The organism is Microbacterium sp. KNMS, from assembly GCF_053851835.1.
Genome location: NZ_JBSQBP010000029.1, coordinates 1 through 43,273 on the forward strand (window position 1 = coordinate 1; position 43,273 = coordinate 43,273).

Consider the following 43,273-nt stretch of genomic DNA (forward strand, 5'->3'; position numbering starts at 1 on the left):
GATCGATGAGGCTGGTGTGGCCCGGTGTCGTGCGACACGCGCACTTCTGCCCCACGGCTCCGAATCCGGTGACGCCGCTGCCGTCACCGGATTCGGATCGATGAGGCTGGTGTGGCCCGGTGTCGTGCGACACGCGCACTTCTGCCCCACGGCTCCGAATCCGGTGACGCCGATGAGCGCCCCCGGCCTCAGCGCCGGAAGAGCCGCAGCAGCTTCCGCATCCCATGCTGCTCCGGAGGGAGGTCGTGCAGCAGGAGCGCGTCGATGTCCGCCGCGGTCGCGGTGCGGGCGCGCTGGATCCGGCGGCGCTCCCGCAGCGCGTGCGGCAGCAGTCGGATGGCCCCGCCGATTCCGCGCAGGGCATGCGCTCCCGAGCCGGTCGCGAAGGTCTTGCCGAGCATCATCGCGAAGAGCAGAGCGAACCTCGGCCAGATGACGTGACGGAGGCCGCGGGGCACGTCCTTCACGAGGAGCACGGGGAGGTTCTTGAACGTCTGCCGGACGGTGAAGCCGGGGATGCGTCCGCTCGTCGCGCCGATCCGATGATGGGCGACAGCCGCCGGCTCGTACACGATCTCGTGGCCCGCGAGCCGTGCGCGGAACCCGATGTCGATGTCCTCGAAGTACGCGAAGAACGTCTCGTCGAACAGTCCGATCTCATCGAAGAGCGCCGTGCGATAGAGCGACGCACCGCCGCTCGCCGAGAACACGCGCCCCTTCTCGGGGGCGTCCGCGCGGCCATCCGATCGCCCGCGGGGGAACGGCATGCCCCAGACGCTCAAGCCGTCGCCGGCCGTGTCGATCGTGCCCGCGATCGCGGGGTCGTCGGAGCGCCGGACGAGCAGGCCGGTCGCGATCGCCGCGTCGGCGTCGGCCTCAAGCGCCGCGACGAGCGCGGCGAGCCAGCCGGGCTCGGGGAGCGCGTCGTTGTTCAGCAGCGCGACCGCGTCGTAGCCGTCGTGCTGAGAGAGGCGGATGCCGACGTTCACGCCGCCCGCGAACCCCAGGTTCTCGGGCTCCAGCCGGAGGCGGATGGCCCCGCTCGCGGCACGCGCGCGAAGACGCCGCACGTCGTCGGGGGAGGAGCCGTTGTCGACGACGAGCACGTCCGCCGGATGCGTCTGTGCCGCGAGGGCGTCGAGGCACTCCTCGGTGTCGTCGATGCCGTTCCAGTTCAGGACGATCACGAGAACCCGCATCACACCCTCGCCTTCCGCGCTGCGAGCACGTATCCGACCTGCACGAGGAGCACGACGACCTCGGCGGAGGCGAGGCCCGTCGCGCCGCCGACCGACCCCCACAGCGCCGACAGCGCGAGCGTCAGCGGCACGCCGACGACCGCACCGGCCACGACGCTCACGAAGATCGCGCGGGTGCGCCCGAGCGGCACGAGCACATGCCGTCCGAGGGATGTCGTGAGCGAGATGCAGAGGATCGCGACGCCGAAGAGGATGGCGGTGGCCGCGTCCATCTCCTTCCCGCGGAAGAGGATGCCGGTCAGCCACGGCCCGATGAGCGCGAAGGCCGCGCACCCGAGCACTCCGAGCACCGCGTGCAGGAGCAGTGCCTTGCGAGCGCGGGCGCCGAAGTGCGCGCGATCCTCCTCGACGACCCAGCCCTGCAGGGCATTGCCCTGCGCGCCCACGACCGTCTGGCCCATCCGGAACAGCTTGTCGCCGGAGACGTAGGCGGCGGCCTGCGCGGTCGTCGTCCCGGCCGTGACGAGCGACACGGCGAGCGTCGTGTACGCGCCGCTCACGGTCTCCGTCGCCGCCGCCGCGAGGTGTCGACGGGCGAAGGCGAGCGATCCCCGCCAGTCGCCGCGCACGAGGGCGGCGGGCTTCATCACGGTCGCGGCATATGCGGCGATGCCTCCCGCGATCGCGAGCAGCAGGAGCGCCGGGTACCAGAGCACAGGGCCGCCGACGAGGATGATCGCGCCGCCCAGTGCGGTGGCGGCGGCCCGCGGGAGCAGCTCGAACAGGATGAGCGGCAGCGGGCGCCCGAGCCCGATGAGGAACCACGCCGACGACAGCCCGCCGAGCGTGATCGCGACCGCCATGGTCGCCGCGATCGGGGCGTCCGCACCGGGCGCGAGCACCGCCGCGATGACCGCCGCGACGAGCGCTCCGGGGAGGGCGACCGCGAGGCGCGCGCGCGTCCCGGTCGCGAAGAGCTCGGGGCACTCAGCTTCGGGCGCGAGGCTCACGAGCGTGGGACCGACGACATTGAGGCCGAGGCTCACGGCGAGGGCGAAGAACCCGCCGACGGACTGGCCGACGGCGACCGCGACCCACGGGCCCGCTCCCGCGTTGTACGCGAGGACCGGCAGGACGAGGAACGGGATGAGCGCCGACGCCGCCGGGATCGTCGAGAAGCTCAGGAGCCGTCGTGCGAGGGCCATCAGGCGTCCCGGCGGCGAGGTCGGGTTGCGGCGTTTCGTCTCGTCGCTGGCGCTCCTCGCTCAACGTCCGGGGAGGTCGCTGGCGCTCCTCGCTCAACGTCCGGGGAGGTGGCTGGCGCTCCTCGCTCAACGTCCGGGGAGGTCGCTGGCGCTCCTCGCTCAACGTCCGGGGCGGCAGAGCCCGTCACAGCTTCTCCCAGAACGACGCCGAGCGCATCCGGAGCGACCGGGGCATGTCGATCGAGGCATCCGCCGCCGCGAGCGGGAACTGCGGCCGCACCTCGCGCGCCGCCGCGCGCCATCCGGCGATCCGCCCGGTGAGCGACTTCACGTCGCGGTACAGCACGATCCGGCGCAGGCACACGATCGCCTCGGTCGCGAGCGCGCGCGCCGCTCGACGCGTCCGGAGGATGCCCCACGCGCGCAGGAGGTACCCGCGCCCGAAGCCCGCGAGGTACCGCTGCTTGGGCGAGCCCTCGCCAGCCGACGCGCCGCCGATGTGCATGCCGCCCGGCGTCTCGAGGCCGATCGCGTCCCATCCCGCGGCCCGCAGTCGGAACGCGAGGTCGAGCTCCTCGCCGTACATGAAGATGCCCTCGTCGAGCAGGCCGACCTCGCCGAGCGCGCGGCGACGATATGCCGCGGCGGCGCCATACGGTCCGAGCAGCGCGGGCCGCGTCGCCGACGCGCGGTCGACCGTCGCGCCGTGATAGCGGACGAAGCCCGCAGCCGTCGCGTCGGCCGTGATCCCCAGGGAGTCCACGCGGCCATCCGGGCGCAGGAGCAGGGGAGCCACGCTGCCGACCGTCGGCGGCGCGGCCTCGAAGGCCGACAGCACGTGCTCGACGAGCGTCGGCTCGGCGATGACGTCGCTGTTCACGAGGAGCACGTACGGCGCCTCGCCGTGCGCCATGCCGCGGTTGCAGGTGTGCGCGAATCCGCGGTTGCGGCCGTTGCGCAGGAGCGTCACGCCCGGGAACGCGCGGGCGATCCGGTCGGCGGTGTCGTCGGGCGAGCGGTCGTCGACGACGATGACGTTCGCCGCGACCGTCTGCTCCTCGAGCGCGCGCAGACACGGCTCGACGTGATCCCAGCCGCCGTACACGGGCACGACGACGTCGATGAGCGGGGTGTCGTGCGGCATGCGTCAATCCTACGGAGGCGGATGGCCGGCGCCGGGAGGCGGCATCCCCGGGCAATGCGCAGGGGGAGGAGCCGCGCGGGTGACAGGATTGACGCAGTCGACCAGCCCTCGGGGGAAGGACCAGCCGATGTTCGCTCGCCAGAGAGACAAGAAGAAGATCGCCATCATCGCGGCGAGCGCCGTCGGCGCGGTCGCCGTGCTGGGCGGAGGCACGGCGCTCGCGCTCAACCTCACGCAGCAGCCCGCGCCGGTCGCGTCGGAGACGCCGACCGCGACGCCGACGGCGACGAAGACGCCGACCCCCACCCCGACGCCGACCCCCACGCCGGAGCCCGTCGAGCTGCCGGTCTCGGTTCCCGTCGAGGGCGCGCTCAACGGATGGCAGGGCGCAGGCTCCGCGCAGATCGCCGACGTGTGGCCGCAGGCGGGCGATGCCGCGAGCGGCGAGACCTCCGCGTACATCGACGCCCCCGTCGTCGACGCGCCGGTCGCCGCCCTCACCGCGACGGTCGCGGTCCAGGCGGGAACCACCTACGACTTCTCGGCGCAGGTGCGCCAGATGGCGACCCTCCCGGCGCCCGTCTCCGCGGCCATCCTCATCGGCGAGACGCGCATCGAGCTCGGCGAGATCGACGCGTCGTGGACCGAGGTCGAGGGCGAGTACACCGCGCCCGAGGGCGCCGGCGAGACGACCATCGCGATCCAGATCGAGGGGCCCGTGTCGGGTCTCGGCATCGACGACCTCTCGCTGACGCCCCAGGGCGGCGAGAACGTCGTGCCGAACCCGTCGTTCGAGGAGGTCACCTCCGACTGGGGCATCCTCAACAACGCCCTGATCCTCCGCGAGAAGAGCGCGGCGCTCGGCGTGAAGATGGGCGCGGGCGACGCGCGCTGGCAGGTCACCCGCGCCGACGGCTCGGTCGCGGCCGAGGGGACCGCCCCGCTGCGCGACGGCGTCTCCGCCATCCCGCTCGAGGGCGTCACGCAGGGCTACTACCGCGTCTCGGTCACCGACGCCTCGGGGCAGAGCGTCGCGACCCCGGTCGCCGTCGTCGACTTCGAGGGCGCCCGCATCGCGCCCGACGAGCGCATCGGCGCGATCACCCACGTCGACCAGTCGTGGTACGTCGACGCGGCAGACGTGCTGCAGTCGGTCGGCTTCGGCTCGGCGCGCAACGACGTGCTGTGGGAGCAGAACGAGCGCACGCCCGGCGTCTACGAGTTCAGCGGCCACTACACCTCCGAGTTCGACAAGATGCACGCGCACGGCATCGGCCTGCTCGGCATCGTCAACTACGGCAACCCGCTCTACGACGGCGGCAACCCGCCGTCGTCGCCCGGCGCGGTCGAGGCGTACGGCAACTACGCCGCGGCGATCGCGCAGCGGTTCGACGTCGTCGGCCTCGAGGTGTTCAACGAGTTCAACCACGAGCGCTTCAACACGGGCGGCTGCGGCACCGCGCCGACCTGCTACTTCCCGCTCGTCCAGTCGGTGCAGGCGAAGGTCGACGACTCGATCCCCGTCATCGCGGGATCGACGGCCAACTACGACGCCGAGTGGTTCCGGCGCCTGTGGGCCGAGACCGACACCCTCGCGCACGCCGACGCGATGAGCTTCCACCCGTACAACCCGTCGTACTACCAGCAGCCCGAGAACCTGACCGGCGCGTTCGCCGACGCGCGCGAGAACATGCAGGCGGGCGCGGGCGGCGAGCTGCCGATCTGGCTCACCGAGTTCGGATGGACGACGGGCAACGAGCTCGGCCAGGCGCGCTCGCTCGAGGCGCAGGCGCAGAACCTCGTCGCGGCCGAGGCCGTGAGCCTCGCGAACGGCGTCGAGAAGTACTACTGGTACGACCTCATCGACGACAGCACCGACGGCAACAACCACGAGGGCAACTTCGGCATGTTCTACCAGGAGGCCGCGAGCGTCGCGACCGCGGCTCCGAAGCCCGCCGCCTTCGCCCAGGCGCTCTTCATCGACCAGCTGGGCGGGCGCGAGGCGACCGCGCGCGACGACATCGGGTCGGGCAACCACTCGTACCTCTTCGGCGAGGAGTCCCACGGCGTCCGCGTCGCCTGGACACTCAACGGCCAGGCCAGCGCCGAGTACGAGGCGTCGGGCCCCATCACGATGACCGACATGTCGGGCGCTGTGACGACCCTCGAGCCCGAGAACGGCACCGTGACCGTGCCGCTGACGGGCAGCGCCGTCTTCCTGGCCGGCGACTTCTCGCCCGCCGACGAGCCCACGCCGACTCCGACGGCGTCGCCGACCGCGACGCCCGACCCCACGGAGACGCCCGCGCGCCCCGAGGACTGAGACGAGCGGATGGCCGGGGCCGCGCGCCCCGGCCATGTCGCGCACGCGACAACGAGGGAATCTTGCAGAAGGTTTCGTAGGGTTGGAGAATGCCCCACTCGCAGGACGACGCGCGCGACAAGCCCCTGAGTCGACGCGCCCGACGGCTCGCACGCCAGGCTGAGGCACCGCAGGAGCCCGGGTTCTACGCCACCGGGATCGATGCGGCCGCGACCGGCCGCATCGACGTGTTCGACCTCGAGCGGCAGGATGCGCCGGCTTCCGCGCAGGCGCCGAGCGGCGCCGACGCGGCGCCCGCGACACAGGTGCTGCACACCCCGCGCGACGCGGGGGAGACGCCGACGACCCGCATGGGCGCGGTCGGCGGGGCCGCTGACGCGACGCCGACGCAGCGCTTCGACGCGCCGACCCAGCTCCTCGACGCGCCCCGGGGCGAGAGCGCGGCACCGCCATCCGCCCCGCCGCCCGGGAAGGGCGCGAAGGAGAAGGGCGACGGCTCGCGTCGCCGCCGCATCCGCATCGGCGTGCTCATCGGCATCGCGGTCCTCGTGGTCGCGGGCCTGTGGCTGGGCGCGCGCGTGCTCATCGTCAAGAGCGAGCTCGAGGCCGCCCAGCGCGTCGTGAACCACGTGCAGGACGGCGGAACCCTCGAGGTGTCGGTGCCCATCCTCGGCGAGCACGCCGCCAACGCCGCGAGCGTCTCGGTCGACCCGGTGTGGCGCCTCGCCGAGTTCATCCCGTGGGCCGGCGACAACCTCCGCGGCGTGCGCCTCGCGGCCGAGGCGCTCGACGTCGTCAGCAACCGGATCGGCCAGCCCGCGCTCGAGGCCATGTCATCCGACAGCGGCGAGTCGATCATCGCGCGCGTGCTGCCGCTCCTCCAGGACTCGACCGACGACGTCGTGCGCATCGCGGAGGGCATCGCCGACGTCAAGGACGCGGGGACGCTCATCCCTCCCGTGCAGACCGGTGTGAACCTCGTCGACTCCGTGATGTCGGTCGCCGCGCCCGCGTTCGAGTACGGCCCCGAGCTGCTCGGCGCGAACGGCGCGCGCAACTACCTGCTCGTGTTCCAGAACAACGCGGAGTCGGTCGGCCTCGGCGGGTCCGCGGCGTCGCAGACCCTCATGAGCGCCGATGCGGGCAACCTGCAGATCGTGAACCAGGCCTCGAGCGCCGACTTCACCGAGTTCGTGCCGGTCGACGTCGACGTCGACCAGAGCGCGCTCGACCTCTACAACGAGTACCTCATCCACCACGTCAACACGTCGCCGAGCCGTCCGGACTTCCCGACGATGGCCGAGATCGTCACGAAGTTCTGGCAGCGCGACATCTCCGACGACCGCATCGACGGGGTCGCGTCGATCGACCCGATCGCGCTCGGCTACATCCTCGAGGCGACCGGGCCCATCCAGCTGACGACCGGCGACGTCATGACGAGCCAGAACGCCGCGCAGCTGCTGCTGAGCGACGTCTACAGCCGCTTCGACAGCGTCACCGATCCGGCCGCCGCCGACGAGTTCTTCGCGAGCGTCGCCGAGCAGGTCTTCACGAAGGTGTCGGCCGGCGACTTCGACATCCAGTCGATGCTGTGGGCCATCCGCCACGGGATCGAGGGCGGCAACATCCTCTTCCACAGCCAGAACGAGGATGTCCAGAAGCAGATCGCCGACGAGAAGGTCGCGGGCATCCTGCCGAAGGACAACGACGACCAGACGACCCTCGGCGTGTTCTTCCGCGACGAGTCGGCGTCGAAGATCGACTACTACATGAAGTCGAACATCGACGTCACCCAGACCTGCCAGGCCGACGCGTCGACCTTCGAGGTCCGGACGACGCTGCACCTCGACATCGACCAGGCGACGGCGGATGCGCTTCCGCAGTATGTGAAGAGCCAGACCGACGGGACGCGCTTCCACACGCAGGTCTACGTGTACGGCCCTCCCGGCACGACCGTCGAGTCGGTCGCGGTGGAGGGCGAGGAGGTCACGCTCCGGCGCGACGACGTCGTCGACCTCGGCCGCCCGGTCGCGTGGTTCACGACCGTGCTCGACCCGAGCGAGCTCGCGACGGTGACGGCGACGTTCTCGGGCGAGGGCGAGTTCGGCCCGCTCGCGCTGCGCTCGACCCCGATGGTGCAGGCGACGACGGGTGCGCTGACCGCATGCGGCTGATGGGCAGAAGCGCCCGTCCGAGCCGTTTCGCGCGCGCCTCGGCGTGTCTGGGAATAACCTGCGCGGTACACTGCCTCAGTCCATCTTTCGATCAGGACACGGGGGAACACGCGTGACCACGGAGATCACACGAAGCGGGCAGCGCGCCGCGGACGCCGAGTCCGCCGCCGCGACGACCGCCTCTGCTCTCACGACGAGCGCAGCCTTCCCCGCCCTCGTGCGCACCGCGAGCGGCAAGATCCCGGTCGTCGCCGCGTCGGCGCCGCCGAAGTTCAACTGGCGCAAGCGCTACGCGCGCTACCTGCGCCTGACCGACTTCATCGTCCTCACGCTCGTCGTGTTCGGCACGCAGTTCAGCTGGCTCGGCATGCACAAGCTCATCGAGATGCCGATCCCGGCATTGCCGGGGCTCACGTCGTACACGATGCTCTCGGTCGTCGTCGTGCTGCTCTGGATGATGGTGCTCGCCCTCAACGACACGCGCTCCGATCGCGTGATCGGCGTCGGGACGGCCGAGTACAAGCGCATCTTCGACGCGAGCTTCATGCTCTTCGGCGTCATCGCCATCGCGGCCTTTCTCCTCAAGGTCGAGATCGCCCGCGGGTACCTGCTCATCGCCCTCCCGTCCGGGGTCGCCGCGCTCTTCATCGAGCGCTGGATCTGGCGACGCTGGCTCGCGCGGCAGCGCGCGAAGGGGGAGTACTCGGCGCGCGTCCTCCTCGTGGGCTCCGAGCGCTCGGTCGCGCACACGGCGCGCGAGCTCAAGCGCGCGAAGGGCGCCGGCTACCGGATCGTGGGCGCGTGCATCCCGACCGGGCGCATCGCGGGGCAGCTCACCGACACCGACATCCCCGTCATGGGAAGCGTCAACTCGGTCGAGCGCGCGATCGAGGTGACGGGCGCCGACACCGTCGTCATCACGAGCACCGACGAACTCGGGCCGCAGCGGGTCAAGCAGGTCTCCTGGGCGCTCGAGGCCGGTCGCCAGCACCTCGTGCTCGCGCCGAGCATCACCGACATCGCGGGTCCGCGCATCCACATGCGCCCCGTGTCGGGCCTCCCGCTCATGCACGTGGAGACCCCGCGCTTCTCGCCGGGCCAGCGCTTCGTCAAGCGCATGATGGACCTCTTCGGCTCGCTCTTCATCGTCACGCTGCTGAGCCCCGTGCTCCTCGTGCTCGCGGCCATCGTGAAGGTCTCCTCGCCCGGCCCCGTCATCTACAAGCAGACCCGCATCGGGCGCCACGGGCGCGAGTTCCAGATGCTCAAGTTCCGCTCCATGGTCGTGGGCGCGGAGCACCTCCTCGACGACCTCATCGAGCAGCAGGACCTCGGCAACGAGGTGCAGTTCAAGATGAAGGACGACCCGCGCGTGACGAAGGTCGGCCGGGTCATGCGCAAGTTCAGCCTCGACGAGCTGCCGCAGCTGTTCAACGTGCTCGGCGGATCCATGTCGCTCGTCGGGCCACGCCCGCCCATCCAGCGCGAGGTCGACCAGTACGCCGACCATGTGCACCGCCGCTTCCTCGTCAAGCCCGGCATCACGGGCCTGTGGCAGGTCTCCGGGCGCTCCACGCTCTCGTGGGACGACAGCGTGCGCCTCGACCTCTCCTACGTGGAGAACTGGAGCGTCATGGGCGACATCGTGATCCTCCTGAAGACCGGCAAGGCCGCGCTCTTCCCCGGTGACACCGCGTCCTGACGCGCCGCGCATCGCGGCCTCCTGACGCGCCGCGCGTCGCGGCCTCCTGACGCGCCGCGCGTCGCGGCCGGTCCGGTCGCGCCCCGGGCACCCCATGCACGAATTCACCCGGATGTCTAGCCGGTTGCGCTCCCCGGATGCCAGACTGATCGCGAAGCGCCCGGACCTGCGGGCGTCCAACGCCGAGGAGGGTGACATGGGTCTGGATGACCTCGTGAACAAGGGCAAGGATCTCTACGAGCAGAACAAGGACAAGGTCGACGAGGCGCTTCACAGCGACCAGGCAGAGCAGGTGAGCGACAACGTGCTCGGCGGCGTCGCCGACTTCGCGAAGAAGATCCTCCCGGACTCGGTCGACGGCAAGATCGACGAGGTCCGCGACAACATCGACGGCGCGATCGGCAACGACCGCTGACGCAGCCGTGAGCGCACGAGGGCCCCGCCGGACGGCGGGGCCCTCGTCTGCGTCCAGGGCGGTTCACCCGCTCGCCACGCGCGTTCGGTAGGGTGCCGCACATGCTGCGCGGAGTCATCCCTCCTGTCGTCACGCCCCTCACGGATGAGCGGGCTCTCGACGAGGCGAGCCTCGTCCGGGTCGTCGAGGACCAGATCGCGGCGGGCGCGGGCGGCGTCTTCGTCGGCGGGTCGACGGGGGAGATCGCCCTGCTCGACGACGAGACGCGCGTGCGGGCGGCGGAGGTCGCGGTCGAGGCGGCGGCCCGGCGCGTCCCCGTGCTCGCGGGCGTCATCGACACCGGCACGGCGCGAGTCGTGCGGCACGCGCAGCGGGCGGAGGCTGCGGGCGTCGACGCCGTGGTCGCCACGCCCCCTTTCTACGTCGCGCCGCACGCCGATGAGATCTCCCGCCACTACCGGCTGCTGGCCGAGGCCGTGTCGATCCCCGTGGTGGCATACGACATCCCGTCTGCGACGCACGTGCCGCTTCCGGCATCCGTCCTCGGCGAGCTCGCTCGGGATGGCGTCATCGCGGGCTTCAAGGACTCCAGCGGCGACATCGCGGGCTTCCGGCGAGCGCTCGACGCCGTCGCGGGAACCGACGTCGCCGTCTTCACCGGCTCCGAGCTGTTCGCCGACCTGGCCCTCGAGCTCGGCGCGGCCGGCATCGTCCCCGGCCTCGGCAACGTCGATCCCGCCGGCTACGTCGCCATCGAGCGGGCCGTCGCCGCGGGCGACATCGCGACCGCACGGCGCGAGCAGGAGCGGCTCATCCGGCTCTTCCGCATCACCGAGGTCGGCGACCGTGCGCGGCTCGGCTACACGGCCGCAGCGCTCGGGGCATTCAAGGCCGCGCTGTGGCTGCGCGGCGTGATCGCGACGCCCGCGACATCCGCCCCCCTCGGCGCGCTCGACGCCGCCGAGATCGACGACATCCGCGCCGTCCTCGGCGCCGAGGGAGTGGCGCTCACGCGCTGATCGCGCCCGCTTCGGGGGATTGCCAGGCATTTCGGAGGTTCCGCTTCGGGCGGTGTGACGCGCCCCTCCGCGATCCGCGTCAGCATGCGGATCTCTCGTTATCGATCCGTTACATTCCGTGATCGACGTGCGCGGGGCCATCCATGCGCCTCGGAGGGCATACCCAGAGACCGCCCAGACTCGCGGGTCAGGGTCTTCGTCCTGTGGCCGACGCCCGAACGGCGGCCGCACCGGTGCACCCGACACCGGCACCCTCACCGGCGAGACCGGCGCCCGCCCCGGCGCACCGCCGGCCCCCACGACACAGGACGTTGAATGCCCCGCGATCTCGAAGCGGGTGAGCCCCTGCTCGCCCCGTTCCCCCGACCGAACCACCTCTCGCTGCTCCGCAAGGAGAAGGAGCGACGCACGCGCCGCCGCTGGGCGATCGGCGCGACGCTCGCCCTCTGCGTGACCGCCGCGAGCGGAAGCGTCGCGGCAGCGGCCGCCGAGCTCCAGACCGGCGCCCGCACGGCCGCCGAGGTGACCGTCGCTCTCGTGCAGCCCGAGACGGTCGAGGCCGCGACGTCGGCGATCGAGGAGGCCGAGACGGCCATCGCCGACGCGCATCCGTCGGTCGACACGGCCGCGCTCGTCGAGCAGGTCGACACCCTCCGCGCGTACGACAAGCTCCCCGTCGTCACCGTCGAGGCCGCCATCGCGGACGCCGCTGCCGAGACCGAGCGCGTCGTCGACGAGACCGCTGCCGCCGAGGCCGCCGACGCGGAGGCCGCGAAGAAGGCCGCCGAGGAGAAGGCGGCTGCCGAGGCGGCGGAGGCCGCTGCCGCCGCTGAGGCCGCGGCAGCCGCCAACACGGTCGAGGGCGCGCAGACCACCGCCCGCACCATGGCCGCCGAGCAGTACGGCTGGGGCGACGGCGAGTTCTCGTGCCTCGTCTCGCTCTGGAACAAGGAGTCGGGATGGTCGTACACCGCGACCAACCCCTCGAGCGGCGCCTACGGCATCCCGCAGTCGCTCCCCGGCGACAAGATGGCGACGGCCGGCGCCGACTGGCAGACCAACGCGTCGACGCAGATCGCCTGGGGCCTCGAGTACATCGCCGCCGCGTACGGCACCCCCTGCAGCGCCTGGGGGCACTCCCAGGCCACCGACTGGTACTGAGCCACGAACACGAGATCAGGACACCGCATGGCCGAGCAGCTTCTCACCCCCTTCCCCCGCCCGAACCACCTCGTGCTCCTCCGTCAGGAGAAGGAGCGCCGTCGCCGTCGCCGCTGGGCGATCGGGTCGGCTCTCGCGCTGTGCCTCTCCGCCGCGGGCGGGAGCGTCGCCGCGGCCGCCGTCGAGCTGACGCCCGTGCCGCGCACGGCGCAGGAGGTCACGGCCGCTGCGACCGTCGACACCGCGGCGCGGACGGCGACCGAGGCCCTCGACGCCGCGCAGCAGGCGATCGACGAGGCGCACCCCTCGGTCGACACGGCGCAGCTCGAGAAGTACGTCGCGACGCTCGACGCCTCCGACAAGCTCCCCGTCGTGACGGTGCTCGCCGCGGCCGAGGACGCCGAGGCGGAGACCGACGAGGTCGTCGCCGAGACCGCTGCCGCCGAGAAGGCCGACGCCGAGCGCAAGGCCGCCGAGGAGAAGGCCGCGGCCGAGAAGGCCGCCGCGGAGAAGGCAGCCGCCGAGAAGGCGGCCGCAGAGCAGGCCGCGGCGGAGCAGCGCGCCGCGGAGGAGCAGGCCGCGGCGGAGCAGCAGGCGGCGGAGGAGCAGGCCCAGCAGGAGCAGGCTGCCCCCGCGCCTCAGCCCGCGCCCCAGGCGCCGGCGGTGCCGTCGGGCAGCGCGCAGGAGATCGCACGGCAGATGGCGGCCGACCAGTACGGCTGGGGCGACGGCGAGTTCGCGTGCCTCGTGTCCCTCTGGGACAAGGAGTCGGGATGGTCGTCGACCGCCCAGAACCCGTCGAGCGGCGCCTACGGCATCCCGCAGGCGCTCCCCGGCGACAAGATGGCGTCGTTCGGCGCGGACTGGGCGACGAACCCGGCCACCCAGATCGCGTGGGGTCTGAGCTACATCGCGGGCACCTACGGCACCCCGTGCGGCGCGTGGGGTCACTCCCAGTCCGTCGGCTGGTACTGAGCGGCGCAAGGCTCGCTCGGCGGGCGGGGGCGGGGCTCGGGTGGGCGCTTGGAGCAGCCGCGCTTCGGTGAGCCGGGGCCGTCGCTGCATCGGGGCCGTCGCCGCGTTTCGCGGCCATCCGGTCTGGACCCGACGCGTTCCGGGGCAAGGCTCGACGAGCCTTGCCCCGGAATGCGTCGAACGGACGCCGGTTCGTCGCGAATCGCGGCAAGGGGATGAGCATCCTCGAGGCGGATCGGCCTACGGCATCGGAGCACGGGTCCACCACCTTGCCCGTGTCTCACCTGGCGTGGGAATCGAAGGCCCATAGCCGCTGCGGGTGAGACATCCATCCGTCCGTGTCTCACTCGTCGCCGGAATGGCGACCGCATGGCCGCCGGAAGCGAGACATGCCCCGCAGTGCGTGAGACATCCATCCGTCCGTGTCTCACTCGTCGCTGGAATGGTGACCGGATGGCCGCCGAAAGTGAGACATCCCCCGCACCACGTCGGCGACCCATCCGTCCGTGTCTCACTCGTCGCCGGAATGGTGACCGGATGGCCGCCGAAACCGAGAAATGCCACGCACCACGTCGGCGACCCACTCGTCCGTGTCTCACTCGTCGCCGGAATGGCGACCGGATGGCCGCCGAAAGTGAGACATGCAGGAGAGGGCGCGACCGCCCCGGCAGCCCGAAGACGCAGGCCCGCCGGAGGGGTGCGCGATGAACCTGAACGCCCGCCCGGGATCCCTTGCGGCACAACGGCCCGAGGCGCGACACGCCCGGGTTGCGACGACAGCGTCGGGGATGGCAGAATAGACAGGTTCCACATTCCGGCGTGCGCTTCGGCGCGCCAGCCGGATCACTGCCAGGGCAGTGCATAGGCGGCGCCTCGAGCGCAGAGACCTAGGCCGCGGGCAGCAGAACACACACAACCCCACCTCCCCTCCCGGGGAGAAGTGCGGCTGCGGTCGTCTCCGGACGGCCGATTGACAGCAGAACAGTGGTGCAGCATGCGCCGTCCTCGGGCGGCCTCGATGTGCCGAAGGCGCGCCAGCGCCGCAGTGCGTCCAATGCCCGAGAGGTACGACGCGGAAAGAGAGACAGACAATGGCGGGACAGAAGATCCGCATTCGCCTGAAGTCGTATGACCACGAGGTCATCGACACGTCGGCGCGCAAGATCGTCGACACGGTGACCCGTGCCGGCGCTCAGGTCGTCGGCCCGGTGCCGCTCCCGACGGAGAAGAACGTCGTGTGCGTCATCCGATCGCCTCACAAGTACAAGGACAGCCGCGAGCACTTCGAGATGCGCACCCACAAGCGCCTCATCGACATCGTCGACCCGACCCCCAAGGCGGTCGACTCGCTCATGCGTCTGGACCTCCCTGCTGACGTCAACATCGAGATCAAGCTCTGAGGTTCGACATGGCTGACATCAACAACAAGGTTTCGAAGGGTCTGCTCGGCACCAAGCTCGGCATGACCCAGGTCTGGAACGAGAACGGCAAGCTCATCCCCGTCACGGTGATCGAGCTCGCTCCGAACGTGGTCACGCAGATCCGCTCGGTCGAGAAGGATGGCTACAACGCCGTCCAGATCGGCTACGGGCAGGTCGACCCCCGCAAGGTGAACAAGCCCCTCACGGCCCACTTCGAGGCCGCCGGCGTGACGCCCCGTCGTCACCTCACCGAGATCCGCACCGCGGACGCCGCCGACTACACCCTGGGCCAGGAGCTCACGGTGGACGGCGTGTTCGAGGCCGGCCAGCTGGTCGACGTCGTCGGCACCAGCAAGGGCAAGGGCACCGCGGGTGTCATGAAGCGCCACAACTTCAAGGGCGTCTCGGCTTCGCACGGTGCGCACCGCAACCACCGCAAGCCCGGTTCGATCGGCGCGTCGTCGACCCCGAGCCGCGTCTTCAAGGGCATGCGCATGGCCGGCCGCATGGGCGGCGAGCGCGTGACCGTCCTCAACCTCACGGTTCACGCCGTCGACGCCGAGAAGGGTCTGCTGCTCGTCAAGGGCGCCGTCCCCGGTGCGCGCGGCCGGATCGTCTTCGTCCGCAACGCTGTGAAGGGAGCCTGAGGCACATGGCTGACTCGACTCTCGCTCTCGACGTCCTCGGCACCGACGGCAAGAAGACCGGCACGGTCGAGCTTCCCGCTTCGGTGTTCGACGTCAAGACGAACATCCCGCTGATCCACCAGGTCGTCGTCGCGCAGCTCGCGGCGGCTCGCCAGGGCACCCACTCGACCAAGCGTCGCGGTGAGGTCTCGGGCGCCGGCCGCAAGCCCTTCAAGCAGAAGGGCACGGGCAACGCCCGCCAGGGCTCGATCCGTGCGCCGCACATGACCGGCGGTGGCATCGTCCACGGTCCGAAGCCGCGCGACTACTCGCAGCGCACCCCCAAGAAGATGATCGCCGCCGCCCTCGCGGGCGTGCTCAGCGACCGCTTCCGCGGCGGACGCCTGCACGTCGTCGACGCGTTCGGCACCGAGAAGCCCTCGACGAAGGCCGCTGCGCAGTTCATCGCGCAGGTCACCTCGTCGAAGAAGGTCCTCGTCGTGCTCGACCGCACGGACGACTTCGGCTGGCTGAGCGTGCGCAACCTGCGCAACGTCCACGTCCTGGCCGCTGACCAGCTCAACGCCTACGACGTGGTCACCTCCGACGACGTCGTGTTCACGAAGGCCGCGATCGACGCGTTCATCGCGCAGAAGACCGGCGCCACCCAGGAGGTCTCGGCATGACCGCTCTCAACAAGGACCCGCGCGACGTCATCATCGCGCCGGTCGTCTCGGAGAAGAGCTACGGCCTGATCGACGACGGCAAGTACACGTTCATCGTGGACCCCCGCTCGAACAAGTCGGAGATCAAGCTCGCGATCGAGAAGATCTTCGACGTGAAGGTCGCCTCGGTGAACACGATCAACCGCGTCGGCAAGGCACGCCGCACCCGCTTCGGCACGGGCAAGCGCAAGGACACCAAGCGCGCCATCGTGACCCTCAAGTCGGGCACCATCGACATCTTCACGGCTGTCGCCTGAGACGGCCAGGAGGAATAGAGAGAAATGGCTATTCGCAACTACAAGCCCACGACCCCGGGTCGCCGCGGCTCGTCGGTGGCTGACTTCGCAGAGATCACGCGCTCGACGCCCGAGAAGTCGCTGCTCCGCCCGCTCGCCAAGACGGGTGGCCGCAACAACCAGGGCCGCATCACGACGCGTCACATCGGCGGTGGCCACAAGCGCCAGTACCGTGTGATCGACTTCCGTCGCAACGACAAGGACGGGATCAACGCGAAGGTCGCTCACATCGAGTACGACCCCAACCGCACCGCGCGCATCGCGCTCCTGCACTACTTCGACGGCGAGAAGCGCTACATCCTCGCGCCCGAGAAGCTCCGTCAGGGCGACATCGTCGAGTCGGGCTCCGGCGCCGACATCAAGCCCGGCAACAACCTGCCGCTGCGCAACATCCCCACCGGTACGGTCATCCACGCGATCGAGCTCCGCCCCGGCGGCGGCGCGAAGCTGGCCCGTTCGGCGGGCGCCTCGGTGCGCCTCGTCGCCAAGGACGGCCCCTACGCGCAGCTCCGTCTGCCCTCGGGCGAGGTCCGCAACGTCGACGCACGCTGCCGCGCCACCATCGGCGAGGTCGGCAACGCCGAGCAGTCCAACATCAACTGGGGCAAGGCCGGCCGCAAGCGCTGGAAGGGCGTCCGCCCGACCGTCCGCGGTGTCGCGATGAACCCGGTCGACCACCCGCACGGTGGTGGTGAGGGCAAGACCTCCGGTGGTCGCAACCCCGTCACGCCGTGGGGTCAGCCTGAGGGCCGCACCCGTCACGCGAACAAGGAAAGCGACAAGCTCATCGTTCGTCGTCGTAACGCCGGCAAGAAGCGCAAGTAGGAGTCAAGAAGATGCCACGCAGTCTGAAGAAGGGCCCCTTCGTCGACGAGCACCTGCTTCGCAAGGTTGTCTCGCAGAACGAGGCGGGTACCAAGAACGTCATCAAGACCTGGTCGCGCCGTTCGATGATCATCCCCGCCATGCTGGGACACACCATCGCCGTGCACGACGGTCGCAAGCACATCCCCGTGTTCGTGACCGAGACCATGGTCGGCCACAAGCTGGGCGAGTTCGCGCCCACCCGCACCTTCCGCGGTCACGTGAAGGACGACAAGAAGGGCCGTCGCCGCTAAGGCGACCGAGAGGAGAGAGAAATGGTGGAGTCCATCGCACGTGTGCGACACATCCGCGTGACCCCTCAGAAGGCTCGTCGTGTCGTGGCCCTCATCAAGGGCAAGCAGGCCCAGGAGGCTCTCGCGATCCTCAAGTTCGCGCAGCAGTCCGCCTCGGAGCCCATCTACAAGCTCGTCGAGTCGGCGATCGCCAACGCACAGGTCAAGGCCGGCAACGCCGGTGAGTACCTCAACGAGCAGGACCTGTACGTGAAGAACGCCTTCGTGGACGAGGGGACGACGCTCAAGCGCTTCCAGCCCCGTGCACAGGGCCGCGCGTTCCAGATCAAGAAGCGCACGAGCCACATCACGGTCGTGCTCTCGACCCCGGAGGTCGCCGAGGCGGCCGCTGCGGGCAACAAGAAGGCGAGCAAGTAATGGGACAGAAGGTAAACCCGTACGGCTTCCGCCTCGGCATCACCACGGACCACGTCTCGCGCTGGTTCTCTGACTCGACCAAGCCGGGTCAGCGGTACGCCGACTACGTGGCCGAGGACATCAAGATCCGTCAGCTGCTCACCACGTCGCTCGACCGCGCCGGCGTGAGCAACATCGAGATCGAGCGCACCCGCGACCGCGTGCGCGTCGACATCCACACCGCGCGTCCGGGCATCGTCATCGGCCGCCGCGGTGCGGAGGCCGAGCGCATCCGCGGTGAGCTCGAGAAGCTCACGGGCAAGCAGATCCAGCTGAACATCCTCGAGGTGAAGAACCCCGAGGCCGACGCTCAGCTCGTCGCGCAGGGTGTCGCCGAGCAGCTCAGCGCCCGCGTGGCCTTCCGCCGCGCGATGCGCAAGGGCCTGCAGGGTGCGCAGCGCGCCGGCGCCAAGGGCGTCCGGATCCAGGTCTCGGGCCGTCTCGGCGGCGCCGAGATGAGCCGCTCGGAGTTCTACCGCGAGGGCCGTGTGCCGCTGCACACGCTCCGCGCGAACATCGACTACGGCTTCTACGAGGCGAAGACCACCTTCGGCCGCATCGGCGTGAAGGTCTGGATCTACAAGGGCGACCTCACCAACAAGGAACTCGCGCGTGAAGAGGCTTCGCGTAAGCCCTCCTCGCAGCGCGACCGTGGCGGCCGTCGTGGCCCGCGTCGCAACGACGCCGAGGCAGCGCCGGTCGCGGAAGGAGCGTCGGCGTAATGCTCATCCCCCGCAAGGTCAAGTACCGCAAGCAGCACCACCCCAAGCGCGACGGCCAGGCCACGGGTGGCACGAAGGTCAGCTTCGGCGACTTCGGCATCCAGGCGCTCACGCCCGCGTACGTGACGAACCGTCAGATCGAGGCAGCTCGTATCGCCATGACGCGTCACATCAAGCGTGGCGGAAAGGTGTGGATCAACATCTACCCCGACCGTCCGCTCACGAAGAAGCCCGCCGAGACCCGAATGGGCTCCGGTAAGGGCTCGCCCGAGTGGTGGGTCGCAAACGTCAAGCCGGGTCGCGTCCTCTTCGAGGTCGCCGGTGTCAACGAGCAGCTCGCCCGTGAGGCACTGACCCGAGCAATCCACAAGCTGCCTCTCAAGGCACGCATCATCAAGCGCGAGGAGGGCGACGCGTAATGGCGATCGGCACCAAGGAGCTCGCCCCCAAGGAGCTCGACACGTTCGAAGACCAGCGCCTCGTCGAGGAGCTGCGCAAGGCCAAGGAAGAGCTGTTCAACCTGCGCTTCCAGTCGGCCACCGGCCAGCTGGAGAGCCACGGCCGCATCCGTGCGGTCAAGCGCGACATCGCGCGTCTCTACACCGTGATCCGCGAGCGCGAGCTCGGGATCCGGGCGACGCCGGCTCCGGTCGAGACGAAGGCCAAGAAGACCAAGGCGAAGAAGGCGGACAAGGCGGAGACGCCGGCTGCCGCCGAGGGAGAGGCTGAGTGATGGCCACCGAGAACAAGACCGAGGAGACCGCCGAGCGCGGCTACCGCAAGTCCGTCCGCGGCTACGTCGTGAGCGACAAGATGGACAAGACGATCGTCGTCGAGGTCGAGGACCGGGTGAAGCACCCCCTCTACGGCAAGGTCATCCGTCGCACGAAGAAGCTCAAGGCGCACGACGAGCAGAACACCGCCGGCATCGGCGACCTCGTGGTCATCAACGAGACCCGCCCGCTGAGCGCCACCAAGCGCTGGCGCCTGGTCGAGATCCTCGAGAAGGCCAAGTAAGCCCTCCGGGGCTCGCTTGGAACCAAGGAGTAAGAAGTGATTCAGAACGAATCCCGCCTCAAGGTCGCTGACAACACCGGCGCCAAGGAGCTGCTCACCATCCGCGTGCTCGGCGGCTCGAACCGCCGCTACGCGGGTCTCGGTGACACGATCGTCGCCACCGTCAAGGACGCGATCCCCGGCGGCAACGTGAAGAAGGGCGACGTGGTCAAGGCCGTCGTCGTCCGCACTGTCAAGGAGACGCGCCGTCCCGACGGCTCGTACATCAAGTTCGACGAGAACGCCGCCGTCATCCTGAAGAACGACGGGGAGCCCCGCGGCACCCGCATCTTCGGGCCCGTCGGCCGCGAGCTTCGTGACCGCAAGTTCATGAAGATCGTCTCGCTCGCACCGGAGGTGCTGTAACTCATGGCGAAGATCAAGAAGGGCGACCTCGTCCAGGTGATCTCCGGCGCCAAGCCCGAGCGCGGTGGAGACCGCGGCAAGCAGGGCAAGGTGCTCGAGGTCGTGGACGGCGGCAACCGCGTCGTCGTCGAGGGCGTCAACTACATCACGAAGCACAACCGCGTCGGCCAGACGCAGCGCGGCACGAAGACCGGCGGCATCGAGACCCTCGAGGCCCCCATCCACGTGTCCAACGTCGCGCTCGTCGACCCCGAGACCAAGAAGCCGACCCGCGTCGGGTTCCGTCTCGAGGAGCAGGTCAAGGACGGCGTCAAGAAGACTGTTCGCGTGCGCTACGCGAAGAAGTCGGGTAAGGACATCTGAGAATGAGCACGGATACCGCTGCGCAGACTGGCAAAATCCAGCCGCGTATGAAGCAGGTCTACCGGGACGAGATCCGTCAGAAGCTGCAGGACGAGTTCGGCTACGCGAACCCGATGCAGGTTCCCGGCCTCGTCAAGGTGGTCGTGAACACGGGTGTCGGCGAGGCCGCTCGCGACAGCAAGGTCATCGAGGGCGCGGTCGCAGACCTCACCGCCATCACCGGCCAGAAGCCTGTCGTCACCAAGGCGAAGAAGTCGATCGCTCAGTTCAAGCTGCGCGAGGGCCAGGCCATCGGCGCGCACGTCACCCTCCGCGGTGACCGCGCGTGGGAGTTCCTGGACCGTCTCATCTCGCTCGCCCTGCCCCGCATCCGCGACTTCCGCGGCCTGTCGCCGAAGCAGTTCGACGGCAACGGGAACTACACCTTCGGTGTCACGGAGCAGTCGATCTTCCACGAGATCGACCAGGACAAGATCGACCGCGTCCGCGGCTTCGACATCACCATCGTGACGACCGCGAAGACGGATGACGAGGGTCGCGCGTTCCTGCGCCACCTGGGATTCCCCTTCGTGGGCAAGAACGAGCAGGCCTGATACACTAGGGCGTTTGCTTCATGCGTTTCGCCCCCGCGGCCGCGCCGCGGGGGCGTCTCGTGTGAAGGCACACAATCGAACATCGCAGGTCATCGAAGGTCGTCTGTCGTGTAACGGCAGCCGAAACCTCATGAACAAAGGAATCGTCATATGACAATGACAGACCCGGTCGCAGACATGCTGACCCGTCTGCGCAACGCGAACTCGGCGCACCACGACTCCGTGTCGCTGCCGTCGAGCAAGCTGAAGACGCACATCGCCGACATCCTCAAGCAGGAGGGCTACATCTCGGCGTGGGAGGAGACCGACGCGCGCGTCGGCAAGACCCTCACGCTGACCCTCAAGTACGGCCCGAACCGCGAGCGCTCCATTGCGGGCATCAAGCGCGTCTCGAAGCCCGGTCTCCGCGTGTACGCGAAGTCGACCGAGCTCCCGCGCGTGCTCGGCGGACTCGGCGTCGCCATCCTGTCCACCTCCAGCGGTCTCCTCACCGACCGCCAGGCCGAGCAGAAGGGCGTGGGCGGAGAAGTTCTCGCCTACGTGTGGTGATCGAACCATGTCGCGTATCGGACGTCTTCCCATCGACATCCCCGCCGGCGTCACCGTGACGGTCGACGGGTCGCAGGTTGCGGTCAAGGGCCCCAAGGGCGAACTCGCCCTCGAGGTCGCGAAGCCCATCGAGGTCAAGGTCGAGGAGAACCAGGTTCTCGTCACCCGCCCCGACGACGAGCGTGAGTCGCGTGCCCTGCACGGCCTCACCCGCACCCTCATCTCCAACAACATCATCGGCGTGACCCAGGGCTACACCAAGGGCCTCGAGGTCGTCGGCACGGGTTACCGCGTCGCCCAGAAGGGCTCGTCCGTCGAGTTCGCTCTCGGCTTCTCGCACCCGGTCGTCGTCGAGCCGCCGGCCGGCATCACGTTCACGGTCGAGGGCAACAACAAGCTCACCGTCAGCGGCATCGACAAGCAGGCCGTCGGCGAGGTGGCTGCCAACATCCGCAAGATCCGCAAGCCCGAGCCGTACAAGGGCAAGGGTGTGCGCTACGCCGGCGAGGTCGTGCGTCGCAAGGCCGGAAAGGCTGGTAAGTAATCATGGCTGTGAAGTCGAAGTCCGTCGCGCGCTCGCGTCGCCACACTCGCCTTCGCAAGAAGGTCGTGGGCACCGAGGCGCGCCCCCGTCTCGTCGTCAACCGCTCTGCGCGCCACGTGTTCGTGCAGCTCGTCGACGACAGCAAGGGCATCACGCTCTTCAGCGCGTCGACGCTCGAGACCGACCTCCGTTCGTTCGAGGGTGACAAGACCGCCAAGGCCCGCAAGGTCGGCGAGCTCGTCGCCGAGCGCGCGAAGGCCGCCGGCATCAACGACGTCGTGTTCGACCGTGGAGGCAACCGCTACGCCGGTCGTGTCGCCGCGATCGCGGATGGCGCCCGTGAGGGAGGCCTGAACCTGTGAGTGAGAACAAGGAGACCGAAGTGACCACCGAAGCCGCTGCTCAGGCAGCGCCCGAGCAGACCGAGGAGCGCCGCGAGCGCGAGCCTCGCCGCGGCGGTCGCGAGCAGCGCGGCAACAGCCGTGACCGCAACAGCCGCGGCAACGACAGCCAGTTCCTCGAGCGCGTCGTCACGATCAACCGCGTGTCGAAGGTCGTCAAGGGCGGTCGTCGCTTCAGCTTCACCGCGCTCGTCGTCGTCGGCGACGGCAGCGGTGTGGTCGGCGTCGGCTACGGCAAGGCCCGCGAGGTGCCCCTGGCCATCTCGAAGGGCGTCGAGGACGCGAAGCGCAACTTCTTCCGCGTTCCCCGCGTCGGCAGCACCATCCCGCACCCCGTGCAGGGTGAGGCGGCCGCCGGTGTCGTCCTCCTCCGTCCGGCCGCTGCCGGTACCGGTGTCATCGCGGGCGGCCCCGTCCGCGCCGTCCTCGAGTGCGCGGGCATCCACGACGTGCTCTCGAAGTCGCTCGGCTCGTCGAACACGATCAACATCGTGCACGCGACCGTCGAGGCGCTGAAGCAGCTCGAGGAGCCCCGTGCGGTCGCCGCGCGTCGCGGTCTCGACTTCGACCAGGTGGCTCCGGCTCGTCTCGTGCGCGCGGAGGCCGAGGCCGCCGCTACCGCAAAGGCAGGTGCGTGATGGCTGCGCGTCTCAAGGTGACCCAGATCAAGTCCAAGGTGAGCGAGAAGCAGAACCAGCGCGACACGCTGCGCAGCCTCGGCCTCAAGCGGATCGGCGACTCGGTCGTCCGTCCCGACGACGCTCAGACGCGCGGCTACGTCCGCACCGTCGCTCACCTCGTGAACGTTGAGGAGATCGACTGATGGCTGAGACCAACGAGCAGCGCCCCGGCGTGCTGAAGGCCCACCACCTCCGTCCCGTCCCGGGTGCCAACACCGCGAAGACCCGCAAGGGCCGTGGTGAGGGCTCGAAGGGCAAGACGGCCGGTCGTGGCACCAAGGGCACGAAGGCCCGCAACACCGTGCGCGTCGGCTTCGAGGGTGGGCAGATGCCGCTGCACATGCGCACCCCGAAGCTCCGCGGCTTCAAGAACCCGTTCCGCGTCGAGTACCAGGTCGTGAACCTGGACAAGCTCGCGGAGCTCTACCCCCAGGGTGGCGACGTGACCGTCGCCGACCTCGTCGCCAAGGGCGCCGTTCGCAAGAACGAGAAGGTCAAGCTCCTGGGCAACGGCGACATCTCGGTCGCGCTCAACGTGTCGGTGGACAAGGTCTCCGGCTCGGCTGAGCAGAAGATCGTCGCCGCCGGCGGCAGCATCAAGTAACACCCCGCGAAAGGGCCGGAGGCGAGAGCCTCCGGCCCTTTCCGTTACTCTGGACATCGGTGCGCCTTCTCTTCGCGGCCCACCACTCCATTCCACTGGGAGGCTCTTCCTTGTTCAGCGCTATCGCGCGGATCATCCGCACGCCCGATCTGCGGCGGAAGATCGGCTTCACGCTCGGGATCATCGCCGTGTACCGCTTCGGCGCGCACATCCCCGCACCGTTCGTCAACTTCCCGAACGTGCAGAGCTGCATCGATCAGACGTCGGGCACGCAGGGCCTGCTCTCCCTCGTCAACCTCTTCTCCGGTGGCGCGCTCCTGCAGCTGTCGATCTTCGCGCTGGGTGTCATGCCCTACATCACCGCGACGATCATCACGCAGCTGCTGCGCGTGGTCATCCCGCACTTCGAGACCCTCTACAAGGAGGGCCAGGCGGGCCAGGCCAAGCTCACGCAGTACACGCGCTACCTGACGATCGCGCTCGCGCTCCTGCAGTCGACCACGCTCATCACCGTCGCGCGCAGCGGCCAGCTGTTCGGGGTCACCGGCGTCCCCGAGTGCGAGAACGTGCTGACCAACGACGCCTGGTGGGCGCAGCTGCTCGTCATCATCACGATGACCGCCGGCACCGGCCTCATCATGTGGTTCGCCGAGCTCGTCACCGAGCGCGGCGTGGGCAACGGCATGTCGCTGCTCATCTTCACGTCGATCGCCGCGACCTTCCCGGCCGCGATGTGGGCCATCTGGCAGGCGAACGGCTTCGAGATCTTCCTCCTCGTGCTCGCGGTCGGCATCGTCGTCGTCGCGGCCGTGGTGTTCGTCGAGCAGTCGCAGCGGCGCATCCCGGTGCAGTACGCGAAGCGGATGGTCGGACGCCGCACGTACGGCGGCACGAACACGTACATCCCGATCAAGGTCAACATGGCGGGCGTCGTGCCGGTCATCTTCGCCTCGTCGCTGCTGTACATCCCGTCGCTCGTCGCGCAGTTCAACTCCACGCCCGACGCCGAGGGCAACCTGCCCGGCTGGGTCACGTGGATCAACAGCTACCTGACGACAGGCGACCACCCGCTGTACATGCTGGTGTACTTCCTGCTCATCATCGGGTTCACCTACTTCTACGTCGCGATCACGTTCAACCCCGTCGAGGTCGCCGACAACATGAAGAAGTACGGCGGCTTCATCCCCGGGATCCGGGCCGGCCGCCCCACCGCCGAGTACCTCGACTACGTGCTCACGCGCATCACGCTCCCGGGCTCGCTGTACCTCGGCCTCATCGCTCTCATCCCGCTCATCGCCCTCGCGACGGTCGGCGCCAACCAGAACTTCCCGTTCGGGGGCGCGTCGATCCTCATCATCGTCGGTGTGGGACTCGAGACCGTGAAGCAGATCGACGCGCAGCTCCAGCAGCGCCACTACGAAGGACTCCTCCGATGACAGCCCGTCTCCTCATCGTCGGCCCCCAGGGCTCCGGCAAGGGCACGCAGGGCGTGCTCGTCGCCGAGGCGTTCGGCATCCCTGTGGTGTCGACCGGCGACATCTTCCGCGCCAACATCAAGCAGGGCACCGAGCTCGGCCTCAAGGTGAAGGCGATCACCGACGCCGGCGACCTCGTGCCCGACGAGGTCACGAGCGAGATCGTGCGCGACCGCCTCTCGCAGGACGACGCCCAGGGCGGCTTCCTGCTCGACGGCTACCCGCGCAACACGACGCAGGTCGGCCACCTCGACGCGTTCCTCGCGGAGCGCGGCGAGAACCTCGACGCCGTGATCCTCCTCGACGTCCCGCGCGACGAGTCCATCGCGCGCATCGCGAAGCGCGCCGAGGAGCAGGGCCGCAGCGACGACACGGAGGAGGCGATCGCGAAGCGCCTCGACATCTACGAGTCGGAGACCGCGCCCATCGTCGACGTGTACGCCGAGCGCGGCATCGTCGACCGCATCGACGGCGTCGGCACGCTCGACGAGATCACGGCGCGCATCTTCGCCGCCCTCGAGGCCCGCGGCCTCGTGCGCGTGGCTGCCTGAGCGCGTGTTCCGCCGCTCGCCCTACAAGAACGCCGCGCAGCTGCGGGCGATGATCGAGCCCGGACTGATCACGGCCGCCTCCCTCGAGGAGGTGCGCCGGATCATCCGCCCGGGCATCACGACCGCCGAGCTCGACGCCGCCGCCCACCGCGTCATCGTCGAGCGCGGTGCCCGCTCGAACTTCCAGCTCGTCCGCGGGTACCGCCACACGACGTGCATCTCGGTCAACGAGCAGGTCGTCCACGGGATCCCGGGTGAGCGCGTGCTCGAGCCCGGCGACATCGTGTCGATCGACAGCGGCGCCGAGACGAAGGACGGCTGGAACGGCGACTCCGCCATCACGATCGTCGTGCCCGGGGGAGATGCGGATGTCGTCGCGCGCCGCGAGGAGCTCTCTCGCGTGACCGAGGGCTCGATGTGGGCGGGGATCGCCGCCCTCGCCTCCGCGGCGCACCTCGGCGAGGTGGGCGCAGCCATCCAGGACCACATCGAGGCGAACCCGCTCTCGTGGACGGGGCAGCCCGCCGGCATCCTGCGCGACTACGTCGGCCACGGCATCGGCCGCAAGATGCACGAGGCGCCCTCGATCTTCAACTACCGCACGAGCGACCGCGGCGCGGATGTGCGCCCCGGGCTCACCGTGTGCATCGAGCCGATGATGACCTCCGGATCGGAGGAGGTCTTCGTCGAGGACGACGACTGGACCGTGTCGACCGTCGACGGCAGCGACGGCTCCCACTGGGAGCACAGCGTCGCCGTGCATGATGACGGCATCTGGGTCCTCACCGCGCCCGACGGCGGAGCCGCTGCTCTCGCCGCGTTCGGCGTGACCCCTCACCCCATCGCCTGACACCCCGGAGAAGAACTGACGTGATGATGGCAGCCCCTGGCAAGAAGACGAACTGGTTCGCGATCATCATCTCGCTGGTCGTCGTGGTCGCCGTCGTCGGCGTCGGCGCGCTCGTCGTGACGATGAACAACGCCGCGACCGCTCCCGCCGAGGCGCCCGCCGCGGGCGTCGTCAACGAGGAGACCGGGGGAGTGAGCCTCGGCGACGGGCCGAACGTCATCGAGGAGTACGTCGACTTCATGTGCCCCTTCTGCGGGGACTACTGGACGGGCTACAGCGACTACGTGAGCGAGAAGGTGAAGTCGGGCGACGTCACGCTCGTCATCCACCCCATCTCGATCCTCGACAACGCGTCGATGGGCACGAAGTACTCCACGCGCGCAGCGAGCGCCGCGTACTGCGTCGCCGAGACGAACCCCGACGCGTTCTACGCCTACGTCGACCGCCTCTTCGAGAAGCAGCCGGCCGAGTCGACCGAGGGCCTCACGAACGACCAGCTCGTCGAGTACGCGTCGCAGGTTGGCGCGGGCGACGCCGCGTCGTGCATCCAGGGCGAGGAGTACGCCGACTACGTCGCCGAGCGGACGCCTGAGACGCCGCTCGCGGAGGGCGCCACCGGCATCTCGACGCCGACGATCGTCGTCAACGGCGAGGTCGTCTCGCTCACGCTCCAGGGCCCCGAGACCGACCTCGAGCCGCTCCTCACGAAGTAGCAGGGGTGCGCAGGGCGCGACACGCCGAGTTGCCGACACGCCCGACGTGACCTAACATAGATCTTTGGTGCCTTGCGCCTCATCTCGGCGTGTCGTCTCGACGAACCCGGCATCACCATCCAACCACCGCAGACCGACCGGTCTGCAGCTACGCGAGCGAGGATATGGCGAAGAAAGACGGAGTCATCGAGTCCGAGGGGACCATCGTCGAGGCGCTGCCGAACGCGATGTTCCGTGTCGAGCTCGACAAGCCCGCTGGGCACAAGGTGCTCGCAACGATCTCCGGGAAGATGCGGCAGAACTACATCCGCATCATCCCCGAAGACCGTGTGGTCGTGGAGCTGAGCCCCTACGACCTGACGCGCGGCCGCATCGTCTACCGCTACCGCTGACCGGTCGAGAAGTAACGACCGGCGGCCGTCGCGCGCGACGACGCCGGTACGAAGACAGCGAACAGGAAGCATCATGAAGGTCAACCCCAGCGTCAAGCCGATCTGCGACCACTGCAAGGTGATCCGCCGTCACGGCCGCGTCATGGTCATCTGCAAGAGCAACCCGCGCCACAAGCAGCGCCAGGGCTGAGCTCCTCTCGAAGACCCACAACTGAATTCAGGCAGGATCAGAACCCGCTCGGCGGGGGACACCTCGGGGCGGAGGCCCGGGCACCGATCCTGCTCCACACCTCCACAATCATCAGGAGAACCGCATGGCACGTCTTGCCGGCGTCGACATCCCGCGCGACAAGCGCGTGGTGATCGCACTCACGTACATCTACGGCGTTGGCCGTACCCGCTCGAACGAGATCCTCGCCGCCACCGGTGTCAGCCCCGACATCCGCGTGAAGGACCTCTCCGACGACCAGCTCGTCGCGCTGCGCGACTACATCGAGGGCAACTACAAGGTTGAGGGTGACCTCCGCCGCGAGGTCGCCGCCGACATCCGCCGCAAGGTCGAGATCGGCTCCTACGAGGGTCTCCGCCACCGTCGTGGTCTCCCGGTCCGCGGTCAGCGCACGAAGACCAACGCGCGTACGCGCAAGGGTCCCAAGCGCACCGTCGCCGGTAAGAAGAAGGCCCGCTAAGGCGCGCGGATAGGTTTAGGAGAAAACCATGGCTGCACCGAAGACTGCCGCGCGCAAGCCGCGCCGCAAGGAGAAGAAGAACATCGCGCTGGGCCAGGCCCACATCAAGTCGACGTTCAACAACACGATCGTCTCGATCACCGACCCGTCCGGCGCTGTGATCAGCTGGGCCTCGTCGGGTGGCGTGGGCTTCAAGGGCTCGCGCAAGTCGACGCCGTTCGCCGCCGGCCTCGCCGCCGAGTCGGCTGCGCGTCAGGCGCAGGAGCACGGCGTCAAGAAGGTCGACGTGTTCGTGAAGGGTCCGGGCTCGGGCCGCGAGACCGCGATCCGCTCGCTCCAGGCCGCCGGCCTCGAGGTCGGCTCGATCCAGGACGTGACGCCGCAGGCTCACAACGGCTGCCGTCCGCCGAAGCGTCGCCGCGTCTGAGAACGTCTTCGCCGGGGTGCTCGTTCGAGCACCCCGGCGCATTCGCCGTTCAACGCCCGGCGCGAGCTGGGTCCCGAGTACAACTCAAGACCTCTCATCATCGCAAGTGTCATATAGCGGGCACTTGATCGAAAGGAACACATAGTGCTCATCGCACAGCGTCCGACCCTCACCGAGGAGAAGATCTCCGAGTTCCGCAGCCGGTTCGTCATCGAGCCCCTGGAGCCCGGCTTCGGCTACACGATCGGCAACGCGCTCCGTCGCAGCCTCCTCTCGTCGATCCCCGGCGCGGCTGTCACGAGCATCCGCATCGACGGCGTGCTGCACGAGTTCAGCACGATCCCCGGCGTGAAGGAGGATGTCACCGAGATCATCCTCAACATCAAGCAGCTGGTCGTCTCGAGCGAGCGCGACGAGCCCATCACCGCGTACCTGCGCAAGACGGGTGCCGGCGAGGTCACGGCCGCAGACATCTCGGCTCCGGCCGGCGTCGAGGTCCACAACCCCGAGCTCGTCATCGCGACGCTCAACTCGGACGCCAAGTTCGAGCTCGAGCTCACGATCGAGCGCGGCCGCGGCTACGTGTCGGCGACGCAGAACCGCAACGAGTACGCAGAGGCGGGTCAGATCCCCGTCGACTCGATCTACTCGCCCGTCTACAAGGTCAGCTACCGCGTCGACGCCACCCGTGCCGGTGAGCGCACCGACTTCGACAAGCTGATCCTGGACGTCGAGACGAAGGCGTCGATCGCGCCCCGCGACGCCGTCGCGTCGGCCGGCCGCACGCTGGTCGAGCTGTTCGGCCTCGCCCGCGAGCTGAACGTCGAGGCCGAGGGCATCGAGATCGGCCCCGCGCCGGTCGAGACCGTCCTCTCGAACGAGCTGTCGATGCCCATCGAGGACCTCGACCTGTCGGTCCGCTCGTACAACTGCCTCAAGCGCGAGGGGATCAACACGGTCAGCGAGCTCGTCGCCCTCTCGGAGACGCAGCTCATGAACATCCGCAACTTCGGTCAGAAGTCGGTCGACGAGGTGCGCGACAAGCTCGTCTCGCTCGGTCTGTCGCTGAAGGACTCGGTGCCCGGCTTCGACGGCACCGGCTTCTACAGCGGCTACGACGAAGAGTCCCTCTGACCCGACTTCCTGTCCTGATACTGGAGTAACAAGAAATGCCCAAGCCCACGAAGGGTGCCCGCCTCGGCGGCGGCCCGGCCCACGAGCGCCTGCTTCTCGCGAACCTCGCAGCGGCTCTGTTCACCCACAAGTCGATCAAGACCACGGAGACGAAGGCGAAGCGCCTCCGCCCCCTGGCTGAGCGCCTCATCACCAAGGCCAAGCGCGGCGACCTCCACGCGCGCCGCACCGTGCTCTCGGTGATCGGTGACAAGGAAGTCGTGCACGTCCTGTTCAACGAGATCGCTCCGCTCGTCGCGGACCGCGAGGGTGGCTACACGCGCATCACCAAGGTCGGCAACCGCAAGGGCGACAACGCTCCCATGGCCGTGATCGAGCTCGTCCTCGAGCCCGTCACGCCGAAGGCGAAGAAGTCCACGTCGAAGCCCGCCGCGCCGGCTGAGCCCGCCGCTCCCGTCGCCGACGCGAACGAGGACGAGGCCGCCGAGCCCGCCGAGGTCGAAGAGGCCGGCGTCGCCGCGGAGGACACCGCCGGCGAGGCTCTCGTCGACAACGAGGCATCGGACGAGGAGGCGGCCGAGGAGGCCGACGCTCCCGAGGCCGAGTCGAAGTAAGCACTTCGCGACCGCGCAGCGCCCCGCACCGGATGGTGCGGGGCGCTGCGCTGTGTTCGGGCGGGGGATGGCCCCGGGCCGGTGCGCGTAGGCTCGGAGGGTGACTGAAGCGCCCCGCATGAACGTCGAGTCGTTCAACCTCGACCACCGCATCGTGTCCGCGCCGTACGTGCGCCTCGCCGACCGCAAGCAGCTGCCGGCGGGCGATGTCATCGTGAAGTACGACGTCCGCTTCGCGCAGCCGAACGTCGCGCATCTCGAGATGCCGACCATCCACTCGATCGAGCACCTCTTCGCCGAGAAGAGCCGCAATCACTCGGATCGCGTGATCGACTTCTCGCCGATGGGATGCCAGACCGGCTTCTACCTCATCCTGCAGGGCGAGCCCGCCTACGAGGAGGTCCTCGCGCTCGTCGAGGCGACTCTCCGAGACATCCTCGAGGCGACCGAGGTGCCCGCCGCGAACGAGACGCAATGCGGATGGGGTGCGAACCACACCCTCGAGGGCGCCCAGAGCGCCGTCCGCGACTTCCTCGCGCAGCGCGACGCGTGGGCGACCGTCTTCGCGCCGGGCGCGAGCGCATGACGACCGTCGTCGTCCAGGTCGCGATGGACGAGGAGGCGCAGCCCTTCCTCGACGCGGCCAGCGAGGTGAGCGAGCCGGTCCGCATCGCGCGCGCCGAGCACCGCGGCGTCGTGGTCGACGGCCGCACGTTCGTGCTCGTGCGATCGGGCATCGGCATGGTCAACGCGGCGGATGCCGCGGTCGGCGCCCTGCATCGGTACGGCGACGACGTGCTCCTCGTCTCGGCCGGGTCGGCCGGTGGCCTCGCCGCCGACGTCGAGGTCGGGGACGTGTTCGTCGGGATGGACTACGTCAACGTCGAAGCGGATGCCCGTGCATTCGGCTACGAGGCGGGCCAGGTTCCGGGGATGCCCGCGAGCTACGCACCTGACCCGCTCGCCGTCGCCGCTCTCACCGCATCTGCACCGGACGGCGTGCGCGTGCGCGGCGGCGGCATCGGCTCGGGGGAGAAGTTCGTCACGGTCGAGATCGCCCATCGTCTCCGCGAGGTCTTCCCGGGCATCCACGTCGTGGACATGGAGACCGCGGCCATCGCGCAGACGGCCTTCAACCACGGCGTCCGCTTCGTGTCGGTGCGTGCGATCAGCGACCTCTGCGCCCCTGACGGCACCGAGTTCCTCACGCACGTCGATGACGCCGCGGAGCGGTCGGCGAAGGCGGTGCTCGCGGCGCTGCCGCAGCTCGTCGGTTAGGCGCCCATCCGTCTGGGTCGCAGTTGTCGTCCGTTTTGGCGGTTTCTGGGACGGTTTTCGCGACCTGGGCGCCAACAGCTGGGCGCCATCTGTTCGGGTCGCAGTTGTCGTCCCTTTCGGCGGTGTCTGGGACGGTTTTCGCGACCTGGGCGCTAACAGCTGGGCACCATCCGTCTGGGTCGCAGTTGCCGTCCCTATCGAGGGTTTTGGGGACGGTTTTCGCGACCTGGGCTGGGCGCCATCCGTCGGGTCGCAGTTGTCGTCCGTATCGGCGGTCTCTGGGACGGTTTTCGCGACCTGGGCGGTGGGGCGCCGCGGCGGGGTGGGGCGGCGGTGCGGCGGGGTGGTGCGTGTCCCTGGCGGTGCCGCGGCCCTGGATGGACGCCGCCGGCTCGCCGGCCGCGAAAGAGCGCCGGCCGCTCCCCGATATCCTGAATCGATGCGGCGCATCCGGCTCGACATCGCGTACGACGGCACGAACTTCCGAGGATGGGCCCGGCAGCCGGGGCTCCGCACCGTCCAAGGCACGCTCGAGGCGGCGCTCACGCGGATCGCGAGCTCGCCCGTGCAGCTCGTGGTCGCAGGGCGCACCGACGCCGGCGTGCACGCGACCGGGCAGGTCGCGCACGCCGACATCGACGACGTCCAGTGGGAGCGGATGACGCAGCGTCGTCGCAACGCCCCCGAGGTCGACGACCCGATGGAGCCGGTCGCGCGTCGCCTCATGGGCGTGCTCGGCCAGTACTCCGATGTCGCCGTGAACCGCGTGTCGACCGCGCCCGAGGGATTCGACGCGCGCTTCTCCGCGACGTGGCGCCGCTACGCGTATCGCATCGCCGACCAGGTCGTCGGCTACGACCCCATGGAGCGCCACCGCACGACGACCGTCCGCGCGGAGCTCGACGTCGCCGCGATGGACGAGGCCGCGCGCGGACTCGTCGGACTCTGGGACTTCGCCGCGTACTGCAAGCCGCGACCCGAGGCCACGACCATCCGCACGCTCCTCGAGTTCGACTGGCGCCGCGACGACGACGGCGTGCTCGTCGCGAACGTCCGCGCCGACGCGTTCTGCCACTCGATGGTGCGCGCGCTCGTCGGCGCGTGCGTCGCCGTGGGGGAGGGCAAGCTCACCGCCGAGCACCTCCGCATCATCCGCGACGGACTCGAGCGCACGAACGAGTTCAAGGTGCTCGCCGCGCGCGGCCTCACGCTCACCGAGGTCGGCTATCCGGCCGACGACCAGCTCGCGCAGCGGGCCGAGCAGACGCGCAACCGCCGCGACGCCGACGAGGTCGGCGGCTGACGTGCGAGCGGATGGCGGCCGAGCGGATGGCGGCCGGCGCGCGTCCAGGACACGCGCGCGCAACCCATAGCCTCCGCACGTTCGGCGGGCATACCGTGGGCGGCATGAGAGTCATCTCGTACAACCTCCGCAAGCACGCCGCGGCCGCGGAGCTCGAGCACCTGGTCGATCGGTGGGAGGCGAACGTGCTCTGCCTGCAGGAGGCCGACACGACCGACCTCCCCGAGCACGTCGCGGGCCTCCGACTCGCGAAGGCGACCGAGCGGAACCGGCTCGGCCTCGCGCTCTACTACCGCGAGAACATGTTCCGCCTCGAGGACGTCGTCGTGCTCTCGCTCAAGCGCTCGCTGCACGACATCCTCCTGAAGCCCGCCCACGAGCGACTCCTCGGAGCGCGGATGTTCGACATCGATGCCGGGCGCGAGGTGATCTTCGCGTCATTCCATGCGGCTCCGCTCACCGCACTCAACTCGCTCCGGCGTCACCAGATCCGCTCGGCGCTGGGTGCGCTCCAGCGCCTGGGCCCCGGCCTCCCGACGCTCATGGTGGGCGACTACAACTACCCCGTCTTCAAGGAGCGGCTGCACGAGCGGATCAAGGGCCACGGCTACGACCTGACCCTGAGCGACGCCCGCACCTACACGCGGTATCGGTTCTTCCGGGGGCACTACGACTTCGCGACGTCCGCCGGGCTGACGATCGACGACATCACGACGCTGCCGCAGGGCGCGAGCGATCACCTGCCCATCCTCGTCAGCGCGAGCTATCGCTGACGACCGCTTTTGGCCATCCGCACCCTCATCGGCTAGGATTGCTCTTTGGTGCCCGTCTCGGGCGCCGCGAACGTGAGCCCTCCACCGCAGGTGATGGCCGGCATCGACCGGTCAAACCGCCCGGAGCGGGATTCACGAACGTCTCCGTTCGAACAGAAAGCAGCACTACTGTGACGCGCACTTACAGCCCGAAGGCCGGTGAAGCCCAGCGCGAGTGGCTCGTGATCGACGCCACCGACGTCGTTCTCGGCCGCCTGGCCTCGCACGCCGCCGCCCTCCTCCGCGGCAAGCACAAGGCGACCTTCGCTCCCCACATGGACATGGGCGACTTCGTCATCATCGTGAACGCCGACAAGGTCGCGCTCACCGGTCAGAAGCTCCAGCAGAAGAAGGCCTACCGTCACTCGGGCTTCCCGGGCGGCCTCAAGTCGGTCACCTACGCCGAGCTCCTCGAGAAGAACCCGGTTCGCGCTGTCGAGAAGGCAGTCCGCGGCATGCTCCCCAAGAACACCCTTGGTCGCGAGCAGCTCGCCAAGCTGAAGGTGTACGCCGGTGCCGAGCACCCGCACGCCGCTCAGCAGCCCAAGACGTACACCCTCGACCAGGTCGCCCAGTAAGCGGCGTTTAAGGACTTCATCGTGGCGAACGAAATCGAAAACGACATCCAGAACTACTCGACCGAGACGCCGGCGAACGACGTCGTCGTGGCCGAGCGCCCCGTCGTGAGCGTCCCCGGTGCTGCCGTGGGCCGTCGCAAGCAGGCCATCGCCCGCGTGCGCATCATCCCCGGCTCGGGCTCCTTCACGGTCAACGGCCGCACCCTCGAGGACTACTTCCCGAACAAGCTGCACCAGCAGCTCATCACGGACCCCTTCACGGTGCTCAACCTCAACGGCGCCTACGACGTGATCGCCCGCATCAACGGCGGCGGCCCCTCGGGCCAGGCCGGCGCGCTGCGCCTCGCGATCGCCCGTGCCCTCAACGAGGTCGACCGCGAGAACAACCGCCCGACCCTCAAGAAGGCCGGCTTCCTCACGCGCGACGCTCGCGTCATCGAGCGCAAGAAGGCCGGTCTCAAGAAGGCCCGCAAGGCTTCGCAGTTCTCGAAGCGCTGAGGCAGACACACTCCATGCCGCTTTTCGGCACGGACGGCGTGCGAGGGCTTGCCAACGGCACCCTCACCGCCGACCTGGCTCTCTCCCTGGCCCAGGCGACCGCGGTCGTCCTGGGCCAGGGGCGTTCCGCGGAGGCGCGCCGCGCCGCGGGCAAGCGCACCACGGCCGTCATCGGCCGCGACCCCCGCATCTCGGGCGAGTTCCTCAGCGCCGCCGTCGCGGCGGGTCTCGCCGCATCCGGCGTCGATGTATACGACGCCGGGGTCATCCCGACGCCCGCGCTCGCCTTCCTCATCGCCGACCGCGATGCCGACTTCGGCGTCATGGTCTCGGCATCGCACAACCCCGCGCCCGACAACGGCATCAAGATCTTCGCGCGCGGCGGCGTGAAGCTGCCCGACGTCGTCGAGCAGCGGATCGAGAGCTACCTCACGCGCGACAAGCTGCTGCCGACCGGCGGCGAGGTCGGCCGCATCCGGCGCTTCTCCGACGCCGAGGACCGCTACCTCCTGCACCTGCTCGGCTCGCTTCCCGCGCGCCTCGACGGCATCCACGTCGTGCTCGACTGCGCCCACGGCGCGGCCGCCGGCGTCTCGCCAGAGGTGTTCCGCGACGCAGGCGCTCAGGTCACCGTCATCGGCGCCGACCCCGACGGGCTCAACATCAACGACGGCGTCGGATCGACGCACATCGACAAGCTCGCCGAGGCCGTCGTCGCGCACGGCGCCGACGTGGGCATCGCGCATGACGGCGACGCCGACCGCTGCCTCGCCGTGACCGCCGACGGCACGCCCGTCGACGGAGACCAGATCATGGCCATCCTCGCCGCCTCGATGCAGGAGCGCGGCATGCTCGCGCAGGACACGCTCGTCGCGACCGTGATGAGCAACCTCGGCCTGCACGTCGCGATGCGCGAGCGCGGGATCACGGTCAAGACGACCGCCGTCGGCGACCGCTATGTGCTCGAGGAGATGAACGCCGGCGGATACTCCCTCGGCGGCGAGCAGTCGGGCCACGTCATCATGAGCGACTTCGCGACGACGGGCGACGGCGTGCTCACAGGCCTGCACATCGTGGCCGAGATGGCACGTCAGGGCAAGAGCCTGGCCGAGCTCGCGTCGATCATGACGGTCTACCCGCAGGTGCTCGTCAACGTGAAGGGCGTCGACAAGACGCGCGTCGACGACGAGGTCGTGCAGGACGTCGTCCGCACGGTCGAGGCCGAGCTCGGCGACACCGGCCGCGTGCTCCTGCGCGCATCGGGTACGGAGTCGCTCGTCCGCGTGATGGTCGAGGCAGCCGACGGCGCCTCGGCCCAGCGTCACGCCGACGCGATCGCCGACGTCGTCCGGGAGCGGCTCGCGCTCTGACGCGCGGCCGTTCCCGGCGCGCGGGCCTGCCGGGGTCATCGGTCGGGGCGGGCTTGCCGGGGTGCGCTTGCCGCGAGCCGGGGTCATCCGTCGGCGGGCTTGCCGCGGCCGTCCGCGAGCCGGGTTCGCTGCGGCGCGCTTGACGCGAGCCGGGGCCATCCGCGGTCGTGCCCTCCGCGCTCTCTGGGCGGATGGCCGCGGCCGCGGAATCGTCGGACGTACGGTCGGCTCTCTATCCTGGAGACGATGCCCCGCTCCGAGACGCCCGAACGCCCGATGCGCACCACCTGGGTGCCGGTTCACCCCGACCTCGCGCCCACGCGTCGTTCGCTTCGCGCGCAGGCCCCGGGCCGGAGTCTGCGTCCGCTGCTCATCGGGTCGGCGGCGGCCGTCGTCCTGGCGATCGTCGTCGTCGCGCTCGTGGCGGGGCCGATGCTCGCGCGGGCGGGGGAGTCGGACCGGACCGAGCAGTACGCGAGCGCTCGTGCGGAGGCTGTCTCGGCTCGGGATGAGGCGTCTTCCGCGCGGTCCGATGTCGCCGCCGCGATCGCGACCCGCACGGAGACGGCCGAGCGGGTGTCCATGGCCCTTGCAGGCGCGGAGGGGTACGCCGACGAGGCCGCGCGGTCGACCGCCGCGCAGGCGGTGGCCGCCTATGCGGACGGGCTCGGCCGACTAGAATTGCCGTCCGAGCCGGCAGCCGTGCCTGAGACCGCGACGGTCGAGACGGATGAGGATCTCGACCGTGCCCTCACGGCCCTCGACGGCGCCGAGGCCGAAGCCGACGCGACCATTGCCGCTGTCGGCGAGGCGCGCAATCGGATGGCCGAGCTCGACGCCGAGTTCTCCGCGGCGCTCGAGGCATTCCGTGGATCCCTGCTGCCCCGCGCCGAGGTGATCCTGGGGGAGAACCCCGATGCTGTCGAGGACTTCCGCGCGGCGGTCGCGTCAGCCGCGCAGAGCGCGGCGGACGCGAGCGACCCCGCCCAGCTGGAGCAGCGGCTGAAGGAATTCGCCTCCGCGGTCGATGCGCTGCGTGCGGACCAGCATCGGGCGGCGATCGCGATCGAGCAGGAGCGCCTCGAGCAGGAACAGCGGGAGGTGGAGGAGCGCGAGCGGCAGCAGACGCCGGTCGTGCCCGCTCCCGTGCCGACGCCGGACCCGTCGCCCGAGCCGATGCCCGAGACCAGCCCGGAGCCGACGCCCGAGCCCGAGGAGCCGACGCCGACGCCCGAAGATCCGACTCCGGAGACGCCCGCTCCCGAGACGCCCGCTCCCGACGACCCGACTCCCGAGACCCCCGCTCCCGACGCGTCGTAGCTGCTCGTCCATGCCGAGACCTCACGTGTCTCACTTCGCGCGGTGATTCGGGGCGGATTCCCGCCGGTGGCGAGACATGCCGGTCCGACGCACGCGGCGTGTCTCGCTTCCCGCGGTTATCCGGGCCCGATGCCCGCCGGTGCTGAGACATGCCGGTGCGGCGCACGCCGCGTGTCTCGCTTCCCGCCGTTATCGGGGGCGGATTCCCGCCGGTACCGAGACACGCTCGTCCGGCTGACACCCCGTGTCTCGCATCCCGCCGTTATCGGGGGCGGATTCCCGCCGGTACCGAGACACGCTCGTCCGGCTGACACCCCGTGTCTCACGCCCCGCCGTTATCCGGGCCCGATTCCCGCCGGCACCGAGACACGCTCGTCCGGTGCACGCCCCGTGTCTCGCTTCCCGCGGTTATCCGGGCCGGATTCCCGCCCGCACCGAGACACGTCCAAAGGCCACCTCGTCACATTCTCGATTCGCGGGAATAGACGCCGGAGAGGGCTGTTTCACCTGCTGTGATCGAGCTCTCGGATTCGCGCCCCGCTGCGACGCTGGATGTCCCCGCCGCCCGTGAGCGGGTGCGCGTGCGCATCCCTCTCCGGTTCCCCGACGGATACGCGACGGAGGCCGAGGTCATCACGTTCGACGGACTCGTCGACGGCCGGGAGCACCTCCTTCTCGCCCTGGGCGACTGGCGCGGCGCGCTCGAGCGCGACGGCGTCGCACCGCTCGTCCGCCCGCACAGCGAGTGCCTCACGGGCGACGTCTTCGGCTCGGAGCGGTGCGACTGCGGCCCGCAGCTGCGCGAGGCCGTCGAGCGCATCGCCGACGAGGGCGGATTCCTGCTGTACCTCCGTCAGGAGGGACGCGGCATCGGACTCTACGCGAAGCTCGATGCCTATGCGCTGCAGGACGCGGGACTCGACACCTACGAGGCGAACCTCGCGCTCGGCCACGGTGAGGATGAGCGCGACTACACCGCGGCGGCGCAGATGCTGCGCGCGGTCGGCGTCGACCGCATCCGCCTGCTGAGCAACAACCCCGACAAGGCCGCCCAGCTCGGCGCCCTCGGCGTCGCGGTCGAAGAGCGCGTTCCCACGGCCGTGCACCTCTCGGCCTCGAACGCGAACTACCTGCGCACGAAGCGCGATCACACCGCGCACACGATCGATCTGCCCGCAGCCTGAGCTCGGATGGCGCCGCGCCCGCACGCGTGGCGCCATCCGTGTATCGCGCTGCGCAGCGCCCCGATATGCTTCGGTGGTGATGCGGCGGACGGCGCGATGGGGCGGAGTGCTCGCCATCTGCGGCGCGCTCGCGTTCGGCGGCGCCGCGCACGCGGACGACCAGCCGGATGAGCCCTCGGCGCCGGCGGATGTCTCGGTGCACGTCGTGATCGACGGCTCGCGCTGCGGCCCGGTCATGAGGGTTCCGGATGGCGTCGCCGAGCATGTCCGCGACCGATCGAAGGGCAAGGCGCGTCCGTTCACCGGCGGACTGCCGCCGGCAGCGGTCGCAGGCCAGTGCAAGGCCGAGCGCCTGCCCGAGGTCGTCGTCGAACGGTCTCGGGGACGCGGGGGCGTGCTCGTCACGTACTCCCTCTTCGCCTGAGCGCGGGTCGGGAACCGCCCACCGCCGTCGAGACTAGCCCTGGTCGTCGGGACCAGTGCCGGGAGCACCGGTTTCGACGACGAAAGCTAGTCTGACGAGGATGACGGGCCTCAGCTCCCGAGGGCGCCCATCAAGAGGTAGCCGGCGCACGCGGCGCCGAGCATGAGCGCGGCGGCGGTCGCGAGAGCGAGCGGCCACGCTCCCCGCTCCAGGGCACCGGAGCGGTGGAGCGACACGTGCGCACGGCGGTATCCGATGGCCGCCGCGAAGTACGCCCCCACGGCGAGCCCTGCCCCCACGAGGCCCACGATCACGGCCGCGAGCCCGAGCGATTCCGCCGTGAAGCGCATGGCGACGAGACTCGCGAGCCCGAAGGAGAGGCACGTGCGGCGCCATGCGAGCAGCGTGCGCTCGGGCTGCAGCCCCGGGTCGAAGACCGCGTCCGTCACACGAACATCCCGATGGTGACGAGCGCCACGGCGACGACCACGCCGACGACGATGACCCCTCCGACGCCGAGCCCGGGAAGCGGCCGGCCCAGACGGAGCGCCTTCTCGGTGCGCGCCCACCCGAGCCAGGCCTGGATGGCGGCGAGGGTGCCCAGCACGAGGAAGACGGCCGCGGCCGCGAGGCGCCATCCGGCGGCCGTCGGGATGTCGAGCGCCTCGAGAGCGAACGCGCCGGCGTACATCGCGAGCGCGGTGCGGAGCCAGGCGAGGAACGTGCGCTCGTTCGCGAGGCTGAAACGGGGGTCGGGTTCGTCGCCCTCGCGGTAGACGCGCTGCGGGAAGCGGCTCACCTCACCAGCCCAGGTCCTCGATGTAGCGCAGCAGCACGCCCTCGCGGAGCGCCCACGGCGACACCTCGAGCTCGTCGACCTCGAGCGCGGCCATCGCCTCGTGCAGGACGACCGCACCCGCCGTGATCTGGAACGTGCGATCGGCCGTGATGCCGGGCAGCTCCTGCCGCGCCTGCGCGGGGATCCGCGCGAGCACCGGGATCCAGGAGCCGAGCGCGTCACGGCGCAGCACCATCCGGTCGTTGCCGGCCCAGCCCTCGAGCGGATGGCCCGCGAGCCGCGCGAGGGAGCGGATCGTCTTCGACGACCCCACGACGTGGTCGGGGCGGGGGAGTGACGCGAAGCGCTCGACGAGCGGAGCGAGCGCCGACGCCGCGTGCGCGCGGAGCCGGTCGACCTGCCGGTCGCCGGGCGGGTCGTCGGGCAGGAACCCGATCGTCATCCGGCCGGCGCCCAGCGGGACCGACTCGGCGAGATCGGGCAGCTCCTCGCTGCCGCCCGCGATCTCGAGCGACCCGCCGCCGATGTCGAAGAGGAGGATCTGCCCCGCCGACCAGCCGAACCAGCGCCGGACGGCGAGGAACGTGAAGCGCGCCTCCTGCTCGCCGCCCAGCACCTGGAGCGGCTGGCCGAGCGCGGCCTCGATCTGCAGGATGACGTCGGTGCCGTTCGCGGCCTCGCGCACGGCGGAGGTCGCCGTGGCGAGCAGCTCGTCGACGCCCTCCTTCTCGGCCACCTCGCGCGCGCGATGCACGGCGTCGATGATCGCCTTCACGCCCTCGTCGGAGATGCGCCCGTCGTCCTCGAGATAGCGCATGAGCCGCAGGACGGACTTCTCGCTCGTCTGCGCGAGCGGTCTGCCGCCGGGGTGGGCATCCGCGACGAGCAGATGGACGGTGTTCGAACCGATGTCGAGGACTCCGAGGCGCACGTCGACAGCGTAGTGGTCGCGCCGTGGATGCAAGCGCTTGCCGACTTATGTCGATGAGAACCCCCGAGATTGCGCGAGACCCGTGTCATCACCATCCGCCCTCGACGTATTTTCTGCAAACGCTTGCAGCAGACCCATCCGCGCCGCTAGCGTCACAGCGGGCACGCGGATGTGCCCCGGTGTGCACTCGAAGACGAAGCGCGCATCGACGACAAGCGAAGGAGCATGCCCCGATGAACCCTGCCCCGACCGTCGACCGCCCGCGCCGCAGAAGGCGCCCGCTCCGCGCGATCGCCCTCGCCGGAGCCCTCGCCCTCGCGGCCCCGCTCCTCGCGATCGCCGCTCCCGCCGAGCCCGCCGAAGCCGCCGCTCCCGGGCCGAAGGACACCACGGCCGTCCTGTTCGAGTACACGTGGGACGCGATCGCCCGCGAGTGCACCGAGACGCTCGGCCCCGCCGGCTACGGGTACGTGCAGACGTCGCCCCCGCAGGAGCACGTGCTCGGGTCGGCCTGGTGGACGCACTACCAGCCGGTCTCGTACAAGCTCGACTCGCGCCTCGGCACCGAGGCCGAGTTCCAGAACATGATCGACACGTGCAACGCGGCGGGGGTGGGCGTCATCGTCGACGCCGTGATCAACCACATGTCGGGGCAGTCTGCGGGCGGCACCGGATGGGCCGGAACCCAGTACCAGCACTACACGTACCCCGGGCTCTACCAGAGCTGGGACTTCCACGGCTGCAAGCGCGACATCGTCAACTACCAGGACCGCTGGGAGGTGCAGGAGTGCAATCTCGTCAACCTCGCTGACCTCAACACGAGCTCGACGTACGTGCAGAACACGATCGCCGGCTACCTCAACAAGCTCGTCGACATGGGCGTCGCCGGCTTCCGCATCGACGCCGTGAAGCACATCGCCGCGACCGACATGCAGGGCATCTGGAGCAAGGTGAATAACCGCGATTCGCTCTACGTCGTGCAGGAGGTCATCCGCGCCAACGAGCCCATCCAGCCGGAGGAGTACACCTCGATCGGCGACATCCACGAGTTCGCGTTCGCGCGCAAGCTCAAGGAGGCGTTCGGCGGCCGCACGCTCAACTGGCTCATCGAGGGCAACGGCATCGGCCCGACCTGGAGCGGCTTCCTCCCGCAGGCCAACGCCGCGGTGTTCGTCGACAACCACGACACCGAGCGCAACGGCGAGACCCTCTCGTACAAGGACGGCGCCGCCTACGACCTCGCGCAGATCTTCACCCTCGCGTGGAACTACGGCTCGCCGTCGATCCACTCCGGCTACGCGTTCAGCAACAAGGATGCCGGCCCGGCGACGGATGGCGCGGGCGCGGTCGTCGACGCGAGCCCTCAGGGCGGATGGACCTTCACGCACAAGCAGAACGACATCCTCAACATGGTCGGCTTCCGCACCGCCACGTACGGCAAGCCGATCACGGACAAGTGGACCAACGGCGGCAGCGCGATCGCGTTCGGCCGCGGAGACGCCGGCTTCGTCGCGATCAACCGCGGCGGGGACCTCACCCGGACGTTCACGACGAGCCTGCCCGACGGCACCTACTACAACGTCATCGACGCCGTGAAGACGAACGGCGTGTGGTCGGGCCCCACGATCACCGTCTCGGGCGGCCAGTTCACCGCGACGGTGGGTGCCGACGACGCCATCGCGCTCCACAAGGACGCGAAGGCGACGACGGGCCCCGTCACCGGCGACGACCTGACGGTGTACTACTCGACGTCGAAGGGATGGTCGGCGTACAACATCCACTACAAGGTCGGCTCGGGCGCGTGGACGACGGCGCCGGGGCAGTCGATGACGGCGGCGTGCTCGGGATGGGTGTCGCGGACGATCGACTCGAACGGCGCGTCGGTGACCGCGGCGTTCAACAACGGCGCGGGCACGTGGGACAACAACGGCGGAGCCGACTACGTCCTGTCGGGCACGACCGCTGCGGTCGCGAACGGCGCCGTGACGACGCAGAACCCCTGCGCGACGACGCCGACCGACGACCTGACGGTGTACTACTCGACGTCGAAGGGATGGTCGGCGTACAACATCCACTACAAGGTCGGCTCGGGCG

The 43,273-nt window shown here is 69.8% G+C and carries 54 protein-coding genes; 48 read left to right on the forward strand and 6 right to left on the reverse strand.

What is annotated here, in order from left to right; all coding sequences use genetic code 11:
* Positions 1-188: 188 nt before the first annotated feature.
* The 3 genes from ACWXWW_RS15535 to ACWXWW_RS15545 form a co-directional block, all read right to left on the reverse strand.
* Positions 189-1,199, reverse strand: coding sequence for a glycosyltransferase family 2 protein (locus ACWXWW_RS15535; RefSeq protein ID WP_455970777.1), 1,011 nt, complete (start codon positions 1,197-1,199; stop codon positions 189-191).
* Entirely contained in the window at positions 1,199-2,404 is a 1,206-nt protein-coding gene (locus ACWXWW_RS15540) for a polysaccharide biosynthesis protein (protein ID WP_455970748.1), read from the reverse strand. Before ACWXWW_RS15540 ends, ACWXWW_RS15535 begins: the two co-directional genes overlap by 1 nt.
* 184 nt (positions 2,405-2,588) lie before the next feature.
* Positions 2,589-3,548 (reverse strand): glycosyltransferase family 2 protein, encoded by a 960-nt coding sequence (locus ACWXWW_RS15545; RefSeq protein WP_455970750.1) that lies wholly within the window; start codon positions 3,546-3,548, stop codon positions 2,589-2,591.
* Positions 3,549-3,675: 127 nt separating this feature from the next.
* Here ACWXWW_RS15545 and ACWXWW_RS15550 point away from each other — a divergent pair, with 127 nt between their 5' ends.
* The 47 genes from ACWXWW_RS15550 to ACWXWW_RS15780 all read left to right on the forward strand — a co-directional run bounded on the left by ACWXWW_RS15550 (position 3,676) and on the right by ACWXWW_RS15780 (position 39,449).
* Entirely contained in the window at positions 3,676-5,871 is a 2,196-nt protein-coding gene (locus ACWXWW_RS15550; RefSeq protein ID WP_455970752.1) for a carbohydrate binding domain-containing protein, read from the forward strand.
* Between the two features lie 89 nt (positions 5,872-5,960).
* Positions 5,961-8,045: a DUF4012 domain-containing protein gene (locus ACWXWW_RS15555; RefSeq protein ID WP_455970754.1), complete on the forward strand. Its 2,085-nt coding sequence runs from the start codon at positions 5,961-5,963 to the stop codon at positions 8,043-8,045.
* A gap of 112 nt (positions 8,046-8,157) precedes the next feature.
* Positions 8,158-9,747 carry a sugar transferase gene (locus ACWXWW_RS15560; protein WP_309299959.1) on the forward strand — a complete coding sequence of 530 codons (1,590 nt, stop codon included), beginning with the start codon at positions 8,158-8,160 and terminating at the stop codon, positions 9,745-9,747.
* A gap of 196 nt (positions 9,748-9,943) precedes the next feature.
* Entirely contained in the window at positions 9,944-10,162 is a 219-nt protein-coding gene (locus ACWXWW_RS15565; RefSeq protein WP_271172391.1) for a hypothetical protein, read from the forward strand.
* Positions 10,163-10,263: 101 nt separating this feature from the next.
* Positions 10,264-11,181 (forward strand): dihydrodipicolinate synthase family protein, encoded by a 918-nt coding sequence (locus ACWXWW_RS15570; protein ID WP_455970756.1) that lies wholly within the window; start codon positions 10,264-10,266, stop codon positions 11,179-11,181.
* 315 nt (positions 11,182-11,496) lie between these two features.
* Positions 11,497-12,342, forward strand: coding sequence for an aggregation-promoting factor C-terminal-like domain-containing protein (locus ACWXWW_RS15575; protein ID WP_455970757.1), 846 nt, complete (start codon positions 11,497-11,499; stop codon positions 12,340-12,342).
* A gap of 27 nt (positions 12,343-12,369) precedes the next feature.
* Positions 12,370-13,317, forward strand: a complete 948-nt coding sequence (locus ACWXWW_RS15580) for an aggregation-promoting factor C-terminal-like domain-containing protein (protein ID WP_421074720.1) — start codon at positions 12,370-12,372, stop codon at positions 13,315-13,317.
* A 1,091-nt stretch (positions 13,318-14,408) separates the two neighbouring features.
* Complete coding sequence (gene rpsJ, locus ACWXWW_RS15585) at positions 14,409-14,717, forward strand: 30S ribosomal protein S10 (RefSeq protein WP_098409068.1); 309 nt, start codon at positions 14,409-14,411, stop codon at positions 14,715-14,717.
* Between the two features lie 8 nt (positions 14,718-14,725).
* On the forward strand, positions 14,726-15,385 hold the full coding sequence (gene rplC / locus ACWXWW_RS15590) for a 50S ribosomal protein L3 (protein WP_271172387.1): 660 nt from the start codon (positions 14,726-14,728) through the stop codon (positions 15,383-15,385).
* A 5-nt stretch (positions 15,386-15,390) separates the two neighbouring features.
* Positions 15,391-16,050 carry a 50S ribosomal protein L4 gene (gene rplD / locus ACWXWW_RS15595; protein ID WP_271172386.1) on the forward strand — a complete coding sequence of 220 codons (660 nt, stop codon included), beginning with the start codon at positions 15,391-15,393 and terminating at the stop codon, positions 16,048-16,050.
* On the forward strand, positions 16,047-16,346 hold the full coding sequence (gene rplW, locus ACWXWW_RS15600; protein WP_455970759.1) for a 50S ribosomal protein L23: 300 nt from the start codon (positions 16,047-16,049) through the stop codon (positions 16,344-16,346). The genes rplD and rplW overlap by 4 nt, the downstream gene beginning before the upstream one ends.
* 24 nt (positions 16,347-16,370) lie before the next feature.
* The gene (gene rplB / locus ACWXWW_RS15605; RefSeq protein WP_271172384.1) at positions 16,371-17,210 is read left to right on the forward strand and encodes a 50S ribosomal protein L2; all 840 of its coding nucleotides are present in this window, start codon (positions 16,371-16,373) and stop codon (positions 17,208-17,210) included.
* Between the two features lie 11 nt (positions 17,211-17,221).
* Entirely contained in the window at positions 17,222-17,503 is a 282-nt protein-coding gene (gene rpsS / locus ACWXWW_RS15610) for a 30S ribosomal protein S19 (protein WP_147911206.1), read from the forward strand.
* A 21-nt stretch (positions 17,504-17,524) separates the two neighbouring features.
* Complete coding sequence (gene rplV / locus ACWXWW_RS15615) at positions 17,525-17,920, forward strand: 50S ribosomal protein L22 (RefSeq protein WP_271172383.1); 396 nt, start codon at positions 17,525-17,527, stop codon at positions 17,918-17,920.
* Positions 17,920-18,681 (forward strand): 30S ribosomal protein S3, encoded by a 762-nt coding sequence (gene rpsC / locus ACWXWW_RS15620; protein WP_271172382.1) that lies wholly within the window; start codon positions 17,920-17,922, stop codon positions 18,679-18,681. Before rplV ends, rpsC begins: the two co-directional genes overlap by 1 nt.
* Positions 18,681-19,100: a 50S ribosomal protein L16 gene (gene rplP, locus ACWXWW_RS15625; RefSeq protein ID WP_271172381.1), complete on the forward strand. Its 420-nt coding sequence runs from the start codon at positions 18,681-18,683 to the stop codon at positions 19,098-19,100. Before rpsC ends, rplP begins: the two co-directional genes overlap by 1 nt.
* Positions 19,100-19,414, forward strand: coding sequence for a 50S ribosomal protein L29 (gene rpmC / locus ACWXWW_RS15630; protein ID WP_271172380.1), 315 nt, complete (start codon positions 19,100-19,102; stop codon positions 19,412-19,414). The genes rplP and rpmC overlap by 1 nt, the downstream gene beginning before the upstream one ends.
* Entirely contained in the window at positions 19,414-19,698 is a 285-nt protein-coding gene (gene rpsQ, locus ACWXWW_RS15635; protein WP_271172379.1) for a 30S ribosomal protein S17, read from the forward strand. The genes rpmC and rpsQ overlap by 1 nt, the downstream gene beginning before the upstream one ends.
* Positions 19,699-19,734: 36 nt before the next feature.
* Positions 19,735-20,103, forward strand: a complete 369-nt coding sequence (rplN, locus tag ACWXWW_RS15640) for a 50S ribosomal protein L14 (protein WP_271172378.1) — start codon at positions 19,735-19,737, stop codon at positions 20,101-20,103.
* A 3-nt stretch (positions 20,104-20,106) separates the two neighbouring features.
* Positions 20,107-20,466: a 50S ribosomal protein L24 gene (rplX, locus tag ACWXWW_RS15645; protein WP_271172377.1), complete on the forward strand. Its 360-nt coding sequence runs from the start codon at positions 20,107-20,109 to the stop codon at positions 20,464-20,466.
* Positions 20,467-20,468: 2 nt separating this feature from the next.
* Complete coding sequence (gene rplE / locus ACWXWW_RS15650; protein ID WP_271172376.1) at positions 20,469-21,059, forward strand: 50S ribosomal protein L5; 591 nt, start codon at positions 20,469-20,471, stop codon at positions 21,057-21,059.
* A 150-nt stretch (positions 21,060-21,209) separates the two neighbouring features.
* Positions 21,210-21,608 (forward strand): 30S ribosomal protein S8, encoded by a 399-nt coding sequence (gene rpsH / locus ACWXWW_RS15655; RefSeq protein WP_271172375.1) that lies wholly within the window; start codon positions 21,210-21,212, stop codon positions 21,606-21,608.
* A gap of 7 nt (positions 21,609-21,615) precedes the next feature.
* On the forward strand, positions 21,616-22,152 hold the full coding sequence (gene rplF / locus ACWXWW_RS15660; protein WP_271172374.1) for a 50S ribosomal protein L6: 537 nt from the start codon (positions 21,616-21,618) through the stop codon (positions 22,150-22,152).
* A gap of 2 nt (positions 22,153-22,154) precedes the next feature.
* On the forward strand, positions 22,155-22,514 hold the full coding sequence (gene rplR, locus ACWXWW_RS15665) for a 50S ribosomal protein L18 (RefSeq protein WP_271172373.1): 360 nt from the start codon (positions 22,155-22,157) through the stop codon (positions 22,512-22,514).
* A complete protein-coding gene (gene rpsE, locus ACWXWW_RS15670; RefSeq protein ID WP_374727720.1) occupies positions 22,511-23,191 on the forward strand; it encodes a 30S ribosomal protein S5 in 681 nt (226 codons plus the stop codon). The genes rplR and rpsE overlap by 4 nt, the downstream gene beginning before the upstream one ends.
* Positions 23,191-23,376 (forward strand): 50S ribosomal protein L30, encoded by a 186-nt coding sequence (rpmD, locus tag ACWXWW_RS15675; protein WP_271172371.1) that lies wholly within the window; start codon positions 23,191-23,193, stop codon positions 23,374-23,376. Before rpsE ends, rpmD begins: the two co-directional genes overlap by 1 nt.
* Positions 23,376-23,837 carry a 50S ribosomal protein L15 gene (gene rplO / locus ACWXWW_RS15680; RefSeq protein ID WP_271172370.1) on the forward strand — a complete coding sequence of 154 codons (462 nt, stop codon included), beginning with the start codon at positions 23,376-23,378 and terminating at the stop codon, positions 23,835-23,837. The genes rpmD and rplO overlap by 1 nt, the downstream gene beginning before the upstream one ends.
* A gap of 110 nt (positions 23,838-23,947) precedes the next feature.
* Positions 23,948-25,273, forward strand: a complete 1,326-nt coding sequence (gene secY / locus ACWXWW_RS15685) for a preprotein translocase subunit SecY (RefSeq protein ID WP_271172369.1) — start codon at positions 23,948-23,950, stop codon at positions 25,271-25,273.
* Positions 25,270-25,863 carry an adenylate kinase gene (locus tag ACWXWW_RS15690; RefSeq protein ID WP_271172368.1) on the forward strand — a complete coding sequence of 198 codons (594 nt, stop codon included), beginning with the start codon at positions 25,270-25,272 and terminating at the stop codon, positions 25,861-25,863. The genes secY and ACWXWW_RS15690 overlap by 4 nt, the downstream gene beginning before the upstream one ends.
* Positions 25,864-25,867: 4 nt before the next feature.
* The gene (map, locus tag ACWXWW_RS15695) at positions 25,868-26,713 is read left to right on the forward strand and encodes a type I methionyl aminopeptidase (RefSeq protein WP_271172367.1); all 846 of its coding nucleotides are present in this window, start codon (positions 25,868-25,870) and stop codon (positions 26,711-26,713) included.
* A 23-nt stretch (positions 26,714-26,736) separates the two neighbouring features.
* Complete coding sequence (locus ACWXWW_RS15700) at positions 26,737-27,426, forward strand: DsbA family protein (protein ID WP_455970764.1); 690 nt, start codon at positions 26,737-26,739, stop codon at positions 27,424-27,426.
* Between the two features lie 164 nt (positions 27,427-27,590).
* Complete coding sequence (gene infA / locus ACWXWW_RS15705) at positions 27,591-27,818, forward strand: translation initiation factor IF-1 (protein ID WP_156242004.1); 228 nt, start codon at positions 27,591-27,593, stop codon at positions 27,816-27,818.
* Between the two features lie 73 nt (positions 27,819-27,891).
* Positions 27,892-28,008 carry a 50S ribosomal protein L36 gene (gene rpmJ, locus ACWXWW_RS15710; RefSeq protein WP_005050492.1) on the forward strand — a complete coding sequence of 39 codons (117 nt, stop codon included), beginning with the start codon at positions 27,892-27,894 and terminating at the stop codon, positions 28,006-28,008.
* 124 nt (positions 28,009-28,132) lie between these two features.
* Positions 28,133-28,507, forward strand: a complete 375-nt coding sequence (gene rpsM / locus ACWXWW_RS15715) for a 30S ribosomal protein S13 (RefSeq protein WP_271172365.1) — start codon at positions 28,133-28,135, stop codon at positions 28,505-28,507.
* A gap of 28 nt (positions 28,508-28,535) precedes the next feature.
* A complete protein-coding gene (rpsK, locus tag ACWXWW_RS15720; protein ID WP_271172364.1) occupies positions 28,536-28,934 on the forward strand; it encodes a 30S ribosomal protein S11 in 399 nt (132 codons plus the stop codon).
* A 144-nt stretch (positions 28,935-29,078) separates the two neighbouring features.
* The gene (locus ACWXWW_RS15725; RefSeq protein ID WP_271172363.1) at positions 29,079-30,068 is read left to right on the forward strand and encodes a DNA-directed RNA polymerase subunit alpha; all 990 of its coding nucleotides are present in this window, start codon (positions 29,079-29,081) and stop codon (positions 30,066-30,068) included.
* Between the two features lie 35 nt (positions 30,069-30,103).
* Positions 30,104-30,682 (forward strand): 50S ribosomal protein L17, encoded by a 579-nt coding sequence (gene rplQ, locus ACWXWW_RS15730; RefSeq protein WP_271172362.1) that lies wholly within the window; start codon positions 30,104-30,106, stop codon positions 30,680-30,682.
* Positions 30,683-30,800: 118 nt separating this feature from the next.
* On the forward strand, positions 30,801-31,268 hold the full coding sequence (locus ACWXWW_RS15735; protein ID WP_271172439.1) for an S-ribosylhomocysteine lyase: 468 nt from the start codon (positions 30,801-30,803) through the stop codon (positions 31,266-31,268).
* Positions 31,265-31,960 (forward strand): 5'-methylthioadenosine/S-adenosylhomocysteine nucleosidase, encoded by a 696-nt coding sequence (mtnN, locus tag ACWXWW_RS15740; protein WP_271172361.1) that lies wholly within the window; start codon positions 31,265-31,267, stop codon positions 31,958-31,960. The genes ACWXWW_RS15735 and mtnN overlap by 4 nt, the downstream gene beginning before the upstream one ends.
* A 439-nt stretch (positions 31,961-32,399) precedes the next feature.
* The gene (locus ACWXWW_RS15745) at positions 32,400-33,263 is read left to right on the forward strand and encodes a tRNA pseudouridine synthase A (RefSeq protein WP_271172360.1); all 864 of its coding nucleotides are present in this window, start codon (positions 32,400-32,402) and stop codon (positions 33,261-33,263) included.
* Positions 33,264-33,367: 104 nt separating this feature from the next.
* Complete coding sequence (locus ACWXWW_RS15750; protein WP_271172359.1) at positions 33,368-34,036, forward strand: endonuclease/exonuclease/phosphatase family protein; 669 nt, start codon at positions 33,368-33,370, stop codon at positions 34,034-34,036.
* Between the two features lie 170 nt (positions 34,037-34,206).
* A complete protein-coding gene (rplM, locus tag ACWXWW_RS15755; RefSeq protein WP_271172358.1) occupies positions 34,207-34,653 on the forward strand; it encodes a 50S ribosomal protein L13 in 447 nt (148 codons plus the stop codon).
* A gap of 33 nt (positions 34,654-34,686) precedes the next feature.
* The gene (rpsI, locus tag ACWXWW_RS15760) at positions 34,687-35,151 is read left to right on the forward strand and encodes a 30S ribosomal protein S9 (RefSeq protein ID WP_374727767.1); all 465 of its coding nucleotides are present in this window, start codon (positions 34,687-34,689) and stop codon (positions 35,149-35,151) included.
* 14 nt (positions 35,152-35,165) lie between these two features.
* Positions 35,166-36,521, forward strand: a complete 1,356-nt coding sequence (gene glmM / locus ACWXWW_RS15765) for a phosphoglucosamine mutase (RefSeq protein ID WP_324012223.1) — start codon at positions 35,166-35,168, stop codon at positions 36,519-36,521.
* A 246-nt stretch (positions 36,522-36,767) separates the two neighbouring features.
* Positions 36,768-37,841, forward strand: a complete 1,074-nt coding sequence (locus ACWXWW_RS15770) for a hypothetical protein (RefSeq protein ID WP_455970769.1) — start codon at positions 36,768-36,770, stop codon at positions 37,839-37,841.
* Between the two features lie 587 nt (positions 37,842-38,428).
* Entirely contained in the window at positions 38,429-39,025 is a 597-nt protein-coding gene (locus tag ACWXWW_RS15775; protein ID WP_455970779.1) for a GTP cyclohydrolase II, read from the forward strand.
* A gap of 76 nt (positions 39,026-39,101) precedes the next feature.
* The gene (locus ACWXWW_RS15780; RefSeq protein ID WP_455970771.1) at positions 39,102-39,449 is read left to right on the forward strand and encodes a hypothetical protein; all 348 of its coding nucleotides are present in this window, start codon (positions 39,102-39,104) and stop codon (positions 39,447-39,449) included.
* A gap of 110 nt (positions 39,450-39,559) precedes the next feature.
* Here the strand turns inward: ACWXWW_RS15780 and ACWXWW_RS15785 are convergent, their stop codons facing one another.
* Genes ACWXWW_RS15785 through ACWXWW_RS15795 form a run of 3 tightly spaced genes read right to left on the reverse strand, consistent with a single transcriptional unit; the run spans position 39,560 to position 41,179 of the window.
* Positions 39,560-39,898, reverse strand: coding sequence for a DUF202 domain-containing protein (locus ACWXWW_RS15785; RefSeq protein WP_455970773.1), 339 nt, complete (start codon positions 39,896-39,898; stop codon positions 39,560-39,562).
* Positions 39,895-40,248, reverse strand: a complete 354-nt coding sequence (locus ACWXWW_RS15790) for a YidH family protein (RefSeq protein WP_421074728.1) — start codon at positions 40,246-40,248, stop codon at positions 39,895-39,897. The genes ACWXWW_RS15785 and ACWXWW_RS15790 overlap by 4 nt, the downstream gene beginning before the upstream one ends.
* A gap of 1 nt (position 40,249) precedes the next feature.
* On the reverse strand, positions 40,250-41,179 hold the full coding sequence (locus ACWXWW_RS15795; protein WP_282978221.1) for a Ppx/GppA phosphatase family protein: 930 nt from the start codon (positions 41,177-41,179) through the stop codon (positions 40,250-40,252).
* A 233-nt stretch (positions 41,180-41,412) separates the two neighbouring features.
* Between ACWXWW_RS15795 and ACWXWW_RS15800 the strand changes: the two genes are divergently transcribed.
* The coding region (locus ACWXWW_RS15800; protein ID WP_455970775.1) for a carbohydrate binding domain-containing protein at positions 41,413-43,273 on the forward strand (1,861 nt) is incomplete at its 3' end.

What these genes read in the sequence shown, in the direction of transcription:
- ACWXWW_RS15535 (WP_455970777.1), bottom strand. Translation starts at nt 1,199, where the DNA reads ATGCGGGTTCTCGTGATCGTCCTGAACTGGAACGGCATCGACGACACC.
- ACWXWW_RS15540 (WP_455970748.1), bottom strand. Translation starts at nt 2,404, where the DNA reads ATGGCCCTCGCACGACGGCTCCTGAGCTTCTCGACGATCCCGGCGGCG.
- ACWXWW_RS15545 (WP_455970750.1), bottom strand. Translation starts at nt 3,548, where the DNA reads ATGCCGCACGACACCCCGCTCATCGACGTCGTCGTGCCCGTGTACGGC.
- ACWXWW_RS15550 (WP_455970752.1), top strand. Translation starts at nt 3,676, where the DNA reads ATGTTCGCTCGCCAGAGAGACAAGAAGAAGATCGCCATCATCGCGGCG.
- ACWXWW_RS15555 (WP_455970754.1), top strand. Translation starts at nt 5,961, where the DNA reads ATGCCCCACTCGCAGGACGACGCGCGCGACAAGCCCCTGAGTCGACGC.
- ACWXWW_RS15565 (WP_271172391.1), top strand. Translation starts at nt 9,944, where the DNA reads ATGGGTCTGGATGACCTCGTGAACAAGGGCAAGGATCTCTACGAGCAG.
- ACWXWW_RS15570 (WP_455970756.1), top strand. Translation starts at nt 10,264, where the DNA reads ATGCTGCGCGGAGTCATCCCTCCTGTCGTCACGCCCCTCACGGATGAG.
- ACWXWW_RS15575 (WP_455970757.1), top strand. Translation starts at nt 11,497, where the DNA reads ATGCCCCGCGATCTCGAAGCGGGTGAGCCCCTGCTCGCCCCGTTCCCC.
- ACWXWW_RS15580 (WP_421074720.1), top strand. Translation starts at nt 12,370, where the DNA reads ATGGCCGAGCAGCTTCTCACCCCCTTCCCCCGCCCGAACCACCTCGTG.
- rpsJ (WP_098409068.1), top strand. Translation starts at nt 14,409, where the DNA reads ATGGCGGGACAGAAGATCCGCATTCGCCTGAAGTCGTATGACCACGAG.
- rplC (WP_271172387.1), top strand. Translation starts at nt 14,726, where the DNA reads ATGGCTGACATCAACAACAAGGTTTCGAAGGGTCTGCTCGGCACCAAG.
- rplD (WP_271172386.1), top strand. Translation starts at nt 15,391, where the DNA reads ATGGCTGACTCGACTCTCGCTCTCGACGTCCTCGGCACCGACGGCAAG.
- rplW (WP_455970759.1), top strand. Translation starts at nt 16,047, where the DNA reads ATGACCGCTCTCAACAAGGACCCGCGCGACGTCATCATCGCGCCGGTC.
- rplB (WP_271172384.1), top strand. Translation starts at nt 16,371, where the DNA reads ATGGCTATTCGCAACTACAAGCCCACGACCCCGGGTCGCCGCGGCTCG.
- rpsS (WP_147911206.1), top strand. Translation starts at nt 17,222, where the DNA reads ATGCCACGCAGTCTGAAGAAGGGCCCCTTCGTCGACGAGCACCTGCTT.
- rplV (WP_271172383.1), top strand. Translation starts at nt 17,525, where the DNA reads ATGGTGGAGTCCATCGCACGTGTGCGACACATCCGCGTGACCCCTCAG.
- rpsC (WP_271172382.1), top strand. Translation starts at nt 17,920, where the DNA reads ATGGGACAGAAGGTAAACCCGTACGGCTTCCGCCTCGGCATCACCACG.
- rplP (WP_271172381.1), top strand. Translation starts at nt 18,681, where the DNA reads ATGCTCATCCCCCGCAAGGTCAAGTACCGCAAGCAGCACCACCCCAAG.
- rpmC (WP_271172380.1), top strand. Translation starts at nt 19,100, where the DNA reads ATGGCGATCGGCACCAAGGAGCTCGCCCCCAAGGAGCTCGACACGTTC.
- rpsQ (WP_271172379.1), top strand. Translation starts at nt 19,414, where the DNA reads ATGGCCACCGAGAACAAGACCGAGGAGACCGCCGAGCGCGGCTACCGC.
- rplX (WP_271172377.1), top strand. Translation starts at nt 20,107, where the DNA reads ATGGCGAAGATCAAGAAGGGCGACCTCGTCCAGGTGATCTCCGGCGCC.
- rplE (WP_271172376.1), top strand. Translation starts at nt 20,469, where the DNA reads ATGAGCACGGATACCGCTGCGCAGACTGGCAAAATCCAGCCGCGTATG.
- rpsH (WP_271172375.1), top strand. Translation starts at nt 21,210, where the DNA reads ATGACAATGACAGACCCGGTCGCAGACATGCTGACCCGTCTGCGCAAC.
- rplF (WP_271172374.1), top strand. Translation starts at nt 21,616, where the DNA reads ATGTCGCGTATCGGACGTCTTCCCATCGACATCCCCGCCGGCGTCACC.
- rplR (WP_271172373.1), top strand. Translation starts at nt 22,155, where the DNA reads ATGGCTGTGAAGTCGAAGTCCGTCGCGCGCTCGCGTCGCCACACTCGC.
- rpmD (WP_271172371.1), top strand. Translation starts at nt 23,191, where the DNA reads ATGGCTGCGCGTCTCAAGGTGACCCAGATCAAGTCCAAGGTGAGCGAG.
- rplO (WP_271172370.1), top strand. Translation starts at nt 23,376, where the DNA reads ATGGCTGAGACCAACGAGCAGCGCCCCGGCGTGCTGAAGGCCCACCAC.
- ACWXWW_RS15690 (WP_271172368.1), top strand. Translation starts at nt 25,270, where the DNA reads ATGACAGCCCGTCTCCTCATCGTCGGCCCCCAGGGCTCCGGCAAGGGC.
- ACWXWW_RS15700 (WP_455970764.1), top strand. Translation starts at nt 26,737, where the DNA reads ATGATGGCAGCCCCTGGCAAGAAGACGAACTGGTTCGCGATCATCATC.
- infA (WP_156242004.1), top strand. Translation starts at nt 27,591, where the DNA reads ATGGCGAAGAAAGACGGAGTCATCGAGTCCGAGGGGACCATCGTCGAG.
- rpmJ (WP_005050492.1), top strand. Translation starts at nt 27,892, where the DNA reads ATGAAGGTCAACCCCAGCGTCAAGCCGATCTGCGACCACTGCAAGGTG.
- rpsM (WP_271172365.1), top strand. Translation starts at nt 28,133, where the DNA reads ATGGCACGTCTTGCCGGCGTCGACATCCCGCGCGACAAGCGCGTGGTG.
- rpsK (WP_271172364.1), top strand. Translation starts at nt 28,536, where the DNA reads ATGGCTGCACCGAAGACTGCCGCGCGCAAGCCGCGCCGCAAGGAGAAG.
- rplQ (WP_271172362.1), top strand. Translation starts at nt 30,104, where the DNA reads ATGCCCAAGCCCACGAAGGGTGCCCGCCTCGGCGGCGGCCCGGCCCAC.
- ACWXWW_RS15735 (WP_271172439.1), top strand. Translation starts at nt 30,801, where the DNA reads ATGAACGTCGAGTCGTTCAACCTCGACCACCGCATCGTGTCCGCGCCG.
- mtnN (WP_271172361.1), top strand. Translation starts at nt 31,265, where the DNA reads ATGACGACCGTCGTCGTCCAGGTCGCGATGGACGAGGAGGCGCAGCCC.
- ACWXWW_RS15745 (WP_271172360.1), top strand. Translation starts at nt 32,400, where the DNA reads ATGCGGCGCATCCGGCTCGACATCGCGTACGACGGCACGAACTTCCGA.
- ACWXWW_RS15750 (WP_271172359.1), top strand. Translation starts at nt 33,368, where the DNA reads ATGAGAGTCATCTCGTACAACCTCCGCAAGCACGCCGCGGCCGCGGAG.
- glmM (WP_324012223.1), top strand. Translation starts at nt 35,166, where the DNA reads ATGCCGCTTTTCGGCACGGACGGCGTGCGAGGGCTTGCCAACGGCACC.
- ACWXWW_RS15770 (WP_455970769.1), top strand. Translation starts at nt 36,768, where the DNA reads ATGCCCCGCTCCGAGACGCCCGAACGCCCGATGCGCACCACCTGGGTG.